General features: G+C 63.8%; 57 protein-coding genes, 4 tRNA genes and 1 pseudogene (1 of these 62 only partly in view). 12 read left to right on the top strand and 50 right to left on the bottom strand.

From position 1 onward, the window contains the following. Positions 1–72 precede the first annotated feature (72 nt). The 31 genes and pseudogenes from HWX76_RS33215 to HWX76_RS33065 form a co-directional block, all read right to left on the bottom strand. Positions 73–1,196 (bottom strand): annotated as a pseudogene (locus HWX76_RS33215) (IS3 family transposase); the annotation flags it as partial. A 112-nt stretch (positions 1,197–1,308) separates the two neighbouring features. Continuing rightward, positions 1,309–1,506, bottom strand: coding sequence for a hypothetical protein (locus HWX76_RS33210; protein WP_172848125.1), 198 nt, complete (start codon positions 1,504–1,506; stop codon positions 1,309–1,311). A 271-nt stretch (positions 1,507–1,777) separates the two neighbouring features. Further along, entirely contained in the window at positions 1,778–2,095 is a 318-nt protein-coding gene (locus HWX76_RS33205; RefSeq protein ID WP_175949422.1) for a hypothetical protein, read from the bottom strand. A gap of 92 nt (positions 2,096–2,187) precedes the next feature. After that, positions 2,188–2,490 (bottom strand): hypothetical protein, encoded by a 303-nt coding sequence (locus tag HWX76_RS33200; protein WP_238486564.1) that lies wholly within the window; start codon positions 2,488–2,490, stop codon positions 2,188–2,190. Positions 2,491–3,027: 537 nt separating this feature from the next. Then, a complete protein-coding gene (locus HWX76_RS33195) occupies positions 3,028–3,669 on the bottom strand; it encodes a hypothetical protein (protein ID WP_244138057.1) in 642 nt (213 codons plus the stop codon). Positions 3,670–3,671: 2 nt separating this feature from the next. Next, a complete protein-coding gene (locus tag HWX76_RS33190) occupies positions 3,672–4,238 on the bottom strand; it encodes a glycosyl hydrolase 108 family protein (protein WP_176016936.1) in 567 nt (188 codons plus the stop codon). Then, positions 4,235–4,639 carry a hypothetical protein gene (locus HWX76_RS33185; RefSeq protein WP_208458935.1) on the bottom strand — a complete coding sequence of 135 codons (405 nt, stop codon included), beginning with the start codon at positions 4,637–4,639 and terminating at the stop codon, positions 4,235–4,237. The genes HWX76_RS33190 and HWX76_RS33185 overlap by 4 nt, the downstream gene beginning before the upstream one ends. Before the next feature lie 120 nt (positions 4,640–4,759). Beyond that, positions 4,760–5,812: a contractile injection system protein, VgrG/Pvc8 family gene (locus HWX76_RS33180; protein WP_059547033.1), complete on the bottom strand. Its 1,053-nt coding sequence runs from the start codon at positions 5,810–5,812 to the stop codon at positions 4,760–4,762. A 10-nt stretch (positions 5,813–5,822) separates the two neighbouring features. Beyond that, on the bottom strand, positions 5,823–6,029 hold the full coding sequence (locus HWX76_RS33175) for a tail protein X (RefSeq protein ID WP_034194256.1): 207 nt from the start codon (positions 6,027–6,029) through the stop codon (positions 5,823–5,825). Next, a complete protein-coding gene (locus HWX76_RS33170) occupies positions 6,004–6,885 on the bottom strand; it encodes a phage tail protein (RefSeq protein ID WP_176016935.1) in 882 nt (293 codons plus the stop codon). The genes HWX76_RS33175 and HWX76_RS33170 overlap by 26 nt, the downstream gene beginning before the upstream one ends. A gap of 9 nt (positions 6,886–6,894) precedes the next feature. Continuing rightward, on the bottom strand, positions 6,895–9,309 hold the full coding sequence (locus tag HWX76_RS33165; RefSeq protein WP_176016934.1) for a phage tail tape measure protein: 2,415 nt from the start codon (positions 9,307–9,309) through the stop codon (positions 6,895–6,897). A 55-nt stretch (positions 9,310–9,364) separates the two neighbouring features. Further along, entirely contained in the window at positions 9,365–9,694 is a 330-nt protein-coding gene (locus HWX76_RS33160; RefSeq protein WP_176016933.1) for a phage tail assembly protein, read from the bottom strand. A gap of 93 nt (positions 9,695–9,787) precedes the next feature. Then, on the bottom strand, positions 9,788–10,291 hold the full coding sequence (locus HWX76_RS33155) for a phage major tail tube protein (RefSeq protein WP_034194260.1): 504 nt from the start codon (positions 10,289–10,291) through the stop codon (positions 9,788–9,790). A 10-nt stretch (positions 10,292–10,301) separates the two neighbouring features. Beyond that, positions 10,302–11,471 carry a phage tail sheath family protein gene (locus HWX76_RS33150; protein ID WP_176016932.1) on the bottom strand — a complete coding sequence of 390 codons (1,170 nt, stop codon included), beginning with the start codon at positions 11,469–11,471 and terminating at the stop codon, positions 10,302–10,304. A 77-nt stretch (positions 11,472–11,548) separates the two neighbouring features. Further along, on the bottom strand, positions 11,549–12,004 hold the full coding sequence (locus tag HWX76_RS33145; RefSeq protein ID WP_176016931.1) for a phage tail assembly chaperone: 456 nt from the start codon (positions 12,002–12,004) through the stop codon (positions 11,549–11,551). A gap of 9 nt (positions 12,005–12,013) precedes the next feature. Continuing rightward, positions 12,014–13,102 (bottom strand): hypothetical protein, encoded by a 1,089-nt coding sequence (locus HWX76_RS36855; RefSeq protein WP_244138056.1) that lies wholly within the window; start codon positions 13,100–13,102, stop codon positions 12,014–12,016. Next, complete coding sequence (locus HWX76_RS33135; protein ID WP_176016930.1) at positions 13,099–13,668, bottom strand: phage tail protein I; 570 nt, start codon at positions 13,666–13,668, stop codon at positions 13,099–13,101. Before HWX76_RS33135 ends, HWX76_RS36855 begins: the two co-directional genes overlap by 4 nt. Further along, complete coding sequence (locus HWX76_RS33130; RefSeq protein WP_176016929.1) at positions 13,658–14,551, bottom strand: baseplate J/gp47 family protein; 894 nt, start codon at positions 14,549–14,551, stop codon at positions 13,658–13,660. The genes HWX76_RS33135 and HWX76_RS33130 overlap by 11 nt, the downstream gene beginning before the upstream one ends. After that, on the bottom strand, positions 14,548–14,892 hold the full coding sequence (locus HWX76_RS33125; RefSeq protein WP_176016928.1) for a GPW/gp25 family protein: 345 nt from the start codon (positions 14,890–14,892) through the stop codon (positions 14,548–14,550). The genes HWX76_RS33130 and HWX76_RS33125 overlap by 4 nt, the downstream gene beginning before the upstream one ends. Next, positions 14,889–15,095 carry a hypothetical protein gene (locus HWX76_RS33120; protein WP_176016927.1) on the bottom strand — a complete coding sequence of 69 codons (207 nt, stop codon included), beginning with the start codon at positions 15,093–15,095 and terminating at the stop codon, positions 14,889–14,891. The genes HWX76_RS33125 and HWX76_RS33120 overlap by 4 nt, the downstream gene beginning before the upstream one ends. A gap of 63 nt (positions 15,096–15,158) precedes the next feature. Then, positions 15,159–15,839, bottom strand: coding sequence for a phage baseplate assembly protein V (locus tag HWX76_RS33115; RefSeq protein WP_176016926.1), 681 nt, complete (start codon positions 15,837–15,839; stop codon positions 15,159–15,161). After that, a complete protein-coding gene (locus HWX76_RS33110) occupies positions 15,836–16,363 on the bottom strand; it encodes a hypothetical protein (protein ID WP_176016925.1) in 528 nt (175 codons plus the stop codon). Before HWX76_RS33110 ends, HWX76_RS33115 begins: the two co-directional genes overlap by 4 nt. Continuing rightward, on the bottom strand, positions 16,356–16,883 hold the full coding sequence (locus HWX76_RS33105) for a phage tail protein (RefSeq protein ID WP_176016924.1): 528 nt from the start codon (positions 16,881–16,883) through the stop codon (positions 16,356–16,358). Before HWX76_RS33105 ends, HWX76_RS33110 begins: the two co-directional genes overlap by 8 nt. A gap of 5 nt (positions 16,884–16,888) precedes the next feature. Beyond that, on the bottom strand, positions 16,889–17,179 hold the full coding sequence (locus HWX76_RS33100; protein WP_176016923.1) for a hypothetical protein: 291 nt from the start codon (positions 17,177–17,179) through the stop codon (positions 16,889–16,891). Position 17,180: 1 nt separating this feature from the next. Beyond that, a complete protein-coding gene (locus HWX76_RS33095) occupies positions 17,181–18,176 on the bottom strand; it encodes a major capsid protein (protein WP_046423821.1) in 996 nt (331 codons plus the stop codon). Positions 18,177–18,248: 72 nt separating this feature from the next. After that, positions 18,249–18,593, bottom strand: a complete 345-nt coding sequence (locus HWX76_RS33090; RefSeq protein ID WP_176016922.1) for a head decoration protein — start codon at positions 18,591–18,593, stop codon at positions 18,249–18,251. A gap of 30 nt (positions 18,594–18,623) precedes the next feature. Further along, positions 18,624–19,691: a head maturation protease, ClpP-related gene (locus HWX76_RS33085; protein ID WP_176016921.1), complete on the bottom strand. Its 1,068-nt coding sequence runs from the start codon at positions 19,689–19,691 to the stop codon at positions 18,624–18,626. Beyond that, positions 19,688–21,181 carry a phage portal protein gene (locus tag HWX76_RS33080; RefSeq protein WP_176016920.1) on the bottom strand — a complete coding sequence of 498 codons (1,494 nt, stop codon included), beginning with the start codon at positions 21,179–21,181 and terminating at the stop codon, positions 19,688–19,690. Before HWX76_RS33080 ends, HWX76_RS33085 begins: the two co-directional genes overlap by 4 nt. Further along, on the bottom strand, positions 21,178–21,384 hold the full coding sequence (locus HWX76_RS33075) for a hypothetical protein (protein ID WP_006497114.1): 207 nt from the start codon (positions 21,382–21,384) through the stop codon (positions 21,178–21,180). The genes HWX76_RS33080 and HWX76_RS33075 overlap by 4 nt, the downstream gene beginning before the upstream one ends. A 13-nt stretch (positions 21,385–21,397) precedes the next feature. Beyond that, positions 21,398–23,317, bottom strand: a complete 1,920-nt coding sequence (locus tag HWX76_RS33070) for a terminase gpA endonuclease subunit (RefSeq protein ID WP_347880203.1) — start codon at positions 23,315–23,317, stop codon at positions 21,398–21,400. Between the two features lie 28 nt (positions 23,318–23,345). After that, a complete protein-coding gene (locus tag HWX76_RS33065; protein ID WP_176016918.1) occupies positions 23,346–23,915 on the bottom strand; it encodes a MarR family transcriptional regulator in 570 nt (189 codons plus the stop codon). A gap of 193 nt (positions 23,916–24,108) precedes the next feature. On the opposite strand from HWX76_RS33065, the gene HWX76_RS33060 reads away from it, so the two are divergent. Further along, positions 24,109–24,375: a DUF1883 domain-containing protein gene (locus tag HWX76_RS33060; protein ID WP_176016917.1), complete on the top strand. Its 267-nt coding sequence runs from the start codon at positions 24,109–24,111 to the stop codon at positions 24,373–24,375. Between the two features lie 587 nt (positions 24,376–24,962). Here HWX76_RS33060 and HWX76_RS33055 read toward each other — a convergent pair. From HWX76_RS33055 to HWX76_RS33040, 4 genes are all read right to left on the bottom strand, one after another. Then, positions 24,963–25,736, bottom strand: a complete 774-nt coding sequence (locus HWX76_RS33055; RefSeq protein WP_176016916.1) for a hypothetical protein — start codon at positions 25,734–25,736, stop codon at positions 24,963–24,965. A gap of 220 nt (positions 25,737–25,956) precedes the next feature. Next, a complete protein-coding gene (locus HWX76_RS33050; protein WP_176016941.1) occupies positions 25,957–28,464 on the bottom strand; it encodes a VapE domain-containing protein in 2,508 nt (835 codons plus the stop codon). 260 nt (positions 28,465–28,724) lie between these two features. After that, on the bottom strand, positions 28,725–29,108 hold the full coding sequence (locus tag HWX76_RS33045; protein WP_176016915.1) for a hypothetical protein: 384 nt from the start codon (positions 29,106–29,108) through the stop codon (positions 28,725–28,727). Then, a complete protein-coding gene (locus HWX76_RS33040) occupies positions 29,095–29,637 on the bottom strand; it encodes a phage regulatory CII family protein (protein ID WP_176016940.1) in 543 nt (180 codons plus the stop codon). Before HWX76_RS33040 ends, HWX76_RS33045 begins: the two co-directional genes overlap by 14 nt. A gap of 388 nt (positions 29,638–30,025) precedes the next feature. Here HWX76_RS33040 and HWX76_RS33035 point away from each other — a divergent pair, with 388 nt between their 5' ends. From HWX76_RS33035 to HWX76_RS33000, 8 genes are all read left to right on the top strand, one after another. Then, complete coding sequence (locus HWX76_RS33035; RefSeq protein ID WP_176016914.1) at positions 30,026–30,454, top strand: transcriptional regulator; 429 nt, start codon at positions 30,026–30,028, stop codon at positions 30,452–30,454. Between the two features lie 454 nt (positions 30,455–30,908). After that, a complete protein-coding gene (locus HWX76_RS33030; RefSeq protein ID WP_176016913.1) occupies positions 30,909–31,127 on the top strand; it encodes a hypothetical protein in 219 nt (72 codons plus the stop codon). Between the two features lie 51 nt (positions 31,128–31,178). Next, complete coding sequence (locus HWX76_RS33025; protein ID WP_176016912.1) at positions 31,179–31,541, top strand: beta-hexosaminidase; 363 nt, start codon at positions 31,179–31,181, stop codon at positions 31,539–31,541. After that, complete coding sequence (locus HWX76_RS33020) at positions 31,541–32,863, top strand: ParB N-terminal domain-containing protein (protein ID WP_176016911.1); 1,323 nt, start codon at positions 31,541–31,543, stop codon at positions 32,861–32,863. Before HWX76_RS33025 ends, HWX76_RS33020 begins: the two co-directional genes overlap by 1 nt. Next, positions 32,860–33,336: a hypothetical protein gene (locus HWX76_RS33015; protein ID WP_244138055.1), complete on the top strand. Its 477-nt coding sequence runs from the start codon at positions 32,860–32,862 to the stop codon at positions 33,334–33,336. The genes HWX76_RS33020 and HWX76_RS33015 overlap by 4 nt, the downstream gene beginning before the upstream one ends. Further along, the gene (locus HWX76_RS33010; RefSeq protein WP_176016910.1) at positions 33,333–33,794 is read left to right on the top strand and encodes a hypothetical protein; all 462 of its coding nucleotides are present in this window, start codon (positions 33,333–33,335) and stop codon (positions 33,792–33,794) included. Before HWX76_RS33015 ends, HWX76_RS33010 begins: the two co-directional genes overlap by 4 nt. 16 nt (positions 33,795–33,810) lie before the next feature. After that, positions 33,811–34,071 carry a hypothetical protein gene (locus tag HWX76_RS33005; RefSeq protein ID WP_176016909.1) on the top strand — a complete coding sequence of 87 codons (261 nt, stop codon included), beginning with the start codon at positions 33,811–33,813 and terminating at the stop codon, positions 34,069–34,071. After that, positions 34,068–34,406 carry a helix-turn-helix domain-containing protein gene (locus tag HWX76_RS33000; RefSeq protein WP_176016908.1) on the top strand — a complete coding sequence of 113 codons (339 nt, stop codon included), beginning with the start codon at positions 34,068–34,070 and terminating at the stop codon, positions 34,404–34,406. The genes HWX76_RS33005 and HWX76_RS33000 overlap by 4 nt, the downstream gene beginning before the upstream one ends. A 36-nt stretch (positions 34,407–34,442) precedes the next feature. On the opposite strand, the gene HWX76_RS32995 is transcribed toward HWX76_RS33000, so the two are convergent. The 7 genes from HWX76_RS32995 to uvrC all read right to left on the bottom strand — a co-directional run bounded on the left by HWX76_RS32995 (position 34,443) and on the right by uvrC (position 39,182). Continuing rightward, entirely contained in the window at positions 34,443–35,642 is a 1,200-nt protein-coding gene (locus tag HWX76_RS32995) for a site-specific integrase (RefSeq protein ID WP_176016907.1), read from the bottom strand. Positions 35,643–35,813: 171 nt separating this feature from the next. After that, positions 35,814–35,887, bottom strand: a tRNA-Cys gene (locus tag HWX76_RS32990). A 98-nt stretch (positions 35,888–35,985) separates the two neighbouring features. After that, positions 35,986–36,061: transfer RNA gene (locus HWX76_RS32985), tRNA-Gly, on the bottom strand. A gap of 51 nt (positions 36,062–36,112) precedes the next feature. Beyond that, positions 36,113–36,188: transfer RNA gene (locus HWX76_RS32980), tRNA-Gly, on the bottom strand. 53 nt (positions 36,189–36,241) lie between these two features. Then, a tRNA-Gly gene (locus HWX76_RS32975) sits at positions 36,242–36,317 on the bottom strand. A 141-nt stretch (positions 36,318–36,458) separates the two neighbouring features. Next, the gene (gene pgsA / locus HWX76_RS32970) at positions 36,459–37,046 is read right to left on the bottom strand and encodes a CDP-diacylglycerol--glycerol-3-phosphate 3-phosphatidyltransferase (protein ID WP_006482193.1); all 588 of its coding nucleotides are present in this window, start codon (positions 37,044–37,046) and stop codon (positions 36,459–36,461) included. Positions 37,047–37,136: 90 nt separating this feature from the next. Beyond that, positions 37,137–39,182, bottom strand: a complete 2,046-nt coding sequence (uvrC, locus tag HWX76_RS32965) for an excinuclease ABC subunit UvrC (RefSeq protein WP_124637848.1) — start codon at positions 39,180–39,182, stop codon at positions 37,137–37,139. Positions 39,183–39,258: 76 nt separating this feature from the next. Here uvrC and earP point away from each other — a divergent pair, with 76 nt between their 5' ends. From earP to HWX76_RS32950, 3 genes are all read left to right on the top strand, one after another. Further along, positions 39,259–40,452: an elongation factor P maturation arginine rhamnosyltransferase EarP gene (gene earP, locus HWX76_RS32960; protein WP_124556919.1), complete on the top strand. Its 1,194-nt coding sequence runs from the start codon at positions 39,259–39,261 to the stop codon at positions 40,450–40,452. Between the two features lie 137 nt (positions 40,453–40,589). Beyond that, positions 40,590–41,147 (top strand): elongation factor P, encoded by a 558-nt coding sequence (gene efp / locus HWX76_RS32955; RefSeq protein ID WP_044844759.1) that lies wholly within the window; start codon positions 40,590–40,592, stop codon positions 41,145–41,147. Between the two features lie 267 nt (positions 41,148–41,414). Then, positions 41,415–42,800, top strand: a complete 1,386-nt coding sequence (locus tag HWX76_RS32950; RefSeq protein WP_050011458.1) for a sigma-54 dependent transcriptional regulator — start codon at positions 41,415–41,417, stop codon at positions 42,798–42,800. Positions 42,801–42,901: 101 nt separating this feature from the next. On the opposite strand, the gene nagZ is transcribed toward HWX76_RS32950, so the two are convergent. The 8 genes from nagZ to lepA form a co-directional block, all read right to left on the bottom strand. Next, on the bottom strand, positions 42,902–43,930 hold the full coding sequence (gene nagZ, locus HWX76_RS32945; protein WP_176016906.1) for a beta-N-acetylhexosaminidase: 1,029 nt from the start codon (positions 43,928–43,930) through the stop codon (positions 42,902–42,904). Positions 43,931–43,946: 16 nt separating this feature from the next. Beyond that, positions 43,947–44,393, bottom strand: coding sequence for a holo-ACP synthase (gene acpS / locus HWX76_RS32940; RefSeq protein WP_124556917.1), 447 nt, complete (start codon positions 44,391–44,393; stop codon positions 43,947–43,949). An 81-nt stretch (positions 44,394–44,474) separates the two neighbouring features. Continuing rightward, positions 44,475–45,251 carry a pyridoxine 5'-phosphate synthase gene (pdxJ, locus tag HWX76_RS32935; RefSeq protein ID WP_050011462.1) on the bottom strand — a complete coding sequence of 259 codons (777 nt, stop codon included), beginning with the start codon at positions 45,249–45,251 and terminating at the stop codon, positions 44,475–44,477. Then, a complete protein-coding gene (gene recO / locus HWX76_RS32930) occupies positions 45,248–46,084 on the bottom strand; it encodes a DNA repair protein RecO (protein WP_006476492.1) in 837 nt (278 codons plus the stop codon). Before recO ends, pdxJ begins: the two co-directional genes overlap by 4 nt. After that, entirely contained in the window at positions 46,071–46,970 is a 900-nt protein-coding gene (gene era / locus HWX76_RS32925) for a GTPase Era (RefSeq protein WP_050011463.1), read from the bottom strand. Before era ends, recO begins: the two co-directional genes overlap by 14 nt. A 60-nt stretch (positions 46,971–47,030) precedes the next feature. Then, a complete protein-coding gene (rnc, locus tag HWX76_RS32920; RefSeq protein ID WP_124637868.1) occupies positions 47,031–48,266 on the bottom strand; it encodes a ribonuclease III in 1,236 nt (411 codons plus the stop codon). Between the two features lie 154 nt (positions 48,267–48,420). Then, the gene (gene lepB, locus HWX76_RS32915) at positions 48,421–49,314 is read right to left on the bottom strand and encodes a signal peptidase I (RefSeq protein WP_050011465.1); all 894 of its coding nucleotides are present in this window, start codon (positions 49,312–49,314) and stop codon (positions 48,421–48,423) included. A 16-nt stretch (positions 49,315–49,330) separates the two neighbouring features. Further along, positions 49,331–49,372, bottom strand: partial view of a translation elongation factor 4 gene (gene lepA, locus HWX76_RS32910; protein WP_069620550.1) — the end only. Its footprint extends 1,752 nt past the window's final position; 42 of the gene's 1,794 nt are visible here — the last part of the coding sequence; its start codon lies off the right edge, out of view; the stop codon is at positions 49,331–49,333.

Genomic DNA, 49,372 nt, shown 5'->3' with positions numbered 1-49,372 from the left:
ACCAAGACTCCTTGGCCGTCTAACTATAGGTCGGCACCGTCGTCTCGGCTTGGGTGGGAGGCGTTCATTTCATTGCTCGAACGCGATGGCCAGGTTGTGCGCAGCAGTCGCCGCGTCCGGCTTCGGCATGAAGGCGACGTAATCGCGTTTCATGGTCTTCACGAAGCTCTCGGCCATGCCGTTACTTTGCGGGCTGCACACCGGCGTGGTCAATGGCTTCAGGCCGATGGCCACTGCGAACCGGCGTGTGTCGTCGGCCGTGTAGCCCGAACCGTTGTCGGTCAGCCATTCAATTTCGGACGGCGTATGCAACTCGTTGCCAAACCGATTCTCCACTGCAGCCAGCATCACGTCGCGCACGATGTCGCCGCTGTGGCCTGCCGTCGTGGCCGCCCAGCTCATCGCTTCGCGGTCGCAGCAGTCCAGCGCGAACGTCACGCGCAGCGGTTCGCCGTTGTCGCAGCGGAACTCGAAGCCGTCCGAACACCAACGCTGGTTGCTGCGAGCCACGGCCACCTTGCCATCGTGTCGACGTTGCGGTTGAGGCGGAGTCGGTCGGCGCTGCATCAGCAGCCCGTGCGTGCGCATGACGCGATAGATGCGTTTGGCATTGAATGGCATCAGCCCACCCGCAACGCGCTCGTTGCGCAACGTGCCCCAAACCCGGCGATAGCCATAGCTGGGCAAATCGCCAACGACCCGACGGATTTCCTCGACCACGCTCGCATCGTCGGTCTGCCTCGATTGACGGCCGTCGCGCCATGTCGCCGGACGCGACAGTCGTGCCGATACGTTCGAGCGCGACACGCCGAGAACTTCACAAACCAGTTTCACTGGTCGTCCTCCGGCAGCGAGGGCGAGTGCGCTATCCATTTTTTTGCTCGGCCATACTCGACTGCTTCGCGGAGAATCTCGTTCTCCATGGTCTTCTTGCCGAGCATCCGTTGCAGCTCGCGAATCTGCTTGAGCGCGTCGGCCAGCTCCGATGCCGGAACCACTTCCTCGCCAGCCTTGACCGCCGACAGGCTCCCGTCCTGGTACAGCTTGCGCCAGTGGAACAGCTGGTTCGGGTTCACGCCGTGCTGGCGCGCGACCAGCGAAACCGATTTCCCGGGCTCGAGGCTCTCGCGAACCATCGCCAGCTTCTGCTCCGCCGTCCAGCGCCGCCGACGCTCCGGGCCCGTCAACACTTCCATCACTTCCTGCCTGGTGTTAGTCAAAAACACAGTCTTATGCCTACCCGCTAGTTTAAGTGAGAGGCTATGTCCGGTATTTCAGGGGGCTGCTCCAATCGAGAGCGAATAGTCCCTAGTATCGCCGCCCGTAGCCTTCGCGATACAGCGTCGCGCCGATAGATGTCAGCAACGCTATGTCTTCTTCTCCCAATGTATCCCACACGCTCGCCAGCCAACCAGCGAAGCCCGCACATGCATGGTCTAGATCGACCGCTGCTCGCCCTTCTGCATTCAACCGTTCGAAGATCGTGATTACGTCGTGGGGGGTCATGGCTTGCTCCCGGTGATGATCAAAGCATAGGCGGTCGACACCATCATTCAGCACGATCAACCGCTCGAATTCTCGCCGTGGGCGCCTAGACCAAATGTCGGCACGGAACCAGCTAAGTCGGGATTGTCCACGCCCCATTTCTCGTGCCACGCCTGTCGATTCAGCCGGTGCCAACCGTGCCAACAATGCGCGCCTCATTTAACGGTACCCACGATGAAGGGCCACTAGCGACTGTTCGGTCGCGAATTGGAGTCTGGACGTCGGCAACGCCCTATCGTCCAGGGTGCTTCATTTCCTGGGCTTCTATCGCCGCGAGTCGTTCTTCGCTGGCCGATACAGATTCCATGGCTTCGTCAACCGAAGCTAATGCATATTCGCAGGCCAGTTTCGTTTCTTCGACAGCAGGCTCTGGCTCTTCGTCGTCAGTGAGCGGCGGGGAAAGAATGTCTTCGAGCATCATCGCCAACTCAGGTGTGTCCCATTGTTCGCCCCTTTGCTCCTTCTTCTTTATATAGTGCCGGACCTCCGCATCTTGCTCGGGCGAGAGTGGAAGGTGCCGAAACGTATTGCTCGGGTTGGCGTCAATCATGATGCTTCTCCAAATTTCGAACACGGCGCCTTCGGGCTGCTCGCAGAAATGCGCGCGGACCCGGAAGGGGCTGAGAGTGAAAGGCCAGGTTCCTACTTGCTACAGTGCGGATCCTGGATCAGAGCGAGGCGGGTTAAAAGGTCGTCCACTTGAATTTCGAGGACCTTGTTTCGCATGCATTGCGTGCGAAGCTTGCCGAGCTTGACCCTCCAGTACGCCGGATCGTTCACCGACGACTTGTTGATGAAGGCGTGTTGCGCTTGCTCAAGTAGCCCGATGGCTCGCCTGATATGCAGTAATTCGCGTTCCGCTTCGCAGTACCAGCTCATGTTTGCCGCCTTCTGATGATTCTTATCATGACTTGCTGCTTCGCGAGAGCCCTTGAGTTCGCTCAAAGAGGACGCGCGAGCCGATCTCGAACCGTGCTGCTGCACGGCGCGACGAGTGTGGTGTAGGGGGCAAATGTCGTGCGCAGGCAGGGCGCGACGCGGACTTGGTGAGAGAGCGAGCGGTCAGTCTACAAGTGGCGCTCGGATCAACCCATCATACGCGCATCGCTGGTCAGGCAACCGCTTTTTATTTCGTCCGCGGCGAGAGGCGGACCGTCGTGATCCGTAGAGACGTCAGGTTCGACTTTTGGTTCATCTCGCTCAACGGCTTAGGAGAAATGGCTCATCGAGCCTGCTTGGAGGAAAAGTAGCAACAAACCACATACAAAAAGTGCAGTGAATTTTCGCTCTCTGTTTCAGCAAAATTGCAGTATCGGAAAAGGCCCGCTCGGGCGGGCGTTCGGGCAGCGACGCCAAGATGGACCTAACGGTGCGCAGCTTCTACCTCGAGCCGATCAACTAGGCGTCGCCCGCCGTGACGCGTTTCTTCGAACGTCAGCAACCGCACCGCGGCCGCCCTGTTTCTTCAGTGCATCACGGCCGTCACGGCGTCCGATGCTCGATCGGAACCGATGCGATCATCTTCGGATCAATCGCTCCGCCCGTGACCGTGATGTCCGGCGATACGGCAAACTGCGTGATGCGGTCCGCCTGCTTGTCCGCCCGCGACGACGAGCCGAAGAAGTACTCCTTCGAGCCGATCACCATCGTGATCAGCACACCAAGCAGCGTGTCGAGCGTGCTCTTCACGACGTCGGGCATCTTGATGTCGCCGATCGCCAGATAGAACTCCAGCCCGATCACGACGAACAACGCCACCGTGTACATGTAGGCGAGATTCCGTGCCGTGTGGTCGTGCTCCGCCGTCGCGTATTGACGAGCGCTCGCGCGATCGTCGGCCGCGACCTTGTCGGCCTGCACCTGAATGCCCGCCATGCTCTCGGCGTGAGAAAAGCCGGCCTGCCGCATCTTCAGCTCGAAGTCCGCATCGGCCTGCTTCAACGCGAGCAGCTGCTCGGGCGTCACCGACTGGCCGGCCAGCGCCGCCTTCACGGCGTCCACGGAACCGTCACCGAAGCCGAGCTTGTCCGCGATCGTCGACGCGGCCATCGCCGCGATACCCGGCACACCGCCGGTCAGCGCCGTAACCAGCCACGGCGCAACAGTCTTCAGAATGTCCAGCATCGTCATACCCCCAACGCACGGTTAAGTTGCCAGCCGTACTCGAACTTCTCGTTCTCCGGCCGGCGCTCGGCTGTCTCGATATAGAACACCGACTGCTGCGCGGCGATCATGCCGTACAGCACACGATGGCCGTCCGCCCCGCGTTGCTGCAGGAACGCCTTCAGCGCCGTGATCGTCATCGGGCCGATGCCACCGTCGACCGCGATGTCCGGGAACGTCTTTTCGTTCTGGTTCAGGACGTTCAGCGCCCGCTGCATGAACTTGACGCCGGTCGGCGGCCCGGTGTTCACGCCGATGTCGAACAGCTTCTCCGCAAGCGTCGACGAGATCGCGTCGACCTGATCGAACTTCGGTCGCCGCCAGTAACGCGACTCGTAGATCGCAACGGCCGTCGTGCGCGGCATGTCGCTCATCAGCCCCGTGTATCCGTACGCGCGGGCTTCGGCGGCCGTCACACCCCACATGGTTCCTTCGAGCTTCCCGAGATACCAATTGCCTCGATCGTTCGGATCGTTCGAGAACCCGCCTTCGCGCCCGATCAGCGCGTCAATCTTCGCCGTTACGTTCATTGTTTCCCTCCCCGGCTCAGTGCCTGTTCCAGTAAATCGATGCGCTGCTGCTGCAGTCGGTTGAGCGCATCGCCCTCGTTGATGTGCGTGAAGACCCAGACGATCGAACCGACCAGAAACGTCTGCACCACGCCGAGACACACGCCAAGCACCCACATCGCGCCCGTCGCCTTGTTCTTCATCGCATCGACCTTGCGATCGACGTCGGCGATCTCGTCGGCCAGCTCGCCGCGGGCACGCTCTTCCGCACGCGAGCGGCTCCACAGCAGTCCGACGTCCTCGCGCACCGTCTCCGCTCGCACCGCCATCTCCGCGAGCCGCCGGTCGAGATCCGCGAACGGCTGCACCGATCGCTTGATGTCCTCGACACTCGCCGCGACGGCGCGCATCTGCTGCGTCAACGTCGCGATCTGGACGGCCAGCCCCTCCTGCTTTTCATCACCCATCAAACCCCCGCTGAAAATAAAAAAAGCCGCCCGAGTTGCCTCGAGGCGGCTGCCAGAAATTGATGCACGCGCGTGTTACTTCGGCGGCGACGGTACGACCAGGTCGACTTTCTTCGTCGGCTTCTTGCGATGGCCGACCTTTGCCTTGCCCTTGTTGCCAGCGTTCAGCTCCACCGACGTATCCCAACCGTTACCCGCATAGGTATGCCGGACGGAATCGACCAGAAAGTCGCCGTCCGCCTCCTGCTTGAAGCCCGACAGCTTCACGGTCTTCTCGGCCGATATGTCCGTGCGTCCCTTCATGCGCAGCACGCTGCGCGCGGTGTGCCGGTTCAGCTTCTCGAGACGCGACTTCGCACCGGCCTTCGCGGCCTCTGGATTGGCAAAAGCATGGCGCTCGGTATGGACAGCGGCGGCGCCCGGCGGGGCATCCGGATTCGGGATCGTGAGGTCGATCTTCTTCCCCGTTTTCTTGTCGTGCACCTTCGTCCGTACGGCAACGAAACTCGCGCGATCGGGAAACGAGATCTCGTAGTCCGTCAGATCGCTCGGCGTCAACGTGATGACCGGCAGCGGCTTGCCGCTCGCGCTCTTGCCGCCGCCGATCGGCCCGACGATCAGCTTGCCCGCCTTCACCGTCGCCGTTGCGCCATACTGCCGCGCGATGCGCGTGATGAAGTGCAAGTCGCTCTCGCCGAACTGGTCGGCACGCGGCACGGCAGCGTCGACCGAACACGCGGCCACCCATTTGTTGCGCCGAGCGACGTCGCCGACGATGTCGGCCAGCTTCACGTTCGTCCAGCTGCCGTTGCGCTGCGTCTTCGACGTCGCGCGCATGTTGGACGGTCGGCCGCGGATGATGATCGTCGCCGGCGGTCCGCGCAGTACGATCTCGTCGACGGCATACTCGCCGAGCATCGACAGCCCTTGCCCTTCCCACCCGAGCGAAATCTTCAACGTCGCGCCTTTCGGCGGGAATCGGACCTTGCCGTCCCGATCGTCCAGCTCGATCTCGCATTCGTCCGCCTCTAGCCCCGGCTTGTCGGTTGTCTGGATCCGCAGCACGCGATCCTGAATCACGCGCGTGATGTCGGCCCCGTTCGCGACCACTTGAAAAATTGCCTGCATTGAACCTCCCTCACGACCAAAGCTGAATCGGTTCGTCGCGCGGCGTGTCGAGATCCGGCATCGTGATCAAGACGCCGGAACGAAACGGCTGCGGCTCCCGCGCGAGGCCCGGATTAGCTTCGTACACGGCCTCGACCGTGCCCTTCAACGTCCCGTAATGGGCATAGCAAAGCGTGTCGAGAATGTCCCCGTCAGAGGTTCGCAAAGTCTTCGCCATAGCGGCCGAACTCCAGGGTGTAGGTTTGCTTGCGCGGCGCACCGTCCGACATCAGCGCCTCCTGCTCTTCGTCGACGCTGTGCAGATACCAGCGACCGAGCACGTCGCCCGTGCCGGCCGTCAGTTGCACCGGCTTCAACTTCGCGCCGATCGCGCGCAGCGTCTCCAGCTGACGGAAGCCGGCACCGAGCGACGGAAACACGACGCCCGAAAGCGTGATCGTGTCGCCGCCCTGACTCACTGGCTGCTGCGCCTCCTCGCGATTCAGCCGTTCCTGCGATGCGATCTTGAAGCGCGTCGAGCGCCGCAGCTTGTCGAACGCCGCCGTCGACAGTCCGAAGTGGAACGCGTCCCCGTCATCTGTTGATAGCGTCAGCAGATGAGGGGTGGAAGATGTCGCACTGTCGAACAGGCCGGAAAGGACGGAGCTGAGGCCGGTCGTCTGCGCGAACGACTGCAGTGCGCCCGCCGTCTGCTCGCCGACCAACGCGGTGAACCGAGTTTTCGTGTCGCCCAACGCGCCCATGACCGACTGCGCGGCCGACTGGATCAACGGGTGATTGACCCCGCCGATCATCTTCACGATGCCGCTGACGGCAGCGCCGGTCGCTGCAAAACTGCGCATCACCGTACCGATCTGCGGACTCAGGTCTCCGGCCACCGACAGCAGGCTCGTCGCCCCGCGCAACAGGTCAGCAGCCGACGTGAGGTTCCCCGTCGCGAGCTTCGTCAACGTGTCGACCGTGTTCTGGCTCGCGCTGCGATTCCGATCGAACACGCGCACCACGTGCCGCACGCGTTCGGACGCGATGCTCGCCTGCGTTGCCGCCTGCGTCACACTCGAAATGAAGTCCATCCCTTCCCCTTACAGATGCGGCGCATCGAACATCGCCGACCGGTTGCTCTTGTCCATCGACTCGGTCATGGTTCGCTGGATCAGCGGATTGATGCGCGCGAGCAGCTTGTCCGCAATCTCCGCGTCCGTGCCGCCCTCGACCTTGATGTGGAACACCGGGGCAAACGAGTTTTGCTGCTCGACCTTGAACGGTCGCGACTGCGGCGAGTCGGGGCCGGCCGCCACCTTCGCGGCCGCCTTCACCGCGTCGCTGTCGCCGTCCTTCGAACCCGTCGCCCACCGCGCCATCGCCCCAAGTAACTTGCCACCGGCAAACGTGCCGACCGCACCGCCGAGCACGCCACCGATGGCCGCACCGATCGGGCCGCCGAGCATGCCGATGCCGGCACCGAGCTTCGCCCCGACGACGCCCCCGGCAAGCGAGCCTCCGATACTCGCGTACCCTTCCGCCTTCCGCGCGGTCGGCTGATCGCTGCGTGCAACCGCATACGCGTCCTTGGCCGCAAATGCGATTTTCAGGACGCTGCCGGCGACGGCCAGCTTCCCGGCGTACGGGGCGAAACGGCCTGCGACCGTCCGAAACGCACCGATGACACGACCGAGACGACCGCGCGGAACCCGGCCGCCGCTGGAGCCGCCACCGGCCAGATCGCCGAGCAGGTCGCCTGCGGCCCCAGCAACGCCGCCAAGACCGTTACCCGGCAGGTTGACGACGAATACGCGCTGCACGCCACCGGCAGCGCCGCTCAACGCATCGAGCGCCTTACCGACGCGCCCTCCGGCAGCACCGCCCCCGGCCGCCCCACCGCCACCGCGTCGCGCCATCCAACCGCCGCGCAGAATGTCGAGCACCCCGCGCCCCATGCTCCATGCGGCACGTGCGCCGCGAACCGCAATCGCAGTGCCAATGACGCCGACGACTGCCGCCGTCGCGCCGGGGGCAGCGTCCGACGCGCGCTGCACCGTTTCACCAGCCCGTTTAGCGACCTTGCCGGCGAGATCCGTCACGGGCCGCAGCGCATCGCCGATACTGCGCATCGCGTCGTCCCACTGCTGGACAACCTCGCTCCAGATCTGCTTCGACGTTGCGCGGCGATCGGCGAGATCCTTGTCGATCTCGCCATTGGCGTCCGCTGCGTTGCGCTTGAGCTTCTGATACAGATCGGCGTTCTGCATGTAGGCCGTCAGCGCCGCTTTGACCTGCATGTCGTTGAACAGGTCGCCGGTCTTCATCGTGTCCTCGAAGGCTCGCATCTGCGCCTGACGCTTGGCGGGATCCAGCTCGCTGTTGAGCTGCTTCGCCACCGCTGCGAGCTGCGCCGCCTTCTTCGGATCGACGCGCTCGATGTACGCCCGAGCGAGAACGAACGACGCCTCCAGCGTCGACCAGCCCTTGCCGATCGCCTCCTTCATCTTCCCTTCGTAGTCGACGCCGGCCTTCTTGTAGTTACGCTCGGTCTCGCCCGAACCGATCTTCGAGAACCAGTTTTTGAGGTTGTTCGCCGCCTCGTCGGCGTTGCCGGCGGTCTTCATCTGAACCTGCAGCATCGCGCCGAGCTGCGTCACAGAGTCCTGCCCCGTGATGCCGATCTTCTTCATTTCGGCAAGCAGCACCGGGAACCACCGCGCCATGTCGACGGACTCGAACGAGCCCTCCTTGCCGAGATACGCGATCGCCTCCAGCGCTTTCATCATCGCCTTGGGATCCGCGATGTTGGCGTTCTGCTGCAGCGCCTGGATCATCTGCGCCGTCTCGACACTCGACGCCCCCTGACCCACCGAGAATTTCGCGACGGCCGGGCCGAAGTTCAGCGCCCGGTCGACGTCCATCCCGGCCGCGACCATCTGGTTGACGGCATCGGCCAGCTCGTTGCGCCCCATACCGTTCGACAGCGCGTCGCGACGGATACGCTCGGACATCGTGCGCTCCTGCTCGGTGCGCGCGATGCCGGCCTTGATGGCAATGTCCCGGATGATCGCCTGATACTGCGCCGATACGGCGGTCGGCACGGCGATGGCCGCACCGAGCTTCACCGCATCACCAGCCGCGCTGCGCATGCCTTCGCGACCCGCCGTCAGACGCTCATGACCGGCGGCCTTCAGCTCCAGTCCGCGCACCGTCCGGCCGAGCCGGGCATATGCGCGATCAAGCCGGTCGACCTCGAAACCCGCGTCACGCAGCGCACGGACATTGTTGTCCAGCTTGCGCCGGATCCCGTCAGCCGCGCTGTCGCCGGAAAGATGCAGACGGCGGAACTCCTCCTGCAGCTTGATCGTCTCGCCAATCTGCCGCTGCCACATGCCGCGCTCGCTCGCAGTCTTGCGCAGCCCGACGATCTTCGAATTCGTATCGGCAAACGCCTTACCGAGCGTTGCCGAGACCGCACCGCCGATGACGATGCCCAGTGCAATATCGCGTGCCATGTCTGTCCTCGCTCAATCCGTCAGCCACCACAACAATTCGTCGATCGTCATGTCTTCAACCGACTGCGGCTGCGCTCCGTACTCCTTCATCATCCGTCGAGCCAGCGCCTTTACCGTCTCGATTGGGAGCCGGACAAACGGATCGAAAGGATTCGTACGCACGCTGCATGGCGTCGTAATCGACCATGTCCATTGCTTCGATATCGTCGGGAGCGACCTCGGCGAGCGTCGCGAACAGCACGATCTCGCGCAGCTCGTCGTCGCCCTGCGCCTGCTTGCTCGCGGTACGCATGTCGCGCACCTTCGGGCGGCGCATCACCAGCTCGTTGCGCACGACACCGTCGAACGAGACGGGATACTTCAGCGTGATCTTCACGGTTTCCATTCAGCACCTCAGAAATGACAAAGGGGCGGTCAACGGACCGCCCCTCGGGTTATCGAAAAGTTACTTTGCCGGCATTGCCGCCGGCCACCGCACTTACATGCCGAGCGCCTTGCGCACGTCGGCGAGCTGGTCGACGCCGTCGATGATGCGGATCATGTTCAGCACGTCGATCTCGCAGATCACCGCGCCGTCGATCTCGGCCTTGTAGTAGGTCAGCTCGGCCGTGTACTTCAGTTCCGACGTGGAACCCGGCTTCCAGCTGCCGGGATCGTATTCGGACAGCATGCCGCGCATGATGAGCGCGACCGACTTCACCTTGCCGCGCGTGTCGCGGAATGCGCCGCGAAACGTCGCGTTGAATGCATTGTTGTCGGCCAGGCCGAAGAATTTCAGCACGTCGCGCTCGACACTGCCCATCGAGAACGCGGCCTGCAAGCCTTCCATGCCCTGGTCGATCTTGATCGGTGCGTCCATGCCGCCTGCGCGGTAGTCCTCCGTCTTGATCTTCAGCTTCGGCGGGCTCAGTTCGGGCGCGCGACCGGCGAAGCCGCGCCCGTCAACGTACAGCGCCATGTTGTTCAGAGTTTCCGGGACCATGCGTGACCTCTTACGATTGCGTGTCGAGAACTTCCGTCAGCCACTCGTTGGTGACCTCGAAGCGGAAGATCGGGTTTTCTGCCGGCGGAACGTCCGTGAAGCGAATGTTCCAGTACACCTTGCCCTGTTCGAGCTGCGACGCCGAATTGAGCTTCGGATCCGGGTACACCTCGAAGTTGATCACCGCGCCCTGCATACGCAGATCGCGCATGAACGCTCGCAGCCCTTCGGTGACGTCCTTCACGTACGTCGCAGTGATACCGCGATCGACTGCCCACTTGTGGCCGGCCTGCACCGCGTCCATCACGATGTCGAGCGTGCGCACCCGCGTCACGAACGACCACTTCGGATCCGCCGACAGCGTGCGGTTGCCCCACAGGCGATACCCGCCGTCGCGGATGATCGTCGTGATGAACGAGTTATTGAGCAGGTTCGCGCGGCAGGTCTCGTCGCCGTCGAGGAATTCGATCGGCCGCTTCGTGCCGCTGATCCCGACGATTTCCTTGTTCGATGGCGACGCCCAGAAACCGATCGCCGCGTCGGTCTGGCAGAACAGACCCGCAGCGTATGCGGATGCCGGCGCGTCGACATCCGCGTTCTTCGCCGTGTCCCAATAGCGCACGCCGGGATCGACGAGATACAGCCGCTTGCTGCCGAAGTTCTTCGCGTACGCGATCGCGTCTTCATCGGTCTTGTTCGGCCCGTCGAGGATCGCGATTGCGCGCAGCTTCGCGGCCAGCTCGTCGGCCGCCGTCGCGACCGGCTGCTTGGCTGTGTGTCCCGGCGCAATCAGCAGCCGCGGCTTCAGATCGAACAGCGACTTGCCATCGAGCAGCGCCTGCATGCCAGTGCGCACACCGCCTGCCGACACACCACCGATGATCGCGGACGTCAGCTCGGCGTCGGTCTGATCGGCCGCGATGCCGACGGCGACCATGACCGTCTTGCTCTGCTTGTAGATGCCTTGAATCGCGCGCGTGATCGGGCTGGTCTCGCCGAACGCAGCGACCGCGTCGTATTCGCTCGTGATGCGCACGGGCACGTTGGGCGCGACAAGGTCCGCTCCCGGCGTGTAGGTATCGGCGATACCGACGACCGACGTCGACGGCACGGCGATCGTGCGCGGCCCAGTGTCGACCAGTACGGTCGTGACGCCGTGGTAGAAAGAAGTAGCAGCCATTCAGATCTCCGAGAAAGCTACAAATAGAAAGGCCGCTCGATGAGCGGCCTGGCAGTGTGTGAAACTTGATCGTGCGATCAGTCGACCGCAGCCGTACCCCGCGTCGCAAACAGCGGCGGCGCCGGTAGCGACACGTTCGGCCACCCCGGCAAATCGCTGCACTCTCGCAACGACTGGCGATATTTGAGGAGCAACTCGAACTGATCAGCTGTCAACGTTGTTCCATCGCCGAGTGACTTTTCGTCTTGGTGTCGTGAGACGAGCCAGTCCGTTGCATGAAGCGCCGCATCTCGCTCAGCCCGCTTGACGGCGGCGACCTCGGAACGTGTCCGCACCGGCGGCTCGGCCAACACTACGCGCATCCCTTCATCGAGCATCGCGCGCAATCCATGTGTCGGCGCGTCAATCGCTATACGCCACTCTTCGTCAGACAGATCGACGACGCTCACATCCGCCGGAACCGGGCTGTCGACAGAGTCATAGAACGCCGTGATATTGCGTTGAGCGTCGAACGCTGCGAATTTTTTACCCATGTACCCTCCTTATTTCCCAATCGCCATCCAACGGCACTCGTGCGAACTCCGAATCGGCGGGGACGATGAGCATTGGTAGCCTCCCACCCAAAACCCGGAAGCGGTAATCCCGTTTGGCGCGTCGAACGTTCCGCTTGCGAGATTCGAGTTCGGCGATGCAACGACCGAATAGCAGGCAGTCGTGTAGCCGATCGGGAAGATAATTTGCACGTCGCCGCTTCCAGACGTATTCGCGACGCCCCATTGGAAAATCAGTCCGCTGGGCAACTTTTGGTAGCCGCTGGTGGCAAGGGAAGCACCGAACGCAGGAATCTTGTCCATCACTCCGGCACCGCTGACTTCCCAATGCTGCGTCGCCGTACCCTCCCAAACAAAATCAGTAAACCCGTTTGCCGACACGGCAACGGACGAACCGACCGTCGTCGGCGTTGATACCTGCTGTCCGGCGGGTGCCGCAACCGTGATACTGTTGCTCGTTCCCGGATACACAAACAGTCGCTGCACTGCGCCGACGTGCGCGTCTGTAGCCGGCGGAAGGGTCACGGTTTGTCCGTTGGCTTGAACCGCGATGATTTTCGGCAGATCCGTGAGCGCAAGTGCATAGGTCCCGCTGATGGACCCGAATGCGCTGAAACGCACGCCAGCACCAGCGAGCGCAGTCATCGTCGCCAAGCGCGTCGAGGCGTCGTACGCGGCCGCCGTGACGCCACGTGGGGTACCAGTGAAAACCGGCGAATCAATCGGCGCTTTGAGCGCGAGCTGATTCGTGATCGTCGTCGCGAAGTTCGGATCATTGCCGAGCGCCTTCGCGAGCTCACTGAGCGTATCGAGCGTCTCCGGGGACTGCGCTACCAACGCGGCCAGCTTCTCCGCCAGATCAGCATGCGTTGCGTACTGAGGATGCGGATCGACCGCCGCAACGTGCTGGTCAAAGTTGCTTTGACCGGCCTCGATCGCGCGCTTCAGGAAACGCGTGCGATTCGCGAGTTGCTTCGCCTGCAGGTTGTCGATTCCCTCAGGGCCACCAACGACAGGATCCGATGTTTCGAGCTGATAGACCCCGTCCTCCCACCGCTCAATCTCAACCAAATTGGTCATGTTGTAATACTCCCTCTCGTGTATTGCCCATCCCGCCGCGCAACGCCGTTGTGGCGGATCGGAACGGCCGCATAGTCGAGCGCAGCAAGCTGGCTGCGTGCAGGTGCGTAACGTTCAATTGCCCGCCACAGCTTGTCGGCTTGATCACGGGTGATCGGGACACCAAGCTTCACGATGTACTCGGCCCAAGCGCTCGCCCTGCCGTGCAACAGGTCGCCATTACGAACAAACGAGCCATCGCGCCGACGACCGCTGCGCCCCTCGATAATCGTTACCTCGCCGAAGCCGAGCCGCCGAATCACCTCCCGCACCGCCCACGGCGTGCCCTTTTTCCGGTGCAACGCCATCGAGCCCTTCACCAGCGCCCTGCGTGCGTCTTCGGATTCGGCCAGTTCCCAGCCATCGACGGCGATCGCCCACGCGAGCCACGGCAACCATGCGGTCGGACAACGATCGGCGTCCCACAACGTGCGCAAGATCTCGGGATCGACGCTCGGCCGCATGACCTGCGCCAGAGCCGCCTCGAGCGGCGTCTGATTCGATGGTAGAAGTGGCTCATGCGTCATCGGCCTTCACCTCCAGATTGATGCTGGTGCAGAGTGCAAACTGACGTGGACCGCACAGGACATCAGCAACCGGCGAACTCAATTCGATGCGCGTGACGCCGCTATCAGGTGCATGCAGCGCACCCTCGATCGCGGTTCGCGGCATGCCTGCACGAAGCCGTCGTGACTTCGCCACCACGCCGTCAAGCGCTTTGCGCCGCGCGTCGAGCACGATGTTCGGATCCGGCCCGCTGCCGACATAGATCACCCCATTGATCGCATACTCGATCTTGTCCGCTCGCTCGACAAGAACCGTGTCATTGAGCGGACGAACTGTTTCGGGCGAAACCTTCGCGCGGACCAGATCGAGCAATGCCTGATCCGGTACACCGTCACCACGTGCGGACATGATCGTGAGCCGCACGGTGCCGGCTTCAGGGCGATCGACGGCGACATCGAGGACGTCGGCCGACGCATCCATCGCAAACGCGCGGTATGCCGCGAATGGCCCGGCGACGGTCGCGCGCTCCATCGACATCTGCGTGCGCAACTTCAGCCGGTCGTCCGATTCCATGCGCCGCTCGATTGGCGGATTTGCGTCCGGATCGCCGGGGTCGACCACTGCTCGCTCCGTATCCAGCAGCACCGCCAGATGCTCCAGGTCGGCTCCCGTCGAAAACGCCAGCATCACGGCGCGGGCTGCGTCGTTCACGCGCGACGCGGCGCGAATTTCGTCGTATGCCGCGAGTTCGATCAACTTGACGACCGGATCTGACTTCAGTGCCGCCGTCCAGTCGGAATAGATCGATTTGAAATACTCCAGCTTCATCTGGAACGCCGCCTCGAAGTCGAGCACCTCGACAAGATCAGGCGGGTCCAGCGAAGCGAGATCGATGATCGTCATGTTGGCACCTCGATTTCGACGGTCGTACCGTCGTACTCGCCGCGAATCGCGAACGTTGGTTTGCCGTCGATCACTGACAGCACCTTGACCTGAGCGAGCTTGATTCGCGGCTCCCATCGGCCGATTGCCCGCGCGGCCTCCGCCTGTGCCGCCGAAATCCATCCGCGCGTGATCGGAAGATCGACCATCAACGGGATGTCCGAACCGTAGTCAGGCAGCTCTCGCCGAGTACCCTTGCGCGTGCTCAGGATGTCGCCGAGACTCTGCTTCAGGTGCGCGACGCCGCTGATAGGCGCACCCGTCCATCGGTCCATGCCGACGAGCGCACCGGATCGACTCATCCGCGCTCCTCAAGCCGCTTGAATTCCGGATGCGCATCGAGGTATTCGATCTGGGCTTCCGTTCTTGCGATCGCTTCGCCCGAAAGAACGTGCACGACGTCGCCGCTCGGGAACACGATCACGCGACTACGGAACCGCGTATCGAGAAATCGCGCGACGAACGGAGCGGCCCGAGTAACGGCCTGCGGAGTGTCTTTTGCCATGGTGACTCCCTCAAAAACAAAACCCCGCCGAAGCGGGGCAAAGCAACTTTGCGAATGTGTGCGTTACAGCGGCGGCGACACGGGTGCACCGTCACCCTCTTCCATGTGCGAATGCTCGAGGAACGACTTACCGCCGATCTCGACGTCGTCCGTGTAACGCGCTCCGCCCTCAACCTGGACGGCAGGGCCACCGTCACCGCCGCCCTTGCCCTGCATCCCGCCGTTGAACGTCAGCAGCTTCTCGGTCGTCGTGTTGCCCGTGAACGTCGAATCGGGCACGTCGCCAAGCAATTGCTGCGTGCGCAACGTCACGCCATCGGCGCGCAGTTCCAGCTCCGTTGCGCCGATGCGGAACACGATGCGCCCGCCTGCCGGCACGTCGACGCGGTACTCGTGCTTCTCGTGGTCATAGACCTCCGATGCCCCGTCCGGGTAGTCCCACGCGGTCTCGTTCGGATTGGACCGCGCCGAGCCACCATGCTGATCCGAGTAATACCCCGGAGCCGCGTACGCGCCGGCCAGATCACCAGACGGCGCGAACATCGACGCCTGTTCGCCAACAGACGGCGGACGCCAAAAACGGACCGCACCCGCTGCGGCGGTCTTCCATGGCATCCAGTCGCTGACCCAATCGCCGATTCGCACGCGACACTGCGGCGGCTGATAGGAGACGGTCTCGACCGTCCCGTGCTGCACCATGCAGGCCATGCGGCGATCGATCTCGCCCAGCTCGTAGTCGCTCATGGTTCGCCGCCTCCCGCGTCCGCCGGATCCCAGTACTGACCTTCGTTGCCGGGTCCGGTGCCCGGATCAACGCCCCACACGACGGGTCGACCGTCCGGGATCTCGTCCAGCTCGGTGCCGAGACCGAATTCATGCGTCCATTCGACGAGCCAGACGCAGTACGTATCGAGCTGCGGCCGGAATGGATCCTCCGCCACCTGTACGACCTTGCCCGGCGTCATCGGCAGTTGCCACGTGTTGCCGTGCACCACCATCGCGACACGCGCGGCAACCTCGCGCACGGCCAGCTCGGCACCCTCGTCGATCGGATCGAACACAACCCGGGCCTGCATGCGCGCGATCAGCGCCACGTCGCCCGTGCCATCGTCGTGACCGGGTTCGAACTCGCTCAGCTCGATCGCGATCAATGGCGTTTCGATCTTCTGACCGAGACGCGGGTATGCCTCGATGCGCTTGATCGTCGGCAGCTTCACGCGCATGTCGCGCTCAATCGCTTCATGTAGCGCTTTCAGGTTCTCAAGCACGGCCCATCACCTTCTGCAGTTCGTAGTTCACTTCCTGACGGAGAATCATCATCAGCCGAGCCTCGCACGCCTTGGCTGCACGTCGAAAAGCTGGATCGCCTGATTGTTGCCATGCCACCGTCACCATCCGGTAAGGCATCCGCTCCTTGCCGACCCGCTCGTAGATCGGTCCGTCTGGCTTTCGCTTCGATTGTCGCCACGCGCCATCGAACGACTGGCGACCGACTCGCATCCCCTTGCGCGTCCTCGTCGCATTGCCAAGGCGATGCGCCTCGATTGGGTTCAGGCCGAGCCACACTTTGCCGGTGTCAGCCGAGCGAAGAAAGAAGTAGAGGCGGCGACGGATGACCTTCTGCGGGATCTTCGTCGCGGCCCCGACCTCTTTCGCTGTCTGGCTCTTGATCCACCCCGCCGTCTTGCGCAACGTCCGTCGCCACGCTGCCTGCATCGCAGACGGCGACAAGCCTTGCAGCACGGTCGTCGCCTCCTTGATGTCGATTTCGATCTTCAGATCGTCCATGTCGCCTACTGGAGAATGAGGACGGTCCAGCCGGTGCCGTCCGGATGCGCTTCGAGCACGCGGTAACGCTCCCTGCTCGCGATCAGGATGCTGCCCTGCCGAACTGCAGCAGCGTCACGGTCGCGCAGATGGAACACCGGCGCAACGAGCTGCGTGCGCTGGCCGCCGAGATCCGGCCCGAGCCAGGGCGACGCGAACATCCCTTCGACTGACCGGCCGTCGATCGTGATATCCGCGTCTCCCAGGTCGCGCAGCACCGCTGCGTCGACGTCCGAGATCAGATCCCGGAACGCCACGTCACGCCTTCAGCTTGATGAGCGCCTTCGGGCGCGTGCACAGATGGATCGGGTTCGATTGCGCCTCGATCTCGACGCCCTTGCCGAAGTCCATCAGCTCTTGCTTCGCGTAGTACGGCAGGCCCGTCGTGTTGACCGCTTCGACGTAGTCGGCCGGCGCAAAGCGCGTGATAAACAGCTCGGCCACACCCTCCGGCACGGCGTGCGCTTCGTCGTCCGCCACATAGCCGACATCACCGACGCGCCCGCGATACCGTTCGAACGTGCAGCCGCCGAAGTCGAACGCGTCGCGCGCATCGCCACGCAGCTGCGCGGCCATCACCGACGCGAGATACGTTTCCTTCACCGACTTCGCGACGATCAGCTTGTTCCAGAACTCGCGCCCGCACAGCACGCGCACACCGGTATAGGTCATCGCGCCAAGTGCGTCTTCGATCGCATCCTGCACCTCGACGCACTTCTGGCGAATCTCGGTCGTCGCGGTCGACAGCTCGAACGGAATCACGGTCTGCTCGATGCCGAAGTATTTCAGCAGGTCGATCAGGACCGTCTTTCCGTCCGCATCGAGCACCGCGCCCTTGATGGCGCCGATGCGGTGGAACTCGTGCGTCGCATCGAGTTGTCGGCGCATCTTCGCGAGCCGGCGATTCACGACCGTCTGCATCGCTTCCAGCTCCGTTTCGGAACCGAAGGCACGCAGGTTCGCGATTTCGTCGGCCATGATCACTGCGCGCTGCGGCAGGTGCACCGTATTGAACGGGATCATGCTGCGCTTGCTGCCCGCGACAACGGCGGCCGGTGCACCGCGCTGGCCTGCCGCGACGAGCGACAGCGTGTCGCCGTCGCGCTCGATCTGCACCGTCGTCGTCGTAATCCCGTCCTCTTCGAACAGGCCGAGCGTGCCGATGCGGCCCGGCACATACGGCTGCTCGTTGATCGCAGCACTGAGGGACGACAGCGAGAACGCGTCGTCTTGAAACAGGGCGATGTCCGCCATACAACCTCCAACATGAAATGGATACAAAAAAGGCCACGCGTACTGCGTGGCCTTGAATCGCGCCGACTGTGGTCAGCGGACGATCACGTGGCGCTCGGCGAGATCACCGCGACCGGTAACGTCCAGCCCCGTCAAGAGCGCACCGGCCACCTCGGCGAGCCGCACGATGCAGGTTGCCGGACGCGGCGCGTCGGACGCCGGCAGCGCCGCATAGAGCACCCCCGCGGCGACCTCGGAACCGTCGTTAGCCGCGTTGTCGTACGGCGCGTACTCACCGGTACTCGTCAGGCCGAGAACCTGCCCGGCCGGCAGCGCCGCTCCGGCTTTGACGACGATGCGATCGCGCGAGATCTGCCCTTCGCCCTCCGATACCAGAAATTCGGCCGTCAACACCCCTTGTTGCTTCACGTTCGACATGAGTTTTCCCCTCCTCGGGATACGTCAAAGTTACTTTCCGCTCTTGCGAGCCGCGTAGATGGACGCCGCGCGCGGCGCATTCGCGACCACTGGCACGTCTTGCTGCGCGGCCGGGACAGCTCGATGGTTGATCGGCTTCTGCGACGCGGTTACGCGCTCGAACAGCCGCGCACGAACCTGATCGGGCGTCAGACCATCCGCGACAAAGCCGGCCGTCAGCTCGGTCAGGCTCGCGGCCAGACAGATGCCGGCAATGTCCTGTGCGCTTCGGATCGCAGCGTCGACAGTCGCGCGGTCACGCAGCCCCGTCGCCAGCACAATGCCTTCGGCGCAGTGCTCGATCTTTGCGTCACGGCACGCCGCATACACGTGCGACGCCAGCGCCGCAACGTCCGGCCCGACCTGCGGTGCGGGCTGCGGCTGAGGTTGCGGCGCAGAGACCGGCGGCGGCTCGACATCGTCGGTAAGCATCGCGCGGATCGGATCCGGCACGGCCGAGAAACGCGCGACGTGTCGCGCCGCGCCGGCGTACGCGGCGATCCGGATCGGCTCGGCGATCGTGTCGCAGAATCCTTGCTCGTGCGCTTGAGCTGCGGTCAGCCAGGTCTCTGCGTCCATGATGGCCCGGACCTCGTCGTCCGATCGACCGCTACGCTCCACATAAGCCGCGAGCATGTTGTCCGACGTGCTGTCGAGCAGGTCTGCGAGCTTGCGCAGATCGGTCGCCTCACCGGCCGCCACCGTATGCGGGTTGTGGATCATCAGCATCGCATTCGACGGCATCACGATTTCGTCGCACGCCATCAGAATCAGCGATGCAGCCGACGCTGCGACGCCGTCGACGCGGCCGGTCACCTTGCCGGCATGCCGGCGCAACGCGTTGTAGATCGTGAACGCGTCGAACACGTCGCCACCCATCGAATTGACGGCAACGACGATCGACGTCGCCGTCGCGGCGACCTCATCGAGCGTCGATGCGAACAGTTCCCCGTCCGTGCCCCAAAAGCCGATGTCGCCGTAGATCCGGATCTCGGCGACCTGCTCGCCGGCCGAGTTCGCCTGCGCGCGGATGTCCCACCAGCGCTTCTTCCCTTTCATTCGCCCTCCCCATTTGAAAGATCGCCCACACCGTCGAACGGTTCGAGCGTGTCATACCGAATGCCGAGCCGGCGCTCACGCGCAAGGTCGGCCGCGTTTTCGTTGTCGACCTGCTCCGGATCGTCGCCGCGCGACAGCACCGCGCCTGTCCGGCTCGCGAGTCCGGAGCGGATCTCCATCCGCTTCGCCGTGACGTCCTGCACCGGATGGATGTACGGCCAGCCCTGCGGCACCCATCGCACCCGCAGATAGTCGCGACGGCGTCGGTAGTAGTCCGCCATCGGCATAGCGCCCGACAGCGCGCAGGCATCGACCCACCAGCGCCATACCTTCCGGCAAAACTGGTGAATGAACACGTTCCACTGGATCTGCTCGATCGACCGCCGGAACTCGTTCAGGATCACCCGCAGCACGCGATCGCTCACGTCGCGCAGATCGCCCGTCATGACTTCGTACGGCATGCCGACCGAGGCCGCAGCCGCCATCAGTTGCTGACGCATAAACGGCCCGTAGTCCGTGCCCGCGCCCGGCGGCTCGGCGAACTTGACGTCCTCGCCCGGTGCCAGTTCCTGCATGCTTCCAGGTTCGAGCGAAACGACCGGCGAGAACCCGTCGACGTCGTACTGCATTTCCGCGCCCGTGACGGGATCTCCCGGTAAGCCCGGCTCGCTCGGCGGCTTCGTGATAAACCCGGCAAAGAGGTTGCTGACCTCCTGCCGGAACAGCACTGCGTCGTCGAAGTTGTCCAGCGACTTGAGCCGAAGCAACACGGTCGACAGCTCCGGGACGCCGCGCACTTGGCCGGGCCGCAACGCGAGGAAAACGTGCGCGATTTCGTCGGCGGGCACGCGCACGGTCTGCATGTTGCCCGTCGATGCGCGCCCGTACTCGCCGGGGTGACGCTGCAGCAAGTGATACGCAACACGTCGACCGTCCGCATTGAACTCGACGCCGTTGACGATCTCGCCCCCGCCCGGCACCACCTCGCTCTTCTCCATAGGCAGCAAATCGCCCTCGAGAAGCCGGATCTGCATAGGAACCGCCAAACCTTCGCTCGGACTGCGGAACTGGCGACGAACCAGTACCTCGCCGTCACTGAAGAACGCCCGCGCGGCAAGCGTCTGCACGCCCGCCATGTCGAACACATCGTCAGCGTCGATCTCCTCGCAGCTATCCTCCCAAAGTTGCTTTTGCATCTGGCGGACTGCGTCGTTGGGATGTTGCGGGTGCGCTTGGATGCCGTTCCCGATCGTGTTCGATACGAGCCGTGCGATCGCCGTTTTCGCCCACGGATCGTTGCGGATCGCGTCGCGAGCGCGCGAGCGCAGCAACGGCAGGTTTTGCGCCGCCGCCGCGTTCGGTCCCGCGCTCGACGCACGCCACGACTTCGCCCGTGCGCCCGTCGTGCTCGCCGACTCATATGCCGCCGCCTTCAGCCGCGTCGGCACCACGAATCCGCGCCGCGCGAGTGACGGAAAGCCGCGCTTCATCGCACCCCCTTGCCGGCGTGGCGAATCCGGACGATCGACGAACGCCCAGCCGCGCCGTTCAGGTCGCGAATGATCTCGGTGCGTGCCTCGCGCAGCTCGCCGATCGAGCGATATTTCACGCGCCGGTCGGCATACTGCACTTCCAGCTCGCCCTTCGCGATTGCAGACTGGATGTTCTGCAGATCCTGTTTCGTGTATGCCATGCCATTCCCTCGTTTAGCGCCGCGTCAGGTACGTCGAGCGTCCAACGCGACGCCCCTGAATGCGCGAAACCCCGCTCGGGGGCGGGGTTTCGGTGGGTTTTGCTACCTGCGGCAACGGCCGCGGCGTCTCGATAATCTCGGCCACATCCGGCGGATCAGGGGGCACCTCGGCCGGCAGGGCCGCAGGCAATGCCTCCAGCACCGGAACCGCATCGAACAATGAGACCTGCGATGCACGATGCTGCTCGACCTGCCAGTGCGCCTCGGTCATCAGGTGCACTTTCACGCTGCGGGCCGCGTGCAGCGCGTACCCTTCGCAGTCCAGCGCCTCGTTGCGCGGGCTGATCTTCTTCCACACGCGCTTACCGCCACGCGGCCCCGGCACCTTGACCTCCGCCGTGAGCTGCGAGAGGTAGTCGCTACGGACCCCGCTATACCAGTGCATGCGGCCCGGCCCGTCGCCTTCGAGCTTCAGTCGGTTTTCGAGGATCAAATCCTTCGCGCGGCTCACGCCGACCATGTACGGCCGCAGCCCGTACTTCGCGGCCTTGCTGTTGTTGCGCGTCGAGTCGATCGACGCCTTCGGCACGCTGAAGATCTCCGCGTCGACGTTGCTACTGCCCTTGACCGCCATGACGTTGTAACCCGCGTGCTGCGCCGCACGCACATACTTGTAAACCGCATCCGACGTCGCACCGTCCGACGAGTCGATCGACGTTGCACGTACACGCAGCAACCAGCCGTTCTCATGCCGGTATGCGTGCGACAGCAGCATCGTCAACGCGCCCCATACCCCGCCTGTCATCGGGTCTTGCTGCTGCTCCGTCACGTTGCCGTAGATCTCGCCCCACGCGACGAGCCAGCTTTCCTCGCCCCGTCCCCATGCACGCAGGACGATCGCGAGCCGGTCGTGCTGCACGTCGACGCCAAGCGTCAACACCAGACCTCCGAGCGGCACCGTCAGCTCCGCGTATTGCAGCGCACGTTGCGCGAGCACGTCCAGTTCAGGCAGATCCGTCTTGTACTTGTACGCCCGGCCCTGCGAGTTGTTCACGAACGAACGCATCTTCGTATCGTCGCCCTCGCGCAGCGCCTTGTCGGCCGTCAGCCACTTCTTGACCAGCTCGGCCATGTTCGAGCCGGGAAACGGCGACACCAGCTCGTTGATGCGGAAGCCAGCAACGCCGTGAAACGGTGCCGTCGCAACCCATCGCCCGCGTCGGACAGCGCGAATACGCGTCGCGTCGTCCCACAACGAGCCGCAATGCGGGCAGGTGTACCGGGCCGTCTCGGGTTGTGCGCGGCCGTAGACCTCGTGCACGACTTCGGCGCCATCGCTCCACGTGACGTTTTCCCACGCCAGCTCATGCTCCTCATCACAATCAGGGCACGGCACCAGATACACGCGCTGATCCGATGCAGCGTAGGCCTGCTGGATGCGAGACAGGCCGTCGATGGTCGGCGTGCCGCCCAAAATCATCTTGCGTCGCCGGGCCGAATAGCTCTTGTTTCGTTCCTCCAGCAGCGTGATCGAATCGCCCTGCTCGCGCACGTTCGTGTTCGCGTCGTCCGGCTCCTCGACCGCAACGACCGGGGCCGGCGTCGACTTCACTTCGTCCGGCGCGTTCGACGTGATGAACTTCAGGAAGCCGCGCGCGAACGTCTTGTGATCCCACAAGTTGTTCTTGTCGCGGGCCGCGTGAACCGGCAATCTCGCCGACAGGCGAGGCGTCACCTCAACCATCGGCTCGAACTTCTCCAGGTTGAACTTCTTCGCCGTTTTCTCTTTCGGGAACATGACGATCATCGGGCACGGGTCAACGTCGATCCGCTTGCCGATGTAGTTCAGCAGCACGCCATCCGTCCACGCGACCTGTGCCGACTTCATGCACACGACCTTCTGCACGGTCGGATCGTCCAGCGCTTCGTGCATGCCGAACACCCACGGCGTGATGTTCGGGTTATACCGGCCGGGACTGGCCGATCCCTTCGCGCTCAACCTGCGATGTTTGCGCGACCAATCCGTCGTCCCAATCCGCTCCGGCGGACGCAGCATCTTCGCGATCCGGCGAATCACCGCGTGGACTGTCTGGGTCGTATTCAGAAAGCTGCTCAAGGCATCCATATATGTGCTCGTTCAACCATTCGACGTCCACCTCGACGCCGTATAGCGTGCGCAGCTCCTGCACCAGCTTGTCGGACAGCGACAGCAGCTCCGTTTGAAATGCGCCGACCATCAGGCCGTACGCCTGTTCGAGCTGCGCCGCATTGACGAGCTGCCCCTTCTTCTCTGCCAGCGTCAGCAGCTTGATCTCTCGATCGACGATCTCGGTCTTCGCCCGTTCGGCGACGAGATCGATGCCAGTACCGCTGGACCGGCCGGCCGCGACCTCGCGCAAATGCCGGATGTACGCGACGCGGATCTCGTCGATCGACGCCACGCGGTAATCGAGCCGGACCTTGTCGACGAACCGCGAAACGGCCGACTGGTCAAGGTCGAGATGGTCAGCGATCTGCTGCTGAGTCGGCATGAATATGACCCCCTATGGAGACTCGCCAGTAGAGAAAAAACGCGGGTGCGAGCCCCCGCGTGCTGGTCCCTTCTTAGGGTCCCTGCCTGCCAACATGGGCCGAACGCCGACCAGCTTGACGTGGATGGGGCTTGTTGCGACCCATGCTAGGATCAATCACCCCGGCAAGCGGGCATAACAACGAGGAAGACCTATGGACTTCATTCATTCGAGAGAGCATCTCAACGAGGGCGATGTAGTCGTAGTCAATTGCGACTATCAATGCAATGTGATGCTGACAACGGATAGCAATTTCCAACGCTATCGATCCGGACAACGCTTTGAGTATTTCGGCGGGAACTACACGAGGTTGCCCGCTCGAATCGCCGTGCCGTCAACAGGCTACTGGAATGTCACAATCGACCTCGGCGGGGGTAGCGCGAATATTCGCTACTCAATCGACTTCGTGAGAAACAGCTAATTCACCCACCGCCTGCTGCCGGGCATCCTCGAGTACGCTGACGATGTGCTTGAGGGTGCCATCCTTGCCGTAGCTCGAATTCGTCACCCCGCCACAACTGCCTGCGCTTCTCCAAACCGCCCAAAGCAGCTCCCCCGAGTCGTCACGTATTTCGACACGCATAGCTCACCCCCATGTTAGAAACCGCAGCGGATTCAATGCCACAGATATCGCGGTCCCGTACGATCAAATCCACCACATCATCGTTCGAGACACATCTCGCGGTAATCCCCGCAACATAATCTTCAACCCACACCGCCCAAAGTTCACCTGGACCGGCACTCGCCGATTTGCTCTGCATTTCAGCGCCCCAATGCAAAAAGCCCCGAGGGCTTTCGCACTCAGGGCTTCGATATTCATTTCGTAAGGGCGAACGCCCTCCCAACAGATCCCGGCAGACAGTTATCGTTGTTGGTCGCGGCGCTCCCGCGATTCAGTACGCCTGTCGGGCGAAGGTTGCGACACGAGTATGCGGTCGCGCATTTATCCAGTGACTCGGTAAAGGATGTGCAAAGTTTACGCGATCCGCTCTTGAAATGGAATACGTTTCATCCTCGCAATTGTCGACGCAATGTGTCGTACACCGATCCATCTACTGTATCCAGCAGCGCGAGCATGTCGTGAAAGCGCCATGACCAATTCTTCCGATAGTCGTCAAGCGATACGCCGAGCGCGTGCGCCCGGCCAGCGTCGTCGACCTGCCGCTTGCCGGAACCTGAGCAGTCGGGGCAAATGTGCCGGCCCTTCGCGTCCGAAGCGGGCGACGCCGCGATCCGTCCCATCCCGCCGCATTCGTCGCACGGTTCATATTCACGAAAGACAAGCGGCCCGTTACGCCCTTCGAAGAACGGGATTCGCTCCTCTGATACACATACCTTTCCGCTGCCTCGGCATACATCACACGCGTGCGTTGATGTCGTGACGGCCCGCGCGCGACGCACGACGCCGCGCCCTTCGCACTCGACGCACTGATCGTTCACCCACTCGTCCAGCAACCGCAGCGCGAACCGCTCGACGATGTCCGCTTTCGCACGCTCGACAGCATGTCCCGCACGTTGGTCGCGACGCTCCTCGCGCGACAGCCCCGTGAACCGCGCACGCTTGAATCGGCCCGACGTCCGGATCATCTGCGCCAACAGCAACGTTGCGCGTCGAACCATCGCAGACGTCGGCGTCGGCCCGGCCTTGATTCGGGCCAGCAAACTCCCGAGATCGTTCGCAAAGGCGAGCGCGCCCAAAGTAACTTTAGGATCGGCAATCGGGTCGGTGAACTGACCACGAACGCTCATAGCAACGCCCACCCGCTCTTTCAAATCGATCATCACTCTCTCCTACTCGTCCTAATGTCTCAATGTCCCAAGGGAAAAGGCTTGCAGGGGTGCGCGCCTGCGACATGCGACATGCGTCGCTCACGTCGCGCATGTCGCGCCCCTGCACGCGCACCCGAGGCCGCTCCTTGGGACGTTGGGACGTGGGACGTCCACAGCGCGCCAAGACGGGGCAAGTGGCGCGCTTACCGTGCAGGCACGGCGCGCCACGCGATTACAGCGGACTGTCGTCATCACCTGCTGCGACCAGTTCGCGCTCCGCTTCCGGCTCTTGCTCTTCCTTCACGTAGTACCAACCGCGCGATCCGGTCGACTCGCGCTTGCGCACCCAGCCGAGCGACTTCAACGCCTTGCCGATGCGGCGCTGCTCTGCCAGCGTCCATTTCGATGTATCGAGCTTCAGGATGTCCGCGAGGATCTCTTCCATCGTCGTGCGCGAGACGAATTCCAGGGCCTTGGCGATCTTGTCCTCGTACACGTCGCCTTCGTAGCGCTCCGCCTGCTCGATCTCGAACAGCGGGCGCTCATGCTCTTCGACGTGCCACACGACGCCCGAGCGATACAGGTGCACGGCTTCCGCCCAGAGCTGATCACGAACGGCCACAATGCCGTCGATGTCTACCAGCCCGCCGACACGCAGCGGCCAGTAACGCCGGTTGCCCGATTCGTCTTTCAGGTACGTGTCGAAGTTGACCGAGCCGGCGAACACGCACTGACGCGGGACGTCGGTCGCCCGCTTGCCGTAGAAGTTGCGGAACCGGTCGACGGCCGTCGCGAAGAAGCTCTTCACCGCCGACGAGTCGGCCTTGTTCAACGAGTCCAGCTCGGCCAGCTCGATCACCCACTTCCCGGCCAGCACCGCGTATGTGTCTTTGTTGCCGATCTGGATTGGCGTATCCGTGAACCACGAAGCGCCGGCCAGCACCTTCAGCGCCGTCGATTTGCGATGCCCCTGCTTGCCTTCGAGGATCAGGACGTTGTCGACCTTGCAGCCCGGCTCCATCACGCGCGCGACGGCAGCGATCATCCATTTCATGAACGCGAGCTGCACATACTCGCTGTCGGCGACACGCAGGTAGGTCGACGGCATCGATCGCACGCGCGACACGCCGTCCCATTTGAGCCCTTCGAGGTATTCGCGCACGTCATGGAAGTGCTTCTCGTCCGCCACCAACAGAACCGCGTTCATCACGATATCGGTGCGCACCGAGAGGCCATAGCGCTGCGACAACCAAAGCGCGCAGCGCTGATCATCCATGTCAGTCCACTCGCCCTTCACGCCTTGCCGGAACGGCGGTGCCTTGCGCTTCATCACGCGGCCACCGAAGTCGTCCTGCTCGATGACGCCCTGCCACGCTTTGTGATTCGCCAAGATCATGTGCACGTTGCCGAGCGTCGGCAGCAGCGTGCCCTTGTCCGAACGCGCGAGATCCTGCTCCCATGTGTGCGCGCCGTTCTCTGCCTCGCGGCCATCCCATTCCGGCTGTTTCGCGGCAGCGGACGTCGCGGCGGATTTCGTCGGCGTATCGTCCGCAGTCGACACCGCAACCGTCGCCGGTCGGATCTCTTCGTTCGCTGGCGCGATGACGCGCAAGATCGCCGCCTGCACCTGCGCCTGGACAGGATCGATACCCTCTTCGACGTGCAGGTCGTTGAAGTCGGTCAGCTTGCGCTCGCCGCGATTGGTGAATGCCGGATAGACCACGCTGACGTCGGTGACCGTCGCTGCCGCCTCGTACGCGCGCTTCAGGCCCGTGTTCTCGAAGCGCTTACGGCGCAACGGCATCACGTCGTTTCCGTAGCTCACCTCGACATACGGCACGCCATTGTCGTCACGACGGCGTGACGCGGCGACCATGTACCACGTGTTCTTCGCCTCGATCCGCACCGGGTCGGCGCCAAACACTGGTTCACCCCGGAAAGCGAATTCGTCGGCGAGCCAGTCGCGCATGCGCTGCTCAATCTTCCAGTCGTCGTCGGCGCAGACCAGCACGTGCACATCCGGATACGTCGCACGCAGATAGCGCACGGCCGGGAGGATGCCACCGGCGTCGAAGCAGACATTGACTGCAAACGCCTCGTCGATTGCCATGCGGATCGAGCGCGCGGTCGCGTAGCCTTCGGCGACCAGCACGATCTGGTCGTCTGCGCCGACCTCGCCGAGCAGATACGACGCGCCTTTCTTTTCCATGCCCTTGTTGAAGCGCTTCGCGCCGTCCGGCGTGATCTTCTGCAGACCGACGAGCCGAGCGTCATCGCCGTACTGATACATCGGCACGAAGATCGTGCCGTCCGCGTCGAAACGCACGCCTTCGGCCGTGATGCGCTTACGTTCAAGATAGGCGGACTCGCCGTGCTCTGCCGCGCGGTTCCACTGATCGCGCGCGCGGTTCGCGGCGAGCTTCGCCTGACGCGCATCGCGCTCGGCCTGCTCACGGTCGGCGGCTTCCTGCCGGCGACGCGTCTCCGCGAGCACTTCCTCGCTCATGGGTGCGCCGCTCCACTCGAAGCGCTCGGTGCCGGGATCGTCGCCCGCGAAGTGGCCGAACGTACCGCCGTAGCCGATCACTGCGCCCTTGCTCACAACCTCGCGAAGCTGATACCAGTACTTCTTGCGCGGCCCATACCGGTGATGTTTGCCGTCCGCGACCGGATGGCCGGCGGGCAAGTCGGGATGTCCCGCCGCGCGCAATTGCTGAATGATCTGGTCCAGTGTCGCCATATGAAAATTTCCTCTGTCAAAATCACTTTGGCCGCATGTCGCGGCCAGATCACTATTCGTTGAGCCGCGCTCTGTTAGCTCGCACGACGAGCCGCCTCCAGCTCGACGAGACGACGGTCGCGCGCGACCTTGTGAGAAAAGCTTCGCCACGCGGCCCGCCCCGCCGCATAGCACTGCCGTCCGCTGGGCGAGCGGCTGTACTGGGATGCACCGCGTCGCAACGCGCTACTGATTCCGTTCACGTTCACGTGTGTCTCCGGTTATTTGCCGCGCAGTCGACGCCATTCCGCCGACATGAGATCGTCGAACGCGGCAAGGTCCAGCGCGCAGAGACGATCGGTAAGCTGGTCGCGAAACGCGTGGCGTTCCGCCTTGGAGGCGAGCGCGGCGCACGCGCGCGTAGCTCGTTCGATGAACAGACGCACGCGCCCCGCTGCGCTCGCCTCCGCAAGAATCGGAGCAAGGCAATCGGGAAACGTGGCGATCAGTTCGGATAGCAAGCGCCCCGCTTCAGCGGGGGCAGATTCGAATCGGGATGCGAGCGTCGTGACAGCGCATGCCAATTGCTGCTCGGGCGAGCAGCAAAGGCCGATATGCTCACGGTCGGGACGACAGCACCCCATGCCGGGCTTAAACCGCTCCATGACGACGACGTCGACGCGCGGCGAGGTTGCGAGCAGCGTGAATCAAACGCTGGAACAGACGCTGGCCCTTACGGCCGGTCGCGATGATCTTCTCGGCGTGTTGATCGTCGATCCGCTGATCCGCCAGCGCACGCGTCACGTCGTCAGCGACGAGACCAACATGCGCCTGCAGGTGGAGCGCCGTCGAAACAAGACGCAGCGTGCCGGGTTCGCTGACGTCGTCAGTGGCATGGTCTTCGACGTGTTCGGCAACCAGCCCGAAGCGCGCGTTCAACGCATGCAGCGCGTCCAGCGCGTACACCTCTCCCTCTGCCTTTTCCTGCATCCACTCGATCAGCAGCTCGAACATTTCCATCGACAAGCGACTGTCGCCAACACCACGCAGGCGGAGGCGAAGCGATTCCGGCGTGATGTTCTTACCGCGCCGGATCGTGAGGTGGTTCGCCGCGTCGGCGACACCGCCGGGCGTGTTGCGAACGGACGTATAAAGCACGTCCAGCCATTCGGTACTGTCGTATCGGCAGGTCATAGCGGGAGATTGGTAGAGAGTGACTTTCATCCTGTCGCGCGCACTGGGTCGCAACTAAGATTCAGTTCACGAGGTGCGTAACTACGGCTGTCACGCGTCGATGGGGTGTGACAACGAGTTGTCGTGTACGTCTAGAGAAGCAAACAGGTCAGGACGCGCGAGCTTCAAGAACAACAGACGCGCTCGCGGAATGCCGTTTCGACGCCATTCGGATACGGACGGCATCCGGACTTCGCACAGTTGGGCAGTCGCGGCGGTTCCGCCGAATGCATCGATCACGGCGCACGCGTACGGGTCTCGATTCAGGAGCGTATTCATGCCGCCATGTTAGGCGCTCCTTACATGAAAAGCAAGGCATTCCTTATGTCCATTCAGTTAGGCTTTCCTAATGACGACACTAGCCGAACGCCTGGAACAGGCAATGAAGTTGCCGCCTGAGAAAAAGGCTGCAGATCTGGCGCGAGCGTGCCGAGTGCGAGCGCCCTCGGTCAGCGACTGGTTAAGCGGGAAAACAAAAAAGATGGAGGGCGCGAACTTGCTACTCGCGGCCGAATTCCTGAACGTTGATCCGTGGTGGCTCGCCACTGGCGAAGGCCAGATGGTGCGTCGAGCCAATGCGCCCGCCCCCCAGAGACAAGAGAGCCTAGGTACGCATGCTCAAGCACTAGTTGACGCGCTCGCCAAAGCAGACAAGCTTGGATTGCCGTCGGCAGCATTTGTCGCGCTGCTGGAAACGCTCAAGGTGTTTGAAGATCTGCGCGGACAGCAGTCTGGTGACCTTCTCGATCTGAATGCGCCTGACCCGCAAGAGGGGTGAGGTTCCAGTCGAATACAGCGGCCTTGCGGTGCGTTCCGACACGCCCGGAACGTATCCCGCGCCCTCTGATCGGCCCACCAAGAATCTCGACATCCCAATCAAAGTCATCACTGCCGTGCGGGCCGATGATCCGAACGAGCATGCCGATACGCGACCGGTTCCGGCATCGACTGACGATCGCCACATCGCCCGGTTTGCAGCGCAATTCCCCTGTTGACATAGCCCCGCAACAACCTCCCCTCGGCAATATTTTCCCTTAAACACTGTATAAACATACAGTATTTGGTGGGAAGAATACAACACCTTTCAGGAAGATTCGCCGCCCCCTCCGGGCTCCCTCGCGAGCAAATGCGATGACATGAAAAAATAGTTAGGCATTCCTATTGCGCAGCGACAAAGGAATGCCTAACATGCGTCTTCATCGCTGCCGCCCGCGCAGCCTTTGGAGAAGCCCATGAAAATGCTCGACCATCAGTCAACCGAACGCCATGAATGGCTTCGCGACGAAAGCACACCTCGCATCACGCCGTCCGAACCGGCCCGCCAAAGCAACTTTGAGAAATCGAAGATCTTCCGCTGGACCGTCGTGGCCGCCCTCCTGTTTGTCGTCGTGAATGTGTTTCAAGACGATCCGGTCGTCGCCCCAACGACCGCTTACAACGTCACTGTCTAAATCGCCCCGACATTGCCGGGGCGAGCCCACCCCGGCGTCATGGAGACCACCATGCCGCGCATCAAAGTCAAAGCAGAACCCCTTTTCCACATCGAACGTCGCGACACCCTCTCACTCCGCACTTTCACGCGATACGACCGGAACGCACGCCGTCCGTCGACACCGATCCTGATCGGCAAGTACGTTGTTGGGCGCCGCCCGCTGCCGGACAGCGTGCATACAGAATATTTGATCCTCGACGGTACAGAGATCGCCCGCAGGCAGATCTCGATTCCGGACGAAGGCAATTGCGCCGACGCAATCAAGCGCCTGCGCGACGCCAAGCGCGTAGCGAATGTCGAGGCGTCGAAGGTGATCGATAAAGCGAAGAAGCGGGGCAACGCGCGCACCGAGGCCGCGCGGGAGATCGCGTAATGGACGACCACACCCAACAGCTCGACCTGACCGCCCCGATCCAGACCGGGAACACGAAGGCGGCAGCAGCCGCGGCCGGCGCGACCTCCGCTGACCTGTGGATGATTCCATACGAAGCGCTGCGCTACGACCCGCGCGACAACGTCCGCCCGGTCGATCCGCAATGGGTCAAGGAACTGACCGCACTGATGATGCAAAACGGGTACGACAAGGGTTCCCCGCTGCATTGCTATGTGCGTAAGGTCGACGGCAAGGATTATTTCTACGTCTACAAGGGCCAGCATCGCTACCTCGCGGCCGGAGCAGCGGTCAAGGCCGGGAAAGACCTCGGAAAGATTCCGATCGTTGTCCGTGATTCGCGTGACGTGAAACGGTCAGAAATGGTGATCGACGGTTACGTGAGCAACGTATCGAAGCCGGCGTCGCCGCTCGATCTCGCGACGTCGATCGCCGAGCTGCGCGACATTCACAGATTCGACACCAAAGCCATCTGCGCCCGACTCAACATTTCCGAGCAGTCGATCCGCGACGCCGCGCTGCTGGAGAAAGCCCCGGCCGAACTCCACGATCTTGTCCGCAGCGGCGCGATCGCAGGCACACTCGCGATCGAAGAGATCCGCACGCATGGCAGCGACAAGGCGCTCGAGCGCATCGTGTCTGGTCTGTCGAAAGCGAAGGAAGCAGGCAAGACCAAGGTGACGAAGAAGCACCTGGGTGGCGACACGCCGACCACCAAACCCTCTGCCCCCAAACCGACGAAGATCGACGAACCGCGTGCAAAGCAACTTTTGCAGGCCGTGCAGTCTGTCTTGCACGATCCCGGCTTCGGAAAACTCTCGCCAAGCACGATCGAGGGCGTCCATCGCGCGCTGATTGGCATGGAAGACCTACTCGATCTTCCGGAGCGCGCGAAAACGCATGCGATTCACGCGCCAAACCCGAACGGCGTGTTTGAGGGCTGCGAGAAACTTCACGCACCGAAGGCGACTGGTTCAGGTCTGATCCCCGCCAGCATCTACATCGCGCAACCCGAAGAAGGCGCGTGGATCTATTCGTTCGAAATGAACATCGCACCGACGTACGGCTTCGGCGATCACTACCCCTCGATGCGGGATACGCCGGCGATATTCCCGACTCGCGTACAAGCCATTCGCTCGGCCGTGTCCGATCTGACTCGCCTGATGCACCACGGCGGGCGGGCCAAATCGAGGGCCGCAGCATCCGTCAACAAATGGCTCGACAAGCTGTACACCATGCCCGATCCCGACTGGACGCCCGAGCTTGCGACCAAGCATCCTGCCTTGCAGGAGGTCGCCCAATGACCCCGCGCCCGGCCCTTTCTACCCCACGTCCGCTGCCGCGAAAGCGGGAACACGCGAAGAAGCGCCCGGCTATCGCACTAGCGAGCGTCAACGGCACTTCGATGCAGTCGGACAACGACGGGCTGACGCCCGTAAAAACGATCCAGAAAGACGAAGCGCCGCTCGCGCGGCGCAAACCAGTCCAGATGAACGAAGACTTGGCGGATGTCCGCCAAGGCAGACTCGCGCGATTCGACGCCCTTCGTGTCGAAATCCGCGTGTTGATCGCTGAGATCTCGCACGCGGCCGACATCGAACTGCTTGACCTGATGTCCGACGAGATCGGCTCGTTCGCCCGCCACAAGGCCGCGCAGGATGCGCGCACCTGGGCAGCAACCGCCGGGATCACGCTGGAAACCGGCCTGATGCAGCTTGGCCGTGCACTCTCGCAACGTGAGCCAGATTCAAAGAACCAAGGATTCGAATCGAAATGATCCCATCACGGAACAATCCGGCCGAAGTGTACGGACTTAAGCCAATCAGGCAAGACAGCAAAGGCCCTCTCTTTAGCAACCTCGATACGCTGACGATGGTTGCGAATTACATCAACGCCGACTCTCACTACTTTCAACGCCGACTTAAAGACATGAACACCGATTTCGCAAAGGCTGAATCCACCACGCAAGATGCAATCGCCCTCTTCGAACGCTCGCTGTCCCGCATGATCGATGCCGAGAAGCAAGTCTCTGAGTCGACGAAAAAAGCGGCGGGGAGTGTTCGGAAGTCGGCAAACGAACTCGGCGACACGATGCAGCGTCTCCTGAAAACGGCCGACATTGACCGCCTTGAACGTTATGCCACCGTCCTCGAACGCATGGCAACCGCAATGCAAGCATTGGCGATCTTGGAGATCGACGGCAAGCTCGATCGTATCGTCAGCGCCATTCGATAATGGGGAGCGTTAGCCGATGACAACGCCCCCAAAGCGCGCAGTCCAGTTTCGTCTCGAACTGCAGGCAGACACAGTTGATCACCTTGTCACCGCACTTACCGATCTCGCCGCGCAGATCAGTGCTAACCGGTTGAGCGCGCATGCGATCAGCGGCGGCGCCTTCAGCAGCCACGAATGCTGGCTTACCGTCGCGGATCACCCGACGCACGCCGAATACATCGAGCAACTGGAGCAATGGCGCTACCGCATCACTGCAGATCGAGGAGGTAACGCGTGAGAACGCTTGACCTGATCGAGTGCGCGGAATTCCTGAAGATCGACCGCACGACGCTGCTCGACATCGTCCATCGGGGCGACATCCTTGGTGCCAAGATCGGCCGAGCATGGGTCTTTCTGGAGGACGACGTCGTGGCCTACCTGCGTGAACAGGTGCAGGCGCAAACGCAGAAGCGGATCGAACAGATCCGGTGCGGATCGCCAGCAACTGACGCCCGAGTCGACAAGGCAATCCGAAAGCAACTTTCGCAGACGGACCCGCGCCGGCCCGGCCGCAAAGCACGCCCCCTTCCACACCTCCCCGAAATGGACGCGCCGGCCGCAATGGCCGCGTGATCGATCCAGACCCACCCCGGCCACCCGGCCGGGGTCTCACCAAAGCCTTTCGGCGAGATCGCTCCCCCGCAGGTTTGCGTACCGCATCAAGACCTTGGGATTCGTGTGTCCCGTGATCTTCGCGATCTGAACGTCACTCAACGTCGTACGCTCGTACAGCCTCGACGTCGCCTCGTGCCGCAGGTCATGAAACACAAGATCCGAGCAACCTGCCGCGTCGAATATCCGCCCGAACTGCGCCGATAGCCGGGACGAGACGCGAGCAAGCACCTTGCGCTTGAGCGGCTGCACGCCCTCGGCCCGCATCGACGCCTCCATATCGCCAACCCACGGGAACAAGCGGCCGGAGTCGAACGTGAAACCGTTCATCTCTGGGTCGCCGCCATTCACGGCGACGATGTACCGCTCGTACGCGGCTATCGCGATCGTCGTGAGCGGCACCGAGCGCTTGCTGCCATTCTTCGTCTTCTCAAGGGACACCGTCCGCCGAGCAACATCAAACTGGTCGACCTCCAGCGTGTACATTTCCCGCATCCGCATGGCGGACTCGATGCCAAGCTCGAAAAGGAACACCAGCGCCGGCCGGTACAGGAGATCGAACGCACGCTCGCGGCCGTTTGGCTTCCCGCCGGCCATCAGTCGTCGAATCTCGGCCTGCTCCGCCTCGCTCGGCCGCCGATCCCGGTGTACGTCCTCTTTCGCGTCGACATCCTGCGCCTCGACCGCGACCCGATCTTCATCAGTGTAGGTTGCGTATCGCTTCGGGAGCAGGCGGAGAGGGTTAGTCGCCAACATCGGCGTGCCCGATCTCACCACCCAATCGAAGCAGCGAGCCAACGCACCGACGTAGTGCCGGATCGTTGACGGCGAAAGGTGGTCGTGTCGTTTCATGGCGGTCACCCACTGCTCGACCCACTGGTAATCGAGTGTCGCAAGCGACTTTGCTTTGATGGCCGCTCGTCCGAGGAGCGCATTGAGCACCTGGACGTCGGAATCAGGGACCGATACGCGGCGCAGGTACGCTCGAATGGCGTCCCCTGTTGTCGCGATCGCTTCGCGTTGCTCGACCACTTCGTCCGGCACGATGCCGGCGTCCAGCAGCTGCTCCAATCGGGCGACGTACGCGTCGCCTTCTTCCTCAGTGTCAAAGGTCAGGGAAAGTGGCTTTGGTAGCAGCTTCGCCCGTTTGATCGTGTATTCCCACGTGCCGGACGGCCGCAGTCGTTTGTTCGCCATGCCTAGATGAACTCGCCTCGATTGCCAATTAGCCGATTGACGGGTGGTTGGTGTCGGTTTTTAGTTGGTTACAGGCGACTTTTTACCACTCTAGGCCACTCTATTACAAGAATGAAAGCGCCGCAGAAAAAAGAAAAGCCCTGACGAATCAGGGCTTTATCTCGTTCTACTTGGAGGCGCGAGCCGGAGTCGAACCGGCCTAAACGGCTTTGCAGGCCGCTGCATAACCGCTTTGCTATCGCGCCAAAAGCGGACTGTCCGGATGCCGTGAGGCAAGCGACAGATTTTTATTCGAGGACCGGAAGTCCATCAAATAAAAAGGGAAGCGTGGCTTCCCCATTACTGGAGCGGGAGACGAGTCTCGAACTCGCGACCTCAACCTTGGCAAGGTTGCGCTCTACCAACTGAGCTACTCCCGCATTGTCCTGCACCTGCAGCGCTTCGCCGACCAACACGCTGCCAGAAAAATCTGGAGCGGGAGACGAGTCTCGAACTCGCGACCTCAACCTTGGCAAGGTTGCGCTCTACCAACTGAGCTACTCCCGCATGTGTCCTGCATCTGCAGCGCTTTGCCAACCAACACGCTGCCAGAAAAAATCTGGAGCGGGAGACGAGTCTCGAACTCGCGACCTCAACCTTGGCAAGGTTGCGCTCTACCAACTGAGCTACTCCCGCGTATTGCTGCGCTACTGCTTCCCCGTCACACACTTAATTCGTCGTGCAGCGGAGAAGCGAGATTATGTCGAAGGCACATTCGTGTGTCAAGGGCTTTTCCAGCCCTTTTTACAAAAACCGCTGCCGAACCGGCGCAGCAGGTCACGCGCCGCCGCGCTCGCGAATCTGCGGCCATGCGAGCTTCATGTAGTACAGCATCGACCAGATGGTCAGCACCGCGGCCAGGTACATCAGCCACTCGCCCCACACGCGCGTATCGATCGTCACAATGCCGAGCGGCAGCGGCCCGTAGAACAGCAGCATCGGAATCGCGACCATCTGGCACGCGGTCTTGAACTTGCCGAGCTGGTTCACCGCGACGCTCTTCGACGCGCCGATCTGCGCCATCCATTCGCGCAGCGCCGAAATCGCGATCTCGCGACCGACGATCACAAGCGCGATCGCCGCGTCGACCCGCGAAATCTGCACGAGGATCAGCAGCGCGGCCGTGACCATCAGCTTGTCCGCCACCGGGTCGAGAAACGCGCCGAACGACGACGTCTGGTTCCACTTGCGCGCGAGGAAGCCGTCGAACCAGTCGGTCAGCGCGGCGAGGATGAAGATCGCCGCCGCCGCGAGATTGCGGTGCGCGCCGCCCATCACCGTGTCCGGCAGATAGAACACGCCGACGACGAGCGGAATCAGCACGATCCGTACCCACGTCAGGAAAATCGGGAAATTGAACGGCATGGCATGCGGGACAGTAAAGGATTCGCAATTGTGCCGTGTCGACCGGCCTGCCACAAGAACGCTGGCAACGCCGCCGGCCGCACGGCCGCGTCAGTGAAGCTGCTTGTAGATCTGCTCGGCGAGCGCGTGCGAAATGCCTTCGACGCTCGCCAGTTCCTCGACACTCGCGGCCACCACGCCGCGCAACCCGCCGAAGCGCGCGAGCAGCCGCTGCCGGCGCTTCGCGCCGACGCCTTCGAGCTCCTCGAGCCGCGACGTCTGGCGCGCCTTCGCCCGCTTCGCCCGCATGCCGGTGATCGCGAAGCGGTGCGCCTCGTCGCGGATCTGCGCGACGAGCATCAGCGCGGCGCTCTCCTTGCCGAGTTCGAGCGGCGCGCGGCCGTCCGCGAACACGAGCGTCTCGAGGCCGACCTTGCGCCCCTCGCCTTTCGCGACGCCGACCAGCATCGACGTGTCGAGGCCGAGCTCGGTGAACACCTGCCGCGCGATCTCGACCTGACCCTTGCCACCGTCGATCAGCACGATGTTCGGCAGCAGGCTCGACGCTTCGGCCTCGCGCGTCGATTCGCCGTCGATGCCGGCCGCTTCGTCGGCGGCCGCCGCCTGCGCGGCCTGCTCGACCATCTTCTCGTAGCGGCGCGTGAGCACCTGCCGCATCGCCGCGTAATCGTCGCCCGGCGTGATGCCCGTGATGTTGTAGCGGCGGTATTCGCTCGACTGCATCTTGTGATGGTGATAGACGACGCACGACGCCTGCGTCGCCTCGCCCATCGTATGGCTGATGTCGAAGCATTCGATCCGCAGCGTCGCCAGATCGTCGCTGTCGTAGCTGAGCGTGTCCGCCAGCGCGCGTGTGCGCGCCTGTTGCGAGCCCTGCTCGGACAGCAGCCGCGCGAGCGCGAGCCGCGCGTTCTGCTCGGCCATCGACAGCCACGCGCGCCGCTGTCCCTGCGGCTGCCGCACCAGCGACACCTTGTAGCCGGCCTGCTCGGACAGCAGCTCCAGCAGGTCGCGGCTCGCCGGCGCATGGCTGACGACGAGCACGGGCGGCACGCGGTTGCCGAGATAGTGTTGCGCGATGAACGCATCGAGCACCTCGGCCTCGACCGACGCTGCGGCCGCGCCGCGCGCGCCGCCGGCCTCTTCCGCAGCCTGATCGGGCACCGCATCGACCGTCGAGCCGACCGTCGCACCGACCGCCTCCACCGGTTCGGCCTCTTCGCCGAGACCGCCCTCGGCGAGCGTCAGTGCGCTTTCGACATGCGTCGGGAAATACGCCTTGTCGCCGAGGTGCCGGCCGCCGCGCACCATCGCGAGGTTCACGCACACGCGTCCGCCCAGCGCGACGACGGCCAGGATGTCGACGTCGCTGTCGCTGCCGACCTCGATCGCCTGCTGGTGCAGCACCGTCGCGAGCGAGCTCATCTGGTTGCGCACGGCCGCCGCCTGCTCGAATTTCAGCTCGGCCGCGAACGCGTGCATCTTCTGCTCGAGTTCCTTCATCACTTCGGACTGCCGGCCGAGCAGGAACCGCGCGGCGTTCGACACGTCGACCGCGTAATCCTCGCCGGAGATTGCGCCGACGCACGGCGCCGTGCAACGCCCGATCTGATGCAGCAGGCACGGCCGCGTGCGGTTGTTGAAGACGGAATCCTCGCAGGTGCGCAACTGGAACACGCGCTGCAGGATCTGGATGCTCTCGCGCACGGCCCATGCGCTCGGGAACGGCCCGAAGTACTGGTTCTGCTTGTCGACCGAGCCGCGGTAGTACGCCATCCGCGGAAAACGGTGCGCGGTGAGCTTCAGGTACGGATACGACTTGTCGTCGCGAAACAGGATGTTGTAACGCGGCGCGAGCGCCTTGATCAGGTTGTTCTCGAGCAGCAGCGCTTCGGCTTCCGAGCGCGTGACCGTCGTTTCGATGCGCGCGATGCGCGTGACCATCATCGCGATGCGCGGCGACAGTTGCGTCTTCGTGAAATAGCTCGACACGCGCTTTTTCAGGTCGCGCGCCTTGCCGACGTAGAGCACGGCGCCCGCCGTGTCGTAATAGCGATAGACGCCCGGCATGTGCGGCAACTGCGCAAGGATCTTCTTCGGTTCGAACGGAGTATCGGAGGCTTCTGGGGATGTCATGCGTGATCCGGGCGCCTTGTAACGCGGAACGGGTCTATTAGAATCGCCAGTTTAGAGCATTCACCCGCCCGCTTCGATGCCACACCCCGCCGCTGCCCCCCTCTCCGCCGTCCCGCTCGCGCCGGGCGAACCGATCGCCTGCGACCTCTTCTGCACGGTGATCGACAATTTCGGCGACATCGGCGTGTGCTGGCGCGTCGCGCGCCAGCTCGCGCACGAGCACGGCTGGCAGGTTCGGCTGTTCGTCGACGACCTGCACACGTTCGCGCGCCTGCTGCCCGAAGTCGATCCCGACGCGGGGCGGCAAACGGTCGATGCGATCGTGATCGAGCACTGGCACGCGGAAGTCGGCGACGCGCTGGACATCGCCGATGTCGTGATCGAGGCGTTCGCGTGCGAACTGCCCGGCCCGTATCTCGCGGCGATGGCGCGGCGCGCGCGGCGCCCCGTGTGGATCAACCTCGAGTACCTGAGCGCCGAGGACTGGGTCGCCGATTTCCATTTGCGGCCGTCGCCGCATCCGCGCTACCCGCTGCTGAAGACGTTCTTCTTCCCGGGCCTGTCGGCCGGGACCGGCGGCGTGCCGAAGGAGCGCGACCTCGACACGCGCCGCGCGGCCTTCGACGCCGATCCGTCAGCGCGCGCCGCGTGGTGGCAGCGCGCGACCGGCGGCCCGCCGCCGGCGCCCGGCACGACGGTCGTCAGCCTGTTCGCCTACGAGAACCCGGCCGTCGACGCACTGCTCGCGCAGTGGCGCGACGGTCCGTCGCCGGTCGTTGCGCTCGTGCCGGTCGGGCGGCTGTCGCCCGCCGTCGCGCGGTTTTTCGGGGTCGAAGCGTTCGAGGCGGGCGCCCACGTGCACAGCGGCAACCTGACCGCCCATGGCCTCGCGTTCGTGCCGCAGGCCGACTACGACCCGCTGCTGTGGGTCGCCGATCTCAATTTCGTGCGCGGCGAGGATTCGTTCGTGCGCGCGCAATGGGCGCGCAAGCCGTTCGTGTGGCACATCTACCCGCAGGCCGACGACGTGCACCTGCCCAAGCTCGACGCCGCGCTCGCGCACCTGTCGGCCGGCCTCGCCGATGCGCCGCGCGTGGCGCTCGAACGGTTCTGGCATGCATGGAACGGCGCCGGCACGCCCGACTGGGCCGATTTCTGGCAACATCGCGCCGCGCTGCACGCCAATGCACGCCGCTGGGCCGACGCGCTCTCGGCCGTCGGCGATCTCGCGGGAAAGCTGGCGGAATACGCAAAATCTCAGTTAAAATAAGCGGTTATCCGACGGCTGACCACGCAAGCGCTCGCGTTTGGGCGCTTGGCGCCCCCCGGAACGCCCCGCCGCTTGCGCCGTCAGCCGTTGCGCAACGCTCAGGCACCTATTTATTTGATTGGATCAGGACAGTTTTTATGAAGACCGCACAGGAACTCCGCGTAGGCAACGTCGTGCAGATCGGCAGCGAAGCATGGGTCATCGCAAAGGCGGAATACAACAAGTCGGGCCGTAACTCGGCCGTCGTCAAGATGAAGATGAAGAACCTGCTGACGAACGCAGGTCAGGAATCGGTCTACAAGGCTGACGACAAGTTCGACGTCGTCGTGCTCGACCGCAAGGAAGTGACGTACTCGTACTTCGCCGACCCGATGTACGTGTTCATGGACGCCGACTACAACCAGTACGAAGTCGAAGCCGAAATGATGGGCGAAGCGCTGAACTACCTCGAAGACGGCATGGCTTGCGAAGTCGTGTTCTACAACGAGAAGGCGATCTCGGTCGAACTGCCGACGATCCTCGTTCGCGAAATCACCTACACGGAACCGGCCGTGAAGGGCGACACGTCGTCGGGCAAGGTGCTGAAGAACGCGAAGCTGGCGACCGGCTTCGAACTGCAAGTGCCGCTGTTCTGCAACACCGGCGACAAGATCGAAATCGATACGCGCACGAACGAATACCGCAGCCGCGCGTAATCGTCGGCGATACCCGCATTGAACAAAGCGCCCTTCGGGGCGCTTTTTGTTTGTCTGGCGTCAACAGCTGCCACAACTCGGCGCCGGAAGCAGCACAAAAGCCACCGGTAAAGATATTCAATTTGTATCATCGGTAACTGTTTTATAGCGCCGGAGAAATAATGCGCGTGACGCGTTCGGTGGGGCATAAAATCAGTCTTTAATCCGACATGCGGCTGCGGTCCGCTGGCCGACAGCCCGCCTCTCTTGACTCGACTCGCGTCCACCATGCCACACGCCCTGATTGTCGAAGACGATCCCAACAGCCTGTCAGGCCTCACCGCGCTGCTCGCCGCAGACGGCTTCTCGGTCGACACGGCCACGTCGCTCGCCGAAGCGCGCACGGCGCTCGGCCGCTCGATCCCCGACGTCGTGCTCGTCGACCTGAACCTGCCGGATGGCAGCGGGTTCGACCTGCTCCAGCACCTGCCGCAGCAACAGCCGAACGGCTCGCTGCCCGTGATCGTGCTGACCGGCAACGCGACGGTCGAGAGCGCCATCGAGGGCCTGCGTCACGGCATCTGGGACTACCTGCTGAAGCCGATCAACATCCCGCGTCTGCGCAGCCTGCTCGCGCGGATTCCCCGCCCGTACGAACTGATCGACGAAGTGCAGTCGCTGCGTGCGTCGCTGCGCCATCTCGGCCGCTTCGGCGCGCTCGTCGGGCGCAGCGACGCGATGCAGCACGTGTACGACATGATCGAGCACAACGCCCGCACCGAAACGGCCGTGCTGTTCTCGGGCGAAGCCGGCACCGGCAAGAAGCTGGCCGCGCGCACGCTGCACGAACTGAGCCGGCGCCGCAAGGGGCCGTTCGTCTCGTTCGACTGCCGGATGCTCGCGCAGGCCGGCCGGCACGGCGCGTCGCTCGACAGCGTGCTGTTCGGCCATGAACGCGGCGCGTTCGACGGCGCCGAACGCCGCGAATCGGGCCTGTTCGAGCAGGCCGGCGGCGGCACGCTGTTCCTCGACGAAATCACCGCATTGCCGCTCGTGCTCCAGGAAGCGCTGCTGCACGCGCTCGATTCGCAGAACTTCATGCGGATCGGCGGCACGAGTTCGATCACCAGCGATTTCCGGCTGATCGCGGCCACGCGCCGTCCGGCGCGCGAAGCGGTGGCGAACGGCACGCTGCGCGAGGATCTGTGGCTGCGTCTCGACGCGGCGTCGATCACGATGCCGCCGCTGCGCGAGCGCGACGGCGATGCGCTCGCGATCGCGGACGCGCAGATCGACGAACTGAACCGCGAAGCGCGCGCGACCGGCCGCAGCACGACCGACAAGCGCGCGGCGCCAGGCTTCGTGCGCGATTGTCTGTCGTACGAATGGCCGGGCAACGTGCGCGAACTGCAGGAACGCGTGCGTTTCGCGTACGACGCATCGGGCGACTTCATCGAGACGCTGCGTGCCGGCGAGGCCAGCTTCTCCGCCGGCGCCGCGCTGAACGGCAGCAGCGTGCAGATCAAGGTCGGCACGCCGCTGTCGGACGTCGAGGATCTGCTGATCCGCGCGACGCTCGACGCGGTCGGCGGGACGCGCCACCGTGCGGCGACGCTGCTCGGCATCAGCCCGAAGACGCTGTACAACAAGTTGCAGCGGATGAAGGTGAACTGAGCGGCGGGCGCCTGAATACGGGCGCTGGTCGGATCTGACCGTTAGTTGCGTTCAAATTCATTCCGGCGACCGGAACGGCGCTGCGCGCCATCCCTGTCCGCTTACGCCAGCGCGCTCTTCAGCAGCGCCTGCGCCCGCAGATACTCGGGCTGCGCGATCAGCTTGTCCCATTTCAGCGCCTTGCCGTGCGCGCGCATCCGCTTGATGCGCCGCACCGATTCGGCCGAAGCCCGCGCCTTCAATCCGTTCAGCACGACTTCGGCCGCGTCCGGCTGGTTACACACGAGCACCATGTCGCAACCGGCGGCGAGCGCGGCGTCGGCCGCCTGCGTGAGCGTGCCGCCTTCGCGGGCAGCCTCCATCGACAGGTCGTCGCTGAAGATCGCGCCCGTGAAGCCGAGCTTGCCGCGCAGGATGTCCTGCAACCACACGCGCGAGAATCCGGCCGGCCGCTTGTCGACCTGCGTGTAGATCACGTGCGCCGGAATCACCGCGGCAAGCGACAACCCGAGCCAGTCGTACGGCGCGACGTCCTGTTCGATGATCGCATCGAGCGGGCGGTCGTCGGTCGGCAGCGCGACGTGCGAATCGGCCTCCGCGAAACCGTGCCCGGGAAAATGCTTGCCGCAGTTCGCCATGCCGGCGAGCGACAGCCCGTGGTTCAGGCTCTTCGCGAGTAGCGTGACGACGCGCGGATCGCGATGGAACGCACGATCGCCGATCACCTTCGAGTGCCCGTAGTCGAGGTCGAGCACGGGCGTGAAGCTCATGTCGATCCCGCACGCGCGCAATTCGGCAGCGAGGATGTAGCCAACGGCGGTCGCGACCTTCGTCGCGAGCAGCACGTCGCGATCCCACAGTTCGCCGAGGCGGCGCATCGCGGGCAGCACCGTGAAGCCGTCGGTGCGGAACCGCTGCACGCGCCCGCCCTCGTGATCGACGGCGATCAGGATGTCTTCGCGCACCGCGCGGATCGCGTCGGTCAGCGCGGTCAGTTGCGCACGATTCTGGAAGTGCCGCGCGAACAGGATCACGCCGCCGGTATTCGGATGCGCGAGGCGCCGCGCATCGTCGCGCGACAGGCTCGTGCCGACGACGTCGAGCATGACCGGGCCGGGAGTCGTTTTCATCAGATCGGGAATTCCGTCAGGAGGAGGTTCGGGAAACAGGTGCAGGGGCACGCGCGGCGGCCGTTTCAGCGTCCGTCTCGGCGACCACGAACGACACCGCGTAGTCGCGTTCGTCGCTGACCGTCACGCGCGCCGTGATGCCGCGCGCGGCCAGCCAGTCGGCCAGCTCGCCCGACGCGACCACGTACGGCTCGCCGCTCGGGTGGTTGAGCGTCTGCAGCGCGCGCCACGTCATCGGCCAGTGCATGCCGAGCCCGATCGCCTTCGAGAACGCTTCCTTCGCGGAGAAGCGCGTCGCGAGAAACGCGATGCCGCGCGCCTCGGAGCGTGCGCGCCGCGCGTGGAACACGCGCAGTTCGTCGGGGCCGAGCACCTTCTCGGCAAACCGGCCGCCCGTGCGTTCGAGCACGGCCGCGACGCGGCTCACCTGCGCGATGTCGGTACCGATGCCGTAGATCGCCATGTCAGTCTCCGCCGGAGTGGCCCGGCGAGCCCGGGTCAGGCGCGTCGCACACGGCGTGCGGGGCGCGGCAGCCTCGCATCGTCACCGTGCGCCGCCGTGCAGCGCGGCGACGCGTGCGGCGACCATGATCGCCTTCATCTCGCGCACCGCGTTGTCCCAGCCCGCGAAGATCGCGTGCGCGACGATCGCGTGGCCGATGTTCAGTTCGACGATGCCGTCGATCGCGGCGATCTGCTGCACGTTCGTGTAGTGCAACCCGTGGCCCGCATTGACCTTCAGGCCCAGCCGCGCGCCGGCCTGCACGCCCGCGACGATACGCTCGTATTCGCGCTGCTGCTCCGCTTCGTCGTGCGCTTCGGCGTAGCGGCCCGTATGCAGCTCGATCACCGGCGCGCCGGCTTCGTGCGCGGCGCGGATCTGCGTGTCGTCCGGGTCGATGAACAGCGACACGCGCACGCCCACGTCGGCGAGCTGCTTGCACGCCGCGCGCACGGCCTCGAAGTGGCCGGCCACGTCGAGACCGCCTTCGGTCGTCAGTTCCGCGCGCTTCTCCGGCACGAGGCACGCGTCGTGCGGACGCACTTCGCACGCGATGTCGAGCATCTCGGCCGTCACCGCGCATTCGAGATTCATGCGCGTCTTCAGCAGCGGGCGCAGTTCGCGCACGTCGGCGTCGACGATGTGACGACGATCCTCGCGCAAATGCAGCGTGATCGCATCCGCACCGGCCTCTTCGGCGGCGAGCGCCGCGCGGATCGGATCGGGATAGCGTGTGCCGCGCGCATTGCGCAGCGTCGCGACGTGGTCGATGTTCACGCCGAGGTCGATGGCGGTGGGCGTGGTCAGGAAGAAGCTCATAGGTTTTGCAGGTCGATCAGGATCTGACGCGTGGCGAGCGGCGTGCCGCCGAGATAGGTGTTCAGCAGGAAGCGCATCAGCGTCTTGCTCTGCGCGACCGTCTGGGCTCGATGGTAATCGTCCTGCTCCATGTCGAGCAACGTCTGCCCGGTGATGACCGGCCAGTGCGACGGCACGTCGTCGTCCGCATTGCGCACGCCGCGCTCCGGATCGAACACGTAGCGGCGCTCGGGTTCGACCGCGCGACGCGCGACCGTGCGGTTCAGCGCCATCGCATAGCCGGTCTCGCGCAGCAGCACGCGCTCGAACGAGCGCAGCACCTGCACGGCGGGCTCGCCGTGCGCGAGACGCGTGAGCGTCAGCACGTAATGATTGAACAGCGGCGGCTGCGGATCCTCGCGCGCGCAGAATTTCACGAGCAACTCGTTCGCGTAGAAACCGCACAACAGCCCGTCGCCGCCGAGCGGCAGCATCCCGCCGACCCACTCGGCGCCCGTCAGCGTGCGCACCTCGGATTTGCCGGACCACGACAGCAGCAGCGGCTGGAAGGTCTGCAATACGCCGCGCAACGCGGAGTGCGGGCGCTTCGCGCCCTTCGCGACGAGCGCGAGCCGGCCGTGGTCGCGCGTCAGCACGTCGACGATCAGGCTCGTTTCCCGATACGGGTAGCTGTGCAGCACGAACGCCGGCTGCTCGGCGACGCGGAAATCGGACGTGCGAGACGTCGCGCGCCGCGCCTTGCGCGGCGGTTCGGGCGGTGCCGGCAGCGGCGCGTCGTTCGCGCCGGCCGTCACCGCGTCTTCGGTCGACGTCAGCGCGTCATTCGTACCCATAGGCACGCAGCCCCGCCTCGTTGTCGGCCCATCCGCTCTTCACCTTCACGAAGGTCTCGAGGTACACGGGGCCGTCGAACAGCTTCTCCATGTCCATCCGCGCCTCGGTGCTGATCTGCTTGAGCTTCTCGCCCTTCTTGCCGATCACCATCGCCTTGTGCGAATCGCGCTCGACGAGGATCGTCGCGAAGATGCGCTTCAGGCGGCCCTCCTCCTCGAACTTGTCGATCAGCACGGTGCTCGTGTACGGCAGCTCGTCGCCGGTCCAGCGGAATACCTTCTCGCGCAGGATTTCGGCCGCGAGAAAGCGCGAGCTGCGGTCGGTCAGCTCGTCCTCGCCGTAGATCGGCTCGCCTTCCGGCAGGTACGGCTTGATCGTGTCCAGCAGGCGCTTGATGTCTTCCGGCTTCTGCGCGGACAGCGGCACGAGCTCGGTGAACTCGCGCAACCCGCTCACCTTCTGCATGAACGGGAACAGCGTGGCCTTGTCGTTCACGCGGTCGATCTTGTTCGCGATCAGCAGCGTCGGCATGCCGGGCGGGATCAGGTCGAGCACCTTCTGGTCGTCGGGCCCGAAGCGGCCGGCCTCGATCACGAACAGGATCACGTCGACCGACGTCAGCGTCGACGTGACCGCGCGGTTCAGCGAACGGTTCAGCGCGGTGCTGTGACGGGTCTGGAAGCCGGGCGTGTCGACGAACACGAATTGCGCGTCGTCGAACGTGTTGATGCCGGTGATGCGGTGACGGGTCGTCTGCGCCTTGCGCGACGTGATGCTGATCTTCTGGCCGACGAGTGCGTTCATCAACGTCGACTTGCCGACGTTCGGGCGGCCCACGATCGCGATCATGCCGCAACGGAAACCGGTAGGAGCGGGAGTGTTCATATCGTTTGGGAGACAGGTTCGGAAACGGCCGCGCGGCGCGCGGCACGATCGATGGGCAATTCAGTGGTCGGCATCGGCCACGCGCGCCTGCGCGGCAGCCAGGCTCGCGCCGCCGGGCGGCGTGTCGGCGTCGGGCGCCGCGGCATCGCGTGCGCGCGCCGGCGCGCGCGCGGCGGAATCGGCGCCCGCCGCAGGCTTGTCGGCCGACGACGATGCCGGATCGGCCGCATGGCCGGCCGGTTTGTCGGCTGCGCGCGGCGCGGCCTCGGCGGGCTTTTCCGCGGCCTTGTCGGCCCGCTCGGCCGGTTTGTCGGCCACCTTGTCGGTCGCCGGCTTCGCCGCCCGTTCGCCCTTGTCCGTTGCCGGCTCGACATGCGCCGCGCGAATCGCGGCCATCGGCGCGACGGCCGGCTCGACGCCCGCAGCCGCAGTAGCAGCCGCAACGGTTGCCGCCGGCACCGCGCCGGCCGCCCGGGCCTCGCGCGCCGCCGCACGTTCCTTCCGCTCGGGCGAGCGCAGGTCGAGCGCTTCCTGCACGCCCTTCACACCCGGCACGATCTCGGGTTCGACATGCTTGGACCCACGCGCGTTTTTCGAGCGCTTCGGCTTCGCGGCCAGCATCGGCGCGGCCGCCATCACTTCGTCGAGTGCCTTCTTCGCGGCGGCCTGCTCGGCCGCGCGCCGGCTCGCGCCGGAACCCGATACCTTCACGTCCAGCTTCGGCACCGTGCACTCGACCTCGAACTGCTGATTGTGCGCCGCACCATGCGTCGCGACGACCGTATAGGTGGGCAGCGCGATCTTGTGCCCCTGCAGGTATTCCTGCAGCAGCGTCTTCGCGTCCTTGCCGAGCGTGCGCGGATCGATGTGGTCGAGAATCGGGATATAGAGGCGCTTGATGACCCCTTGGGCGGCTTCGAAGCCGCCATCGAGGAATACGGCCCCGATGATGGCTTCGAACGCGTCCGCGAGGATCGACGGGCGGCGGAACCCGCCGCTGCGCAACTCGCCCTCGCCCAGCCGCAAGCCGTCCGAAATATTCAGGGCCTGAGCAATTTCGTACAGCGACTGCTGTTTGACGAGGTTGGCGCGTACGCGCGACAGGTCACCTTCGTCCAGCTTGCCGAACCGCTGGAACAAAAGGGCGGCCACCGCGCAATTCAGAACGGAATCGCCGAGAAACTCGAGCCGTTCGTTGTGCGTGGCACTGTGACTGCGATGGGTCAAAGCCTGGCGCAACAATTCCGCATTGCGAAATTCGTAGCGCAGCCGGCTTTCCAACTGGGATGAGGGCATGTGCAGGAGTATAACGCGGGCGCCCGGTCGGGCCGAAACGGCACGGCCGGACACGAAAAGGCGTGACGAGGCGGTGTTACCGCCGGTTCTTAAAGTCGTTCGGCACGACGCGACGCGGCCCGTGCGTCGCGTCGTGCGTGTACATCGAAGGCGGTCAGTTGAAGGAACCGATGCGCTTCAGGTCGCCGAAGTTCATCCAGATGAAGAACGCGCGGCCGACGATGTTCTGGTCCGGCACGAAACCCCAGTAGCGGCTGTCCGCGCTGTTGTCGCGGTTGTCGCCCATCATGAAGTAATGACCGGGCGGCACCTTGCAGATCACGCCGCGGCTGTTGTACGTGCAGTTGTCGCGATACGGATAGTCGTATGCGCCCATCACGAACGGCGGCACGGCCGGGTTGTTGAGGATCGCGTTCTTCTTGGTGCCGATCGTTTCCTCGAACTGCTTCGCGTAATTCTGGCGCTCGTCGTCGAAGAAATCGGGCAGCGGCGTTTCCGGCACCGGCTGGCCGTTGATCGTCAGCTGCTTGTCCTGGTACGCGACCGTGTCGCCCGGCAGGCCGATCACGCGCTTGATGTAGTCGACCGACTCGTCCTTCGGATAGCGGAACACGACGACGTCGCCGCGCGACAGCGGACTGCCCTGCGTGATCTTCGTGTTGGTGACCGGCAGGCGCAGCCCGTACTCGAACTTGTTGACGAGGATGAAGTCGCCGACGAGCAACGTCGGCACCATCGAGCCCGACGGAATCTTGAACGGCTCGACGATGAACGAACGCACGACGAACACGGCCAGGATCACCGGGAAGAAGCTTGCCGTGTACTCGAGCCACCACGGCTGGCGCAGCTTTTCGTCACGCAGCTTCGACCGCGTCTGCGTCGCGTTTTCGTCCGCGAAACGCTTGTCGATGCGCGACTGCTGGCGATCGAACTCCTCGATCGCCGAGTCGGCCGCCTTGCGACGCCGCGGCAGGAACACCAGTTTGTCCAACACCCACGCTACGCCCGTCACGACGACGAGCACAAAAAGAATCAGCGCAAAATTCATAAAAGGATCAGTCCTGTTATTTGTCTTCGACGCGCAAGATCGCGAGGAACGCCTCCTG

Source organism: Burkholderia sp. BCC0398 (assembly GCF_902833245.1).
Lineage (GTDB): Bacteria > Pseudomonadota > Gammaproteobacteria > Burkholderiales > Burkholderiaceae > Burkholderia > Burkholderia sola.
This window is presented reverse-complemented; position numbering and strand designations above follow the sequence as displayed.

Bases quoted from the DNA above. Each gene is read 5' to 3' on its own strand.
- HWX76_RS33020 (WP_176016911.1), top strand. From the start codon at position 31,541: ATGGACGACCACACCCAACAGCTCGACCTGACCGCCCCGATCCAGACC.
- nagZ (WP_176016906.1), bottom strand. From the start codon at position 43,930: ATGAAAACGACTCCCGGCCCGGTCATGCTCGACGTCGTCGGCACGAGC.
- HWX76_RS33130 (WP_176016929.1), bottom strand. From the start codon at position 14,551: ATGACGATCATCGATCTCGCTTCGCTGGACCCGCCTGATCTTGTCGAG.
- rnc (WP_124637868.1), bottom strand. From the start codon at position 48,266: ATGCCCTCATCCCAGTTGGAAAGCCGGCTGCGCTACGAATTTCGCAAT.
- HWX76_RS32950 (WP_050011458.1), top strand. From the start codon at position 41,415: ATGCCACACGCCCTGATTGTCGAAGACGATCCCAACAGCCTGTCAGGC.
- HWX76_RS33060 (WP_176016917.1), top strand. From the start codon at position 24,109: ATGGACTTCATTCATTCGAGAGAGCATCTCAACGAGGGCGATGTAGTC.
- uvrC (WP_124637848.1), bottom strand. From the start codon at position 39,182: ATGACATCCCCAGAAGCCTCCGATACTCCGTTCGAACCGAAGAAGATC.
- HWX76_RS33125 (WP_176016928.1), bottom strand. From the start codon at position 14,892: ATGAGTCGATCCGGTGCGCTCGTCGGCATGGACCGATGGACGGGTGCG.
- HWX76_RS33095 (WP_046423821.1), bottom strand. From the start codon at position 18,176: ATGGCGGACATCGCCCTGTTTCAAGACGACGCGTTCTCGCTGTCGTCC.
- HWX76_RS33155 (WP_034194260.1), bottom strand. From the start codon at position 10,291: ATGGTCCCGGAAACTCTGAACAACATGGCGCTGTACGTTGACGGGCGC.
- lepB (WP_050011465.1), bottom strand. From the start codon at position 49,314: ATGAATTTTGCGCTGATTCTTTTTGTGCTCGTCGTCGTGACGGGCGTA.
- acpS (WP_124556917.1), bottom strand. From the start codon at position 44,393: ATGGCGATCTACGGCATCGGTACCGACATCGCGCAGGTGAGCCGCGTC.
- HWX76_RS36855 (WP_244138056.1), bottom strand. From the start codon at position 13,102: ATGACCAATTTGGTTGAGATTGAGCGGTGGGAGGACGGGGTCTATCAG.
- HWX76_RS33205 (WP_175949422.1), bottom strand. From the start codon at position 2,095: ATGATTGACGCCAACCCGAGCAATACGTTTCGGCACCTTCCACTCTCG.
- HWX76_RS33210 (WP_172848125.1), bottom strand. From the start codon at position 1,506: ATGACCCCCCACGACGTAATCACGATCTTCGAACGGTTGAATGCAGAA.
- HWX76_RS33070 (WP_347880203.1), bottom strand. From the start codon at position 23,317: ATGCACGAAGCGCTGGACGATCCGACCGTGCAGAAGGTCGTGTGCATG.
- efp (WP_044844759.1), top strand. From the start codon at position 40,590: ATGAAGACCGCACAGGAACTCCGCGTAGGCAACGTCGTGCAGATCGGC.
- HWX76_RS33035 (WP_176016914.1), top strand. From the start codon at position 30,026: ATGACGACACTAGCCGAACGCCTGGAACAGGCAATGAAGTTGCCGCCT.
- HWX76_RS33065 (WP_176016918.1), bottom strand. From the start codon at position 23,915: ATGCCGACTCAGCAGCAGATCGCTGACCATCTCGACCTTGACCAGTCG.
- HWX76_RS33115 (WP_176016926.1), bottom strand. From the start codon at position 15,839: ATGAGCGACTACGAGCTGGGCGAGATCGATCGCCGCATGGCCTGCATG.
- HWX76_RS33080 (WP_176016920.1), bottom strand. From the start codon at position 21,181: ATGAAGCGCGGCTTTCCGTCACTCGCGCGGCGCGGATTCGTGGTGCCG.
- era (WP_050011463.1), bottom strand. From the start codon at position 46,970: ATGAACACTCCCGCTCCTACCGGTTTCCGTTGCGGCATGATCGCGATC.
- HWX76_RS33165 (WP_176016934.1), bottom strand. From the start codon at position 9,309: ATGGCACGCGATATTGCACTGGGCATCGTCATCGGCGGTGCGGTCTCG.
- HWX76_RS33005 (WP_176016909.1), top strand. From the start codon at position 33,811: ATGACAACGCCCCCAAAGCGCGCAGTCCAGTTTCGTCTCGAACTGCAG.
- HWX76_RS32995 (WP_176016907.1), bottom strand. From the start codon at position 35,642: ATGGCGAACAAACGACTGCGGCCGTCCGGCACGTGGGAATACACGATC.
- HWX76_RS33180 (WP_059547033.1), bottom strand. From the start codon at position 5,812: ATGCAGGCAATTTTTCAAGTGGTCGCGAACGGGGCCGACATCACGCGC.
- HWX76_RS33045 (WP_176016915.1), bottom strand. From the start codon at position 29,108: ATGGAGCGGTTTAAGCCCGGCATGGGGTGCTGTCGTCCCGACCGTGAG.
- recO (WP_006476492.1), bottom strand. From the start codon at position 46,084: ATGGGTACGAATGACGCGCTGACGTCGACCGAAGACGCGGTGACGGCC.
- HWX76_RS33030 (WP_176016913.1), top strand. From the start codon at position 30,909: ATGAAAATGCTCGACCATCAGTCAACCGAACGCCATGAATGGCTTCGC.
- HWX76_RS33090 (WP_176016922.1), bottom strand. From the start codon at position 18,593: ATGTCGAACGTGAAGCAACAAGGGGTGTTGACGGCCGAATTTCTGGTA.
- HWX76_RS33170 (WP_176016935.1), bottom strand. From the start codon at position 6,885: ATGGACTTCATTTCGAGTGTGACGCAGGCGGCAACGCAGGCGAGCATC.
- pgsA (WP_006482193.1), bottom strand. From the start codon at position 37,046: ATGCCGTTCAATTTCCCGATTTTCCTGACGTGGGTACGGATCGTGCTG.
- HWX76_RS33195 (WP_244138057.1), bottom strand. From the start codon at position 3,669: ATGCTGGACATTCTGAAGACTGTTGCGCCGTGGCTGGTTACGGCGCTG.
- HWX76_RS33025 (WP_176016912.1), top strand. From the start codon at position 31,179: ATGCCGCGCATCAAAGTCAAAGCAGAACCCCTTTTCCACATCGAACGT.
- HWX76_RS33145 (WP_176016931.1), bottom strand. From the start codon at position 12,004: ATGGGTAAAAAATTCGCAGCGTTCGACGCTCAACGCAATATCACGGCG.
- HWX76_RS33150 (WP_176016932.1), bottom strand. From the start codon at position 11,471: ATGGCTGCTACTTCTTTCTACCACGGCGTCACGACCGTACTGGTCGAC.
- HWX76_RS33075 (WP_006497114.1), bottom strand. From the start codon at position 21,384: ATGGCATACACGAAACAGGATCTGCAGAACATCCAGTCTGCAATCGCG.
- HWX76_RS33050 (WP_176016941.1), bottom strand. From the start codon at position 28,464: ATGGCGACACTGGACCAGATCATTCAGCAATTGCGCGCGGCGGGACAT.
- HWX76_RS33190 (WP_176016936.1), bottom strand. From the start codon at position 4,238: ATGAACGTAACGGCGAAGATTGACGCGCTGATCGGGCGCGAAGGCGGG.
- pdxJ (WP_050011462.1), bottom strand. From the start codon at position 45,251: ATGAGCTTCTTCCTGACCACGCCCACCGCCATCGACCTCGGCGTGAAC.
- HWX76_RS33105 (WP_176016924.1), bottom strand. From the start codon at position 16,883: ATGGACGATCTGAAGATCGAAATCGACATCAAGGAGGCGACGACCGTG.
- HWX76_RS33040 (WP_176016940.1), bottom strand. From the start codon at position 29,637: ATGACCTGCCGATACGACAGTACCGAATGGCTGGACGTGCTTTATACG.
- HWX76_RS33015 (WP_244138055.1), top strand. From the start codon at position 32,860: ATGACCCCGCGCCCGGCCCTTTCTACCCCACGTCCGCTGCCGCGAAAG.
- HWX76_RS33120 (WP_176016927.1), bottom strand. From the start codon at position 15,095: ATGGCAAAAGACACTCCGCAGGCCGTTACTCGGGCCGCTCCGTTCGTC.
- HWX76_RS33175 (WP_034194256.1), bottom strand. From the start codon at position 6,029: ATGGCGAAGACTTTGCGAACCTCTGACGGGGACATTCTCGACACGCTT.
- HWX76_RS33055 (WP_176016916.1), bottom strand. From the start codon at position 25,736: ATGATCGATTTGAAAGAGCGGGTGGGCGTTGCTATGAGCGTTCGTGGT.
- HWX76_RS33010 (WP_176016910.1), top strand. From the start codon at position 33,333: ATGATCCCATCACGGAACAATCCGGCCGAAGTGTACGGACTTAAGCCA.
- earP (WP_124556919.1), top strand. From the start codon at position 39,259: ATGCCACACCCCGCCGCTGCCCCCCTCTCCGCCGTCCCGCTCGCGCCG.
- HWX76_RS33085 (WP_176016921.1), bottom strand. From the start codon at position 19,691: ATGAAAGGGAAGAAGCGCTGGTGGGACATCCGCGCGCAGGCGAACTCG.
- HWX76_RS33160 (WP_176016933.1), bottom strand. From the start codon at position 9,694: ATGGAAACCGTGAAGATCACGCTGAAGTATCCCGTCTCGTTCGACGGT.
- HWX76_RS33135 (WP_176016930.1), bottom strand. From the start codon at position 13,668: ATGACGCATGAGCCACTTCTACCATCGAATCAGACGCCGCTCGAGGCG.